At 67.4% G+C, this 55,253-nt stretch carries 28 protein-coding genes; 11 read left to right on the forward strand and 17 right to left on the reverse strand.

Translation table 11 applies throughout. The features are described from left to right. On the reverse strand, positions 1-13,404 hold a 13,404-nt coding region (locus GBZ48_RS26405; RefSeq protein WP_174473749.1), incomplete at its 3' end, for a beta strand repeat-containing protein. Positions 13,405-13,891: 487 nt separating this feature from the next. On the opposite strand from GBZ48_RS26405, the gene GBZ48_RS26410 reads away from it, so the two are divergent. Both GBZ48_RS26410 and GBZ48_RS26415 read left to right on the forward strand, forming a co-directional pair. Beyond that, complete coding sequence (locus tag GBZ48_RS26410) at positions 13,892-17,878, forward strand: peptidase domain-containing ABC transporter (RefSeq protein ID WP_174473750.1); 3,987 nt, start codon at positions 13,892-13,894, stop codon at positions 17,876-17,878. A 50-nt stretch (positions 17,879-17,928) separates the two neighbouring features. Beyond that, the gene (locus GBZ48_RS26415; protein ID WP_174473751.1) at positions 17,929-19,251 is read left to right on the forward strand and encodes an HlyD family type I secretion periplasmic adaptor subunit; all 1,323 of its coding nucleotides are present in this window, start codon (positions 17,929-17,931) and stop codon (positions 19,249-19,251) included. Between the two features lie 236 nt (positions 19,252-19,487). Here GBZ48_RS26415 and GBZ48_RS26420 read toward each other — a convergent pair whose 3' ends face one another. Continuing rightward, a complete protein-coding gene (locus GBZ48_RS26420; RefSeq protein WP_174473752.1) occupies positions 19,488-19,703 on the reverse strand; it encodes a hypothetical protein in 216 nt (71 codons plus the stop codon). A 320-nt stretch (positions 19,704-20,023) separates the two neighbouring features. Here GBZ48_RS26420 and GBZ48_RS26425 point away from each other — a divergent pair, with 320 nt between their 5' ends. Next, positions 20,024-21,571 (forward strand): hypothetical protein, encoded by a 1,548-nt coding sequence (locus GBZ48_RS26425; protein ID WP_174473753.1) that lies wholly within the window; start codon positions 20,024-20,026, stop codon positions 21,569-21,571. A gap of 19 nt (positions 21,572-21,590) precedes the next feature. On the opposite strand, the gene GBZ48_RS26430 is transcribed toward GBZ48_RS26425, so the two are convergent. The 3 genes from GBZ48_RS26430 to GBZ48_RS26440 all read right to left on the reverse strand — a co-directional run bounded on the left by GBZ48_RS26430 (position 21,591) and on the right by GBZ48_RS26440 (position 26,496). Next, positions 21,591-22,271: a LuxR C-terminal-related transcriptional regulator gene (locus GBZ48_RS26430; protein ID WP_246307466.1), complete on the reverse strand. Its 681-nt coding sequence runs from the start codon at positions 22,269-22,271 to the stop codon at positions 21,591-21,593. 228 nt (positions 22,272-22,499) lie between these two features. Beyond that, positions 22,500-23,939, reverse strand: coding sequence for a PAS domain-containing sensor histidine kinase (locus GBZ48_RS26435; protein WP_246307467.1), 1,440 nt, complete (start codon positions 23,937-23,939; stop codon positions 22,500-22,502). 289 nt (positions 23,940-24,228) lie between these two features. Beyond that, complete coding sequence (locus GBZ48_RS26440; protein WP_174473755.1) at positions 24,229-26,496, reverse strand: CheR family methyltransferase; 2,268 nt, start codon at positions 26,494-26,496, stop codon at positions 24,229-24,231. A gap of 158 nt (positions 26,497-26,654) precedes the next feature. Between GBZ48_RS26440 and GBZ48_RS26445 the strand changes: the two genes are divergently transcribed. Then, positions 26,655-27,668, forward strand: a complete 1,014-nt coding sequence (locus tag GBZ48_RS26445; RefSeq protein ID WP_174473756.1) for a chemotaxis protein CheB — start codon at positions 26,655-26,657, stop codon at positions 27,666-27,668. A gap of 115 nt (positions 27,669-27,783) precedes the next feature. Continuing rightward, entirely contained in the window at positions 27,784-30,072 is a 2,289-nt protein-coding gene (locus tag GBZ48_RS26450) for an FdhF/YdeP family oxidoreductase (protein ID WP_174473757.1), read from the forward strand. 177 nt (positions 30,073-30,249) lie between these two features. On the opposite strand, the gene polA is transcribed toward GBZ48_RS26450, so the two are convergent. The 3 genes from polA to GBZ48_RS26465 all read right to left on the reverse strand — a co-directional run bounded on the left by polA (position 30,250) and on the right by GBZ48_RS26465 (position 35,039). Beyond that, positions 30,250-33,174, reverse strand: a complete 2,925-nt coding sequence (polA, locus tag GBZ48_RS26455; protein ID WP_174473758.1) for a DNA polymerase I — start codon at positions 33,172-33,174, stop codon at positions 30,250-30,252. Positions 33,175-33,259: 85 nt separating this feature from the next. After that, entirely contained in the window at positions 33,260-34,045 is a 786-nt protein-coding gene (locus GBZ48_RS26460; protein WP_174473759.1) for a response regulator, read from the reverse strand. A gap of 118 nt (positions 34,046-34,163) precedes the next feature. Next, positions 34,164-35,039 (reverse strand): substrate-binding periplasmic protein, encoded by an 876-nt coding sequence (locus GBZ48_RS26465; RefSeq protein WP_174473760.1) that lies wholly within the window; start codon positions 35,037-35,039, stop codon positions 34,164-34,166. A gap of 461 nt (positions 35,040-35,500) precedes the next feature. Here GBZ48_RS26465 and GBZ48_RS26470 point away from each other — a divergent pair, with 461 nt between their 5' ends. From GBZ48_RS26470 to GBZ48_RS26490, 5 genes are read left to right on the forward strand one after another with little or no spacing between them, the layout of a single operon-like run. Continuing rightward, positions 35,501-37,210, forward strand: coding sequence for a SpoIIE family protein phosphatase (locus GBZ48_RS26470; RefSeq protein WP_246307468.1), 1,710 nt, complete (start codon positions 35,501-35,503; stop codon positions 37,208-37,210). Positions 37,211-37,229: 19 nt separating this feature from the next. Beyond that, positions 37,230-37,775, forward strand: coding sequence for a SiaB family protein kinase (locus tag GBZ48_RS26475; protein ID WP_109047716.1), 546 nt, complete (start codon positions 37,230-37,232; stop codon positions 37,773-37,775). A 20-nt stretch (positions 37,776-37,795) separates the two neighbouring features. Then, positions 37,796-38,170 (forward strand): biofilm regulation phosphoprotein SiaC, encoded by a 375-nt coding sequence (gene siaC, locus GBZ48_RS26480; RefSeq protein WP_174473761.1) that lies wholly within the window; start codon positions 37,796-37,798, stop codon positions 38,168-38,170. Positions 38,171-38,190: 20 nt separating this feature from the next. Beyond that, on the forward strand, positions 38,191-39,144 hold the full coding sequence (locus GBZ48_RS26485) for a sensor histidine kinase (protein ID WP_174473762.1): 954 nt from the start codon (positions 38,191-38,193) through the stop codon (positions 39,142-39,144). Further along, positions 39,141-39,929 carry a GGDEF domain-containing protein gene (locus tag GBZ48_RS26490; RefSeq protein ID WP_174473763.1) on the forward strand — a complete coding sequence of 263 codons (789 nt, stop codon included), beginning with the start codon at positions 39,141-39,143 and terminating at the stop codon, positions 39,927-39,929. Before GBZ48_RS26485 ends, GBZ48_RS26490 begins: the two co-directional genes overlap by 4 nt. Here the strand turns inward: GBZ48_RS26490 and GBZ48_RS26495 are convergent. The 9 genes from GBZ48_RS26495 to GBZ48_RS26535 all read right to left on the reverse strand — a co-directional run bounded on the left by GBZ48_RS26495 (position 39,926) and on the right by GBZ48_RS26535 (position 53,644). Then, a complete protein-coding gene (locus GBZ48_RS26495; RefSeq protein WP_174473764.1) occupies positions 39,926-41,812 on the reverse strand; it encodes an AI-2E family transporter in 1,887 nt (628 codons plus the stop codon). The two genes, GBZ48_RS26490 and GBZ48_RS26495, sit on opposite strands and share 4 nt — an antisense overlap. A gap of 114 nt (positions 41,813-41,926) precedes the next feature. Further along, a complete protein-coding gene (locus tag GBZ48_RS26500) occupies positions 41,927-42,970 on the reverse strand; it encodes an agmatine deiminase family protein (RefSeq protein WP_174473765.1) in 1,044 nt (347 codons plus the stop codon). A gap of 537 nt (positions 42,971-43,507) precedes the next feature. Next, a complete protein-coding gene (locus tag GBZ48_RS26505) occupies positions 43,508-44,341 on the reverse strand; it encodes an ABC transporter permease subunit (protein WP_098738030.1) in 834 nt (277 codons plus the stop codon). Then, entirely contained in the window at positions 44,338-45,282 is a 945-nt protein-coding gene (locus GBZ48_RS26510) for an ABC transporter permease subunit (RefSeq protein WP_174473766.1), read from the reverse strand. The genes GBZ48_RS26505 and GBZ48_RS26510 overlap by 4 nt, the downstream gene beginning before the upstream one ends. Next, positions 45,279-46,430, reverse strand: a complete 1,152-nt coding sequence (locus GBZ48_RS26515) for an ABC transporter ATP-binding protein (RefSeq protein ID WP_174473767.1) — start codon at positions 46,428-46,430, stop codon at positions 45,279-45,281. Before GBZ48_RS26515 ends, GBZ48_RS26510 begins: the two co-directional genes overlap by 4 nt. Positions 46,431-46,530: 100 nt before the next feature. Next, a complete protein-coding gene (locus GBZ48_RS26520; RefSeq protein ID WP_174473768.1) occupies positions 46,531-47,628 on the reverse strand; it encodes an extracellular solute-binding protein in 1,098 nt (365 codons plus the stop codon). 679 nt (positions 47,629-48,307) lie between these two features. Then, entirely contained in the window at positions 48,308-48,682 is a 375-nt protein-coding gene (locus tag GBZ48_RS26525) for an EamA family transporter (protein ID WP_109450976.1), read from the reverse strand. A gap of 82 nt (positions 48,683-48,764) precedes the next feature. Then, the gene (locus GBZ48_RS26530) at positions 48,765-51,653 is read right to left on the reverse strand and encodes a UbiA family prenyltransferase (RefSeq protein WP_174473769.1); all 2,889 of its coding nucleotides are present in this window, start codon (positions 51,651-51,653) and stop codon (positions 48,765-48,767) included. A gap of 647 nt (positions 51,654-52,300) precedes the next feature. Continuing rightward, positions 52,301-53,644: a glutamine synthetase family protein gene (locus GBZ48_RS26535; RefSeq protein ID WP_174473770.1), complete on the reverse strand. Its 1,344-nt coding sequence runs from the start codon at positions 53,642-53,644 to the stop codon at positions 52,301-52,303. Between the two features lie 168 nt (positions 53,645-53,812). Here GBZ48_RS26535 and GBZ48_RS26540 point away from each other — a divergent pair, with 168 nt between their 5' ends. Next, entirely contained in the window at positions 53,813-55,093 is a 1,281-nt protein-coding gene (locus GBZ48_RS26540; RefSeq protein WP_174473771.1) for an NAD(P)/FAD-dependent oxidoreductase, read from the forward strand. Positions 55,094-55,253: the final 160 nt, after the last annotated feature.

Genomic DNA, 55,253 nt, shown 5'->3' on the forward strand with positions numbered 1-55,253 from the left:
AGGCGGGCTGGTGCCGCCGCCGGTGTTGCCGCCATTGCCCGGGTCGGTCGAGCCACCGCCGGAGGAGGCCGTGGTGGTCCAGCTCAGCACGAAGCTGTCGGACACGCTGGTGTTGCGGTCGCCCTCGCTCTCGATGCTGTAGGGGTTGACCGTCAGCGTGACGCTGGCGGTGTCGACGCTGCCGGCCACCGTGTGGGTGATGCCGGTGGCGTTCGCGTCCTTGACGGTCAGCTTCAAGCCGCCCTCGGCCAGCGCCGCGGCATAGTCCTCCGCGGTCAGCGTCCAGGTGCCGTTGCCGTTGTCGATGCCGCGCGACAGCACCGTCCCCTTCGGCACGCCGCCGATGGTGACCGCCAGCTTTTCCGACCCGTCGGTGTCGGCCAGGAAGGCGTTCAGGTTCAGCACCAAGCCGTCCGGCACGCCGGTCGTCGACTGGTCGTCGACATGGTAGGGCACCGCCGAGCCGTCGGCGGCATGCGACACCGGGGCGTCGGCCACCGCGGTGATGGTGACGGTCGGGGTGTAGGTCCTGGTCAGGGTGTCGGTGCCGTCCATCGCCGTCACCTTGACGGTGATGGTGAAGTCGTCGGCGTTGTTGGCCGGCACGATCAGGCGCAGGTTGCCGAGCTTCGCCGGATCGACCGTCCAGCTGCCGTCCGCATTCGCGGTCAGCGCGCCGGCATCGCTGCTGGTCAGCGTCACCCCGGCCGGCAGGCCGGAGATGACGATGGAGGAGATGTGCTCCGACCCGTCGCTGTCGCCGGTCAGGGCGGAAATGGTCAGCGGAATGCCGCCGACGGCATCCTCCAGCCCGCTGGCGCCGATCGAGACGACCGGCTCGTCCGCCTTGGGATCGACGGTGACCGTCAGGTCGCGGGTGTCCTTCAGCATCCCTCCGGAGGTCACGCCGTTCACGGTGACGATCGGGGCGCCGTTGCTGTCGGTGGTGATGACGTCCACCTTCAGCGTGATGGTGCCGGAGAAGTCCTTCTTCGTCGTCAGGGTCAGTTCGTTGCGGTACTCCGCATCGACCGACCAGCGGCCGTTGCCGAGATAGACCAGACCGCTCTCGTGCCCGGCCGCCAGCGACAGCCAGGAGCCCGACGGCAGGTTGCTGACGACCAGCGACAGGCGTTCCGACCCGTCATTGTCGGTCATCACCAGATCGCCGAGCTTCAGGTTGATCGCCGTGTCCTCGTCGCCGCGGGCGGTCAGCGTGCCGTTCGGCGTCACCACGTCGGCCACGCCCTGCACCTCGACATGGACGGACACCGCCGCCGCGTCGGCGAAGGCGCCGTTGGAGCCTTCCGTCGCCCGCGCGGTGAAGGTCAGGTTGAAGCCGGTGTTGGAGTTGGCCGGCGGGGTGATGGTCAGGCCGGACAGGTCGGCCTGGGTCAGCACCCATTTGCCCAGGGTGGCGTCGTAATGACCGTGGTTCAGCGTGGCGCCCGCCGGCACGCCGCCGACGAGGATGCTGAGGCTTTCCGACCCGTCGCGGTCGGTCAATGCTGCGACCACCGACAGCGGGATGGCGGTGTCCTCGCGCCCGACCGCGTCGGAGGCCGACAGCACCGGCGTGTCGGCGACCGCGGTGACGGTCACCGTCAGCGGCTGCTGCGCCGAGGTGGCGGTGGTCGCCCCTTCGACCGAGGTGGCGGTGATCTTCAGCGTCAGCGTGCCGGAATAGTTCGGCGGCGGCGTGAAGGTCAGGCCGGTCAGTTGCGCCGGGGTCAGCGTCCAGCTGCCGTCGGCGTTGTGGATGCCGGCGGACAGTTTCGCCCCTTCCGGCAGGTCGGTGATGGTGATGTGGTCCAGCGTCTCGCCCGTCACGTCGGACAGGTGGGCGTCGATGGACAGCGGGATGGCGGTGTCCTCGTTGCCCGTCGCCGCCGCGGGAATGACGATGGGGGCGTCGGCCACGCCGGTGACGGTCACCGTCAGGGTCGCCGGCGCGGAATCGGCGGTCGAACCGTTCTCGCGCTCCACCGAGGTCGCGACGACGCGGAGGGTGATGGTGCCGGAGAAGTCGTGCGGCGGGGTCAGGCGCAGGCTCGCCAGATCGGCCGCGTTGACCTTCCAGCTGGTGCTGCCGTCGCCCTGGGTGCTCAGAACCGTGCCGAGATTGAGGCTCGCCCCCGCCGGCACGCCGGAGATGGTGACGTAGCCGATGCTCTCCGACCCGTCGGTGTCGGTCAATGCCGGGGTGATCCTCAGCGCGACCGAGGTGTCCTCGTCCGTCGCCGCGGCGGCGGCGGTCACGGTCGGCGCGTCGGCCACCGCATCGACGGTGATGGTGCCGGTCGCCGACTTGCTGCCGCGCACCGTGCCGGCGCTGGTGCTGTCGATGGTCCCGACCGTCAGGGTGTAGGTGAGATCGGCATCGGAGTTGCGGGTGGTGACGATCTTCAGGCCCGACACCGTCCAGGTTCCGGCCGATCCGCCGGCCACCAGGGCACTGGTCGGGATCGTCCAGCTGTAGGTGGTGGTCCCGCTGCGCGTCAGCTCCGTGCCGTTGAGGTACAGCTTGGCGCCGGCCACATCCAGCTGCGAAGCCGACATGGTCAGCGTGACCGTCTCCACCGCCTCGGGGCTGGCGGCATCGACGTCGCTCAGCGTGATGGTGGGGGCGATGGCGATGCCGCCGGCCGCGTCCTCGTTGCCGCGCGCGTTCAGCGTGGTCAAGGTGATGGAGTCGGCGACCGGCGTCACCTGGATGGTCTGCGTGGCGGTGGAGGTCCCGCCATAGCCGTCGGTGACGGTGAAGGAGAAGCTTTCCGTGCCGCTGAAATCGGCGTCCGGCGTGTAGGTGAAGGTGCCGTCGGCGTTCACCACCAGCGTGCCGTGCGCCAGGCGCACCGGCTGGCCGTCGGCGCCGGGACCCTTGAAGGTCATCGTCTCGTCGGTGCGGTGGTTGACGGTGTCCTGATCGGTCGCCGCCAGCCGGCCGGAGATGGAATTGTCTTCCGACGTGGTGGTGGTCGCCGCGGTCGCCGTCGGGGCATAGTTCAGCGCGGTGCGGACATCGACCGGCCGGCCGTCGACATACAGCTCCAGCTTCTCGAAATCGGCCAGCTTGATGCCCAGCGCCGTTAGGGTGGCGGCGCTGGCGACATCGGTATCCTTGGTCGCGGCGCTGGGGTCGGCCGCCGCCGTCTCGATCCGGTCGCGCAGGGTGCGCAGGTCGGCCAGGATCGAGGCGTTCGACAGTTGGCCGGTGGTCAGCATCACCCGGAAGGTGTCGATGCCGGCGTCGCCGTCCTGAAGTTCGGGAGCGGACGCGGTGCCGCCGTCGGTACCGACGGTGAAGATCGACAGGTCGTCGCCCGCCCCGCCATGGATGGTATCGGTCCCGGCCCCGCCGGTGATGGTGTCGTTGCCGCCGCCGCCGAGCAGGATGTTGGCGCCGCCGTCGCCGGTGATGACGTCGTCGAAGGCCGAGCCGGTGACGTTCTCAAGGTTGCGGAGCACGTCGGTGCCCTCGCCGGTGCCGACACCGGTCGCGAGGTTGGCGTTCACCGCGGTCGCCGAGTTGGCATAGGTGACGGTGTCGTTGCCGGCGCCGCCGTCGATGGTGTCGTTGCCGGGGCCGCCGGCCAGCAGGTCGTTGTCGTCCCCGCCGTCCAGGCTGTCGTCGCCCAGCCCGCCGATCAGGGTGTCGTTGCCGGCCCCGCCCAGGATGGTGTCGTTGCCGTCGCCGCCATCCAGGCTGTCGTTGCCCTTTGGCGTGTTGGCGAAGCTGACGGTCAGCGTCTGCGGATCGCTGTCGGCGGTGCTGCCGTTCTCCAGCTCCCTGGAGGTCGAGACGACGGTGAGGGTGATCGGATGGGTGGTGTCGCCTTCCTTCGCCGTCAGCTTCAACCCCGACAGCTGGGCTTCGGTCAGGGTCCAGGTGCCGTCGGCATTGAGGGTGCCGGCGCTGAGCGTCGCCCCGGCCGGGACACCGGAGATCGTCAGCTTGGAGATGTATTCCGACCCGTCACGGTCTGTCACGGCCGGCGTGATCGACAGGGCGACGGTGAAGGTGCCGGTGCCATCGCCATAAATCACGTCGTCGCCGGCGCCGCCCAGGATGGTGTCGTTGCCCGCACCGCCCGACAGCGTGTCGTTGCCGGCAGTGCCGGTCAGCGTGTCGTTCTGCCCGACCGCCAGATCGTAGGAGACCGGCGTGACCGAAACCGTCGGCTTGTCGGCTACGGCGATGACGGTGACGGCCAGGGTCGTCTGCACCGAGACCGGGGACAGGCCGCGGTCCGTCGCGGTGGCGGTGACGGTCAGGGTGAAATCGACGTCGCTGTCGGCCTTGGGCGTGATCTTCAGGTTGGCCAGCTGGGCCTGGGTCAGGGTCCAGCTGCCGTCGGCATTGAGGGTGCCGGCGCTGAGCGTCGCCCCGGCCGGAACGCCGGTGATCTTGATGCTCAGGCTCTCCGACCCGTCCAGATCGGTCAGAGCCGACCTGATGTCCAGCGCGATGGCGGTATCCTCGTTGCCACTCGCCGCGGTGACGCTCAGCGTCGGCGTGTCGGTCACCGGGTTGACGGTGACCACCAGCGGCAGGGTCGTGGTCGCCTCCGCCGCACCGCGGTCCTTGGAGACGGCGGTCACCGACAGGGTGAAGTCATCGTCGCTGTTCAGCGGCGGCGTGATCTTCAGCCCGGCAAGCTGGTCGGGATTGAGCGTGATCGAGCCGTTGGTGACCGTCAGCGTGCCGTTCAGCGTGTTGACCAGCGTCGCACCGGCCGGAATGCCGGTGATGCGGATCGTCAGCACCTCCGACCCGTCGGTATCGGTCAGTGCCGGATTGATCGTCAGCGGAATGGCGGTGTCTTCGTTGCCGGTGACGGCGGTGACGCTCAGCGTCGGCGCATCGGACACCGGGTTGACGGTGACCGGCAGGGTCTGGGTCACGCTGACCGCGTCGGCGACACCGTCCTTGGCCGTCGCGGTGACGGTGAGGGTGAAGTCGTCGTCGCTGTTCAGCGGCGGGGTGATCTTCAGGCCGGCCAGCTGATTGGGGTTCAGCGTGATCGAACCGTTGCTGACCGTCAGCGTGCCGTTCAGCGTATTGGCGAGGATCGCACCGGCCGGAATGCCGCTGATGGTGATCGTCAGGGATTCCGACCCGTCGGTGTCGGTCAGCGCCGGAGTGATCGTCAGCGGGATCGCCGTGTCCTCATTGCCCGTCGCCGCAGTGACCGACAGAGTCGGGGTGTCGGTCACCGGGTCGACCGTGACATGCAGGGTCTGGCTCGTCGTTGCCACCGGCGCGCTGCCGTCCTTGGCGATTGCGGTGACGGTCAGGTCGAAATCCACGTCGCTGTTGTGAGGCGGCGTGATCTTCAGACCGGCAAGCTGGTCCTTCGTCAGGGTCCAGGTGGTGGTGCCGTTGCTTTCCGTCACAGAAGTGCCGGCGCTCAGCGTCGCTCCGGCGGGCACGCCGGAAATCCGGATGCTCAGCGTCTCCGAGCCGTCGGTGTCGGTCAGGGCCGGGCTGATCGTCAGCGAAATCGCGGTGTCTTCATCGCCACGGGCGGCGGACACGGACAGGGTCGGGGTATCCGACACCGGATTGACGGTGACCACCAGCGGCGCGCTGACGCTGACCGGAGCGGCGATGCCATCCTTGGCGGTCGCGGTGACGGTCAGGGTGAAGTCGTCGTCGCTGTTCAGCGGCGGCGTGATCTTCAGACCGGCGAGCTGATCGGGGTTCAGCGTGATCGAACCGTTAATAACGGTCAGCGTGCCGTTCAGCGTGTTGACGAGCGTCGCACCGGCCGGGATGCCGCTGATGGTGATCGTCAGCGTTTCCGACCCGTCCAGATCGGTCAGCGCCGGGGTGATCGTCAGCGGGATCGCCGTGTCTTCGTTGCCGCTCGCCGCGGTGACCGACAGAGTCGGGGTATCGGTGATCGGATCGACAGTGACGTGCAGGGTCTGGCTCGTCGTCGCGACCGGCGCGCTGCCGTCCTTGGCAATCGCCGTGACCGTCAGGTCGAAATCGACGTCACTGTTGGCAGGCGGCGTGATCTTCAACCCGGCCAACTGCTGAGGCGTCAGCGTCCAAGTGGTGGTGCCGTTCTGCTCGGTGACCGAGGTGCCGGCGCTCAGCGTGGCTCCGGCCGGAACGCCGGCGATGGTGATCGTCAGCGTCTCCGACCCGTCGGTGTCGGTCAGCGCCGGGCTGATCGTCAGCGGGATGGCAGTGTCTTCATCGCCACGGGCGGCGGACACGGACAGAGTCGGGGTGTCGGTGACCGCAGTGACGGTCACCGGCAGCGACTGGGTCACCGAAACCGGGTCGGCAACGCCGTCCTTGGCCGTCGCCGTGACGGACAGGGTGAAGGTGCCGTCGCTGTTGAGCGGCGGCGTGATCTTCAGCCCGGCCAGCTGGTCGGGGTTCAGCGTGATCGAGCCGTTGCTGACCGTCAGCGTGCCGTTCAGCGTGTTGACCAGCGTCGCGCCCGCCGGAATGCCGCTGATGGTGATCGTCAGCACCTCCGACCCGTCGGTGTCGGTCAACGCCGGGCTGATGGTCAGCGGGATCGCCGTGTCTTCGTTGCCGCTCGCGGCGGTGACGCTCAGCGTCGGCGTGTCGGTCACCGGGTTGACGGTGACCACCAGCGGTGCGCTGACGCTGACCGGAGTGGCAACGCCATCCTTGGCGGTCGCGGTGACGGTCAGGGTGAAGTCATCGTCGCTGTTGTGCGGCGGCGTGATCTTCAGCCCGGCCAGCTGGTCAGGGTTCAGCGTGATCGAGCCGTTGCTGACCGTCAGCGTGCCGTTCAGCGTGTTGGCGAGCGTCGCGCCAGCCGGAATTCCGCTGATGGTGATCGTCAGCACCTCCGACCCGTCGGTGTCGGTCAACGCCGGAGTGATTGCCAGCGCAATCGCGCTGTCTTCGTTGCCGCTAGCCGCGGTGACGCTCAGCGTCGGAGTGTCGGTCACTGGGTTGACAGTGACCACCAGCGGCGCGCTGACGCTGACCGGAGCGGCAACACCATCCTTGGCGGTCGCGGTGACGGTCAGGGTGAAGTCGTCGTCGCTGTTCAGCGGCGGCGTGATCTTCAGACCGGCAAGCTGGTCGGGGTTCAGCGTGATCGAACCGTTGGTGACCGTCAGCGAGCCATTCAGCGTGTTGGCGAGCGTTGCACCGGCCGGGATGCCGCTGATGGTGATCGTCAGCACCTCCGACCCGTCCAAGTCGGTCAGCGCCGGGGTGATCGCCAGCGCAATCGCCGTGTCTTCGTTGCCGCTCGCGGCGGAGACGCTGAGCGTCGGCGTATCGGTGACCGGATCGACGGTGACGTGCAGGGTCTGGCTCGTCGTCGCCACCGGCGCGCTGCCATCCTTGGCAATCGCGGTGACCGTCAGGTCGAAATCCACGTCGCTGTTGGCCGGCGGCGTGATCTTCAGACCGGCAAGCTGCTGAGGCGTCAGCGTCCAGGTCGTCGTACCATTGCTTTCCGTAACCGAGGTCCCGGCGCTCAGCGTCGCCCCGGCAGGAACGCCGGCGATGGTGACCGTCAGCGTCTCGGACCCGTCAGTGTCGGTCAGGGCCGGGTTGATCGTCAGCGGGATGGCGGTGTCCTCATCGCCGCGGGCGGCGGACACGGACAAGGTCGGGGTGTCCGACACCGGATTGACGGTCACCGCCAGGGCCTGCGTCACCGAAACCGGGTCGGCGACGCCGTCCTTGGCCGTCGCCGTGACGGTGAGCGTGAAATCGGCGTCGCTGTTCACCGGCGGGGTGATCGCCAGGCCCGCCAGCTGGCCCGGCGTCAGGGTGATCGAGCCGCCGGAAATGGTCAGCACGTCGCCAGCCGTGTTGGTCAGGACCGCGCCGGTCGGAATGCGGGCGATGGTGATCGTCAGCGTTTCCGACCCGTCCAGATCGGTCAGCGCCGGGGTGATCGCCAGCGCAATCGCCGTGTCTTCGCTGCCGCTCGCCGCGGTGACGCTCAGCGTCGGCGTGTCGGTGACCGGGTCGACCGTGACATGCAGGGTCTGGCTCGTCGTCGCAACCGGTGCGCTGCCGTCCTTGGCAATCGCGGTGACCGTCAGGTCGAAGTCCACGTCGCTGTTGGCCGGCGGCGTGATCTTCAACCCGGCAAGCTGCTGAGGCGTCAGCGTCCAGGTCGTCGTGCCATTGCTTTCCGTGACCGAGGTGCCGGCGCTCAGCGTCGCACCGGCCGGAACGCCGGCGATGGTGACCGTCAGCGTCTCGGACCCGTCAGTGTCGGTCAGGGCCGGGCTGATCGTCAGCGGGATCGCGGTGTCTTCGTCGCCGCGGGCGGCGGACACGGACAAGGTCGGGGTGTCCGACACCGGGTTGACGGTCACCAGCAGCGGCGCACTTGTGCTGGCCGGCGCGGCACTCCCGTCCTTCGAGGTCGCGGTAACGGTCAGGGTGAAGTCGTCGTCGCTGTTCACCGGCGGCGTGATCTTCAGTCCGGCGAGTTGGTCGGGGTTCAGCGTGATCGAGCCGTTGGTAACGGTCAGCGTGCCGTTCAGCGTGTTGGTGAGCGTCGCACCGGCCGGAATACCGGCGATGGTGACGGTCAGCACCTCCGACCCGTCGGTGTCGGTCAAAGCCGGCGTGATCGACAGCGCAATCGCGGTGTCCTCGTTGCCCGTCGCCGCCGTGACGCTCAGCGTCGGCGCGTCGGACACCGGGCTGACGGTCACCGGCAGGGTCTGGCTGACCGAAACCGGGTTGGCGACGCCATCCTTGGCGGTCGCGGTGACGGTGAGCGTGAAGTCCGCATCGCTGTTCAGCGGCGGCGTGATCTTCAGGCCGCCGAGTTGATCCGGCGTCAGCGTGATCGAGCCGTTGCTGATGGTCAGCGTGCTGCCGGCCGTATTGCTGAGGCTGGCGCCCGCCGGGATGCCGCTGATGGTGATCGCCAGCGTCTCCGACCCGTCCAGATCGGTCAGCGCCGGGGTGATCGTCAGCGGGATCGCGGTGTCTTCGTTGCCGCTCGCCGCGGAGACCGACAGAGTTGGGGTATCGGTGACCGGATCGACCGTGACGTGCAGGGTCTGGCTCGTCGTCGCAACCGGTGCGGCGCCGTCCTTGGCAATCGCGGTAACCGTCAGGTCAAAATCCACGTCGCTGTTGGCCGGCGGCGTGATCTTCAACCCGGCCAACTGCTGAGGCGTCAGCGTCCAGGTCGTCGTGCCATCCGGCTGGGTAACAGCAATGCCGGCGCTCAGCGTCGCTCCCGCCGGAACTCCGGCGACGGTGATCGTCAGTGTCTCCGATCCGTCAGTGTCGGTCAGCGCCGGGTTGATCGTAAGGGGGATGGCGGTGTCTTCATCGCCGCGGGCGGCGGTTACGGACAGAGTCGGGGTGTCCGACACCGGATTGACGGTCACGAACAGCGGTGCGCTGACACTGACCGGAGCGGCGACACCGTCCTTCGCGGTGGTCGTGATGGTGAGGGTGAAGTCATCGTCGCTGTTGTGCGGCGGCGTGATCTTTAGCCCGGCGAGCTGATCGGGCGTCAGCGTGATCGAGCCGTTGCTGATGGTCAGCGTGTTGCCGGCCGTGTTGCTGAGGCTGGCGCCCGCCGGGATGCCGCTGATGGTCACCGTCAGCGTTTCCGACCCGTCGGTGTCTGTCAGTGCCGGGCTGATCGACAGCGCAATCGCGCTGTCTTCGTTGCCGCTCGCCGCGGAGACGCTCAGCGTCGGCGTGTCGGTCACCGGGTTGACGGTAACCACCAGCGGTGCGCTGACACTGACCGGAGCGGCAACGCCATCCTTGGCAGTCGTGGTGACGGTCAGGGTGAAGTCATCGTCGCTGTTGTGCGGCGGCGTGATCTTCAGACCGGCAAGCTGGTCGGGGTTCAGCGTGATCGAGCCGTTGGTGACCGTCAGCGTGCCGTTCAGCGTGTTGACCAGCGTTGCGCCCGCCGGAATGCCGCTGATGGTGATCGTCAGCACCTCCGACCCGTCCAGATCGGTCAGCGCCGGGGTGATCGTCAGCGCAATCGCCGTGTCTTCGTTGCCGCTCGCCGCGGTGACGCTCAACGTCGGGGTATCGGTCACCGGATCGACGGTGACATGCAGGGTCTGGCTCGTCGTCGCCACCGGCGCGCTGCCGTCCTTGGCGATTGCGGTGACCGTCAGGTCGAAATCCACGTCGCTGTTGGCCGGCGGCGTGATCTTCAGACCGGCAAGCTGCTGAGGCGTCAGAGTCCAAGTGGTGGTGCCGTTGCTTTCCGTGACCGAGGTCCCGGCGCTCAGCGTCGCCCCGGCCGGAACGCCGGCGATGGTGACCGTCAGCGTCTCCGATCCGTCGGTATCGGTCAGCGCCGGGCTGATCGTCAGCGGAATCGCGGTGTCTTCATCGCCACGGGCGGCGGACACGGACAGTGTCGGGGTGTCCGACACCGGATTGACGGTCACCGCCAGGGCCTGCGTCACCGAAACCGGGTTGGCAACGCCATCCTTGGCCGTCGCCGTGACGGTGAGGGAGAAGTCGTCGTCGCTGTTGTGCGGGGGCGTGATCTTCAGACCGGCAAGCTGATCCGGTGTCAGCGTGATCGAGCCATTGCTGATGGTCAGCGTATTTCCGGCCGTGTTGCTGAGGCTGGCGCCGGCCGGGATGCCGCTGATGGTGATCGTCAGCGCTTCCGACCCGTCCAGATCGGTCAGCGCCGGGCTGATCGTCAGCGCAATCGCGCTGTCTTCGTTGCCGCTCGCAGCACTGACGCTCAGCGTCGGGGTATCGGTCACCGGATCGACGGTGACACGCAGGGTCTGGCTCGTCGTCGCCACTGGCGCGCTGCCATCCTTGGCGATGGCCGTGACCGTCAGGTCGAAATCCACGTCGCTGTTGGCAGGCGGTGTGATCTTCAGACCGCTCAGTTGGTCCTTAGTCAGCGTCCAGGTGGTGGTGCCGTTCTGCTCGGTGACCGAGGTGCCGGCGCTCAGCGTCGCTCCGGCTGGAACGCCGGCAACGGTGATCGTCAGCGTCTCCGATCCATCGGTGTCGGTCAGGGCCGGGCTGATCGTCAGCGGAATCGCGGTGTCTTCATCGCCACGGGCGGCAGACACGGACAGGGTCGGGGTGTCCGACACCGGATTGACGGTCACCGCCAGGGCCTGCGTCACCGAAACCGGGTCGGCGACGCCGTCCTTGGCCGTCGCCGTGACGGTGAGCGTGAAATCGGCGTCGCTGTTCACCGGCGGGGTGATCGCCAGGCCCGCCAGCTGGCCCGGCGTCAGGGTGATCGAGCCGCCGGAAATGGTCAGCACCTCGCCAGCCGTGTTGGTCAGCGCCGCACCGGTCGGAATACCGCTGATGGTGATCGTCAGCGTCTCCGACCCGTCCAGATCGGTCAGGGCCGGGGTGATCGCCAGCGGGATCGCCGTGTCTTCGCTGCCGGTGGCCGCCGTGACGCTCAAGGTCGGGGTGTCGGTGACAGGGGTCACCGTGACCGCCAGGGGAGCGCTGACGCTGACCGCATCGGCGCCGCCGTCCCGGGCGGTGGCGGTGACCGTCAGGGTGAAATCCACGTCGCTGTTGGCCGGCGGCGTGATCGTCAGGCCGGCCAGCTGGTTCGGCGACAGCGTGATCGAACCGTTGCCGATCGTCAGCGTGTCGCCCGCACTGTTCTTCAGGCTCGCGCCGACGGGAATTCCGCTGATCGTGATGCTCAGCGATTCCGAGCCGTCGGTGTCCGTCAGGGCGGGCGAGATGACCAGCGGGATGGCCATATCTTCGTTGCCGCTCGCCGCGGTGACCGACAGGGTCGGCGTGTCGGTCACCGGATTGACGGTAACCACCAGCGGAGCGCTGACGCTCACCGGCGCGGCGGTGCCATCCTGCGCGGTCGTGGTGACGGTCAGGGTGAAGTCAGCGTCGCTGTTGGCCGGCGGCGTGATCCGGAGGCCAGCCAGTTGGCCGGGCGTCAGCGTGACTGCACCGTTGCTGATCGACAGCGTGTCGCCCGCCGCGTTGGCGAGGCTGGCACCGGCGGGGATGCCGCTGATCGTGACGGTCAGCGTCTCCGACCCGTCGGTATCGGTCAGCGCCGGAGTGATCGTCAGCGGGATCGCGGAGTCTTCGTTGCCGGTCGCAGCACTGACGCTCAACGTCGGGGTATCGGTCACCGGGTTCACCGTGACCACCAGCGGCAGGCTGGTGCTGGCCGGCGCGGCGCTGCCGTCGCGGCTGGTCGCCGTGACGGTGAGCGTGAAATCGGCGTCGCTGTTCAGCGGCGGGGTGATCGCCAAGCCTGCCAGCTGGCCCGGCGTCAGGGTGATCGAGCCGCCGGAAATGGTCAGCACCTCGCCGGCCGCATTGGTCAGGACCGCACCGGTCGGAATGCCGGCGATGGTGACGGTCAGCGTCTCCGAGCCGTCGGTGTCGGTCAGCGCCGGGCTGATCGACAGCGGAATCGCCGTATCCTCGGCACCGGTAACGGCCGAGACGCCGAGCGTCGGCGTGTCGGACACCGGGTTGACCGTGACCGGCAGCGTGGCGGTGACGCTGTTGGGCGTGGCGGTGCCGTCGGTGCTGGTGGCCGTCACGGTCAGGCTGAAGCTGTCGCCGCTGTTGGCCGGCGGGGTCAGCGTCAGGCCGGGGATCTGCGACGCGGTCAGCACGATGCTGCCGTTGACCACTGTCAGCACCGCACCGGAGGCGTCGCGCAGAACCGCGCCGTCCGGGATGCCGGCCAGGGTGACGGTCAGCACCTCCGTCCCGCCGGTATCGGTCAGGGCGGCGGCGATGTTCAGGGCAATGGCGGTGTCCTCGTCACCGGACACCCCGTTCACCGTCAGGCTGGGCGTGTCGGACACCGGCGCCGGGGCCGGAGTCGAGGGTGCGGCGACGGTGGGGGCGACCACCGCGGCGGCCTGCAGGAAGGTCACGCCCTCGGCGGCGGGAACCACCCCGTTGTCGATCACCTGGTCGGGCGTCTCGGGCATCGGGATGTCCGACGCCGCAACGTCGAGCGGGTCGTAGGCCGAGGTCGTGCGCGCGGTCGACAGAAGCTCCGCCCGCTCCGCCGTCTTGCCGGCGGTCCCGCGGCCGTCCCCGTCCGCCGGGCCGGAACCCTCGGGACCGGTCGGGCCGGACCCGCGGGTGCCTTCGGTGCGCAGCACGTCGCCGTTCAGCAGCAGCGCGTTCACCGCCTGGTCGGCAGCGACAGCCACCGATTCGCCGACGACGGCACCGGTCTGCACCGCACCGCCCACCATCAGATCCTCGGCGCCGCGATAGTCGGTCTGGACATAGCCCAGCGTATCGTCGGGCCGTTGAAGCTGTACCGAGCTCGCCTCGTGGATGACGCCGCCCAGACGGGTGCCGTCGACCTGCTGGAGAAGGGTCAGATCGTCCAGGATCTGACGATCGTCGACCGTCGGGACCTTACCCTGAACCGCTTCATCAGCCATCGGACCGCTCCATAAGTCGGGTGCAAAATCGCACCACACCACTTGTCACGACCCTAGGTTCTAGCGCTCTCACTTGCTTGTGATAAGAAACATCCTGTGATGAGTTTCAACATGTTGGATGCTGAAGCACCGGCCACCTCTACCCTAGGGGGACCGCCTGGACGCAACGAAATCCCTTGGAGCGGTTGGGTTTTTACCGCTTTCGCGCAAGCTCCGAAGGGCAGGGCGCAATGCGCTTTGTCACTCGGTTGCCTTTTGTTGCTATTCGCGGATTTACCTATCACTAGCAAATATGGTGTTGATTAGCGCTCGGTTAACTCCGTGAAACAGGTTGGTCGTTTTGCAGCCCGGAAACCCGTCCGCTCCTCCCAGCGCACCGCCCGCCGCCTCCCCCGAGCGCAATCGGGCCGGGCGCGATGGCGCCAAACGCGATCAGGCAAACCGTGATCGGGCGGCCGAGAAGGCTGCGCGACGCCTGCTGTCCGGCATGCTGGGTCCGCGCCGGGACCGGGCGATGCTGATCCTGGCGTCCTTCGCCCTGAACATCTTCGGGCTGGCCCTGCCGGTCACGCTGCTGCATGTCTACGACCGCATCCTGCCGAACGAATCCTACGGCACCATGCTTCTGCTCGGCATCGGCTGTGGGGCGGCGGCGGTGATGGAGGCGATCCTGCGGGTCGCGCGCTCGGCGCTGACCACCTGGATGGGGGCGAGGATCGAGCACCAGTCGAGCGCGTCGCTGATCGACCGGCTGATGCACATGCCGCTGAACGCCTTTTCCCAGCAGGGCATCGGCACCCATTTCGAGGTTTACCGCGCCATCAAGCTGGTGCGGGAATTCTATTCGGGCCAGGCGCTGCAATCAGCCATCGACATCCCCTTCGCCGTTCTCTATCTGGGCCTGATCGCCCTGCTGGCAGGCTGGCTGGCGGCGATCCCGGTGGCGGTGCTGGGCCTGTTCCTGATCGTCGGCGCCGTGCTGGGCCGGCGGATGCGCCGGGCGCTGGAAAGCCGCCACACGCTGGAGGAGCGGCGCCTGAACTTCATCAGCGAGGTTCTGGGCGGCGTCCACACCGTGAAGGGCCTGGGGGCCGAGGCCGGCCTGCTGCGCCGCCACGAGCGCCTGCAACAGGGTTGCAGCGAGGAGGACTTCACCGTCGCCCGCCTCAGCGGCACCGCCTCCGTCGTCGCCGCCACGCTGGCCCAGACGACGATGATGCTGGTGGTTCTGCTGGGCAGCGTGTCGGTGATCGACGGCGCGATGACCACCGGCGTTTTGACCGCCTGCTCGATGCTGGCCGGGCGCTGCGTGCAGCCGGTGCAGGCGCTGTTCGACCGCTGGGTGCGCTACCAGTCGGTGTCGCTGGCCCTGCGCCGCATCGGCCATGTCCTGCTGGAGGTCGGACCCGACGGCGCCGCGGCGCCGGTCGCCAGGGACGGAATCGCCGAGTCGGACGGTGCGGTCGCCACGCCGCTGGCCCCCGGCTCCATCGAGATGGACAAGGTCACCTTCGCCTACGACCGCGGGCCGGAGATCCTGAGCGGCCTGTCGCTGAGCGTCGGGCCGGGCGAGTTCCTGGGCGTGGTGGCGACCAACAGTTCGGGCAAGACGACGCTTCTGCGCCTGATCCTGGGCGTGCTGCGGCCACGGTCCGGCGAGGTCCGGGTCGGCGTGCGCACCCTGACCGGGGCCGATGCCATGATCGGCATCGGCGGCGTCGTCTATGTCGGCGAGCATCCGGAGCTGTTCAAAGGCACGATCCTGCAGAACCTGACGCTGTTCGACCCCAGCCGGGCCGATCTGGCGATGGAGGTCTGCCGGCGCCTTGGCCTCGACCGCCGCATCGCCAGCCTGCCGCAGGGCTACGAGACCATCGTCGGCGACGCCTCGCAGGAGGCGCTGCCCCGCGGCGCCCGCCAGATGATCTGCCTTGCCCGGGCCCTGGTCCGCGAGCCGGCCGTCCTGCTGCTGGACGAGCCGAACTCCTCGCTCGACGTCGAGTCCGACAAGGCGTTCCGCCGCGCGCTCGACGAGCTGCGCGGCAGCGTCACCATCCTGCTGGTCAGCAGTCGCCCGTCGCTGCTGTCGCTGGCCGACCGGGTGGTGCAGATCGTCGACGGCCATGCGGTGGCCCGCAACCCGGCCGCCGAAGCCATCGGCGGACAGCCGGCCCTGGTGGCTGCCGTCTCCAGCGCCCCGGCACCGGATGCCGAGGCCGGCACCGATGCGGAGCCGATCCGAGCCGCCCACGACGACGGCGACATCCTGCGCCGCCGGCTGGCCGAGGCATCGGCCGTCGGCGCCTGCATGGTGCCGCTGCTCGACGCGCTCGGCTGGCGCGGCGCGCCGCAGACGCTGGCGGAAGCCCTGCCCCACTTCTCCGAGGTGCAGACGGTGGAGGAGCTGTGCGACGTGTTCCAGCGCCTGCATTTCGAGGGGCGCAGCCTGCGCTTCGACCTCGGCCGGCCGGAACCGTCGCTGATGCCCTGCCTGTTCCGCGCCCGCGACGGCGGCATCTACACGCTGCTGTCCGCCGATGCCGACGGCGTCACCGCCTTCAGCGGGCAGTCGCGCGAAACGGTGACGCTGAACTACGGCAAGGGCACGGCCTACGTCTTCACGCCGCTGGAGACCGCCTCCGGCGCCGGGAATCAGAACTGGGTCGGCTCGGTCATCCACGCCTATTTCCCGCTGCTGTGGGCGGTGCTGGGGCTGAGTGCCGTCATCAACCTGCTGTCGGTCGCCGCCCCGCTCTTCACCATGGCGATCTATGACAAGGTGATCGGCACCGGGTCGTTCGACACGCTGGCGACCATCGCCGTCGGCGCCTTCCTGGTCATCGCCGGCGACTTCGCTCTGCGCCAGATCCGCGGCCGGGCACTGGCCCATGCCGGGTCGCGCATCGCCCGCACCGTCAGCAACGCCACCATCGACCGCATCCTGATGCTGCCGGTGGGGATGAGCGAACGGGCGGCCATCGGCACGCAGATCGCGCGGGTGAAGGATCTGGAGTCGATCCGCGATTTCATCAGCCAGGGGCAGGTGGCGGCGCTGTTCGACGTGCCCTTCGCCCTGTTCTATCTGGTGGTGATGGCGGTGCTGGGCGGACCGCTGGCTCTGGTCCCGCTGGCCGCCGTGCTGGTCACCGCCGCCATCGGCGCCGCCGTCCACCCGATGGTGCGCGCCCGCACCGGCACCACCGCGCGCGCCGACACCGAGCGGCAGGAATTCTTCGTCGAGATGGTCGCCAAGATGCCGGCCCTGCGCGCCATCGGCGGGCTGGCCCACTGGCGCGACCGCTATGACCGGCTGTCGGCCCGCACCGCCCGGTCGGGCCACACCGCCGCCAACCTGTCGGCGACCCATGCGGCGCTGGCCGGGCTGGTGGTGCCGGTGGCAGGATTGGCCACCGTCGGCGTCGGCGCCCTCCAGGTCTTCGCCGGCACGATGACGCCGGGCGCGCTGATGGCGTCGATGATGCTGCTGTGGCGGGTGATGGTGCCGTTGCAGACCGCCGTCTCCATGCTGCCGCGCATTGAGCAGCTGCGCGCCAACGCCCGCCAGATCAACGGCCTGATGAGCATCCGGCCGGAGCGCGAGCCGCGCTGCGCCACCTTGCAGCCGCGCCGGCTGAAGGGCGAGGTGTCCTTCTCGCGCGTGTCGCTGCGCTACCGCAACGATGCCGATCCGGCGCTGGTCGGCGTGACGTTCAATGTCAAGCCGGGGCAGATCGTCGCCATCGTCGGGCCGGACGGCGCCGGCAAGTCGTCGCTGCTGAAGGTGATGCTGGGGCTCTACGCGCCGCAGGCCGGCAATGTGCGGGTCGACGGCGTCGACATCCGCCAGATGGACCCGGTCGATCTGCGCAAGTCCATCGGCTATGTGCCGCAGGCCAGCTCGCTGTTCTACGGCACCATCGCGCAGAACCTGCGCTTCGCCGACCAGACCGCCGACGAGGCCGAACTGCGCTGGGCGCTGTCGCTGGCCGGCGCGCTGGACGAGGTGGAGGCTCTGCCGCGCGGGCTGGACACCCGCATCGGCGACAACCAGTCGCTGCGCCTGTCGCCCAGCCTGACCCAGAAGATCTGCCTGGCCCGCGCCTACATCCGCCGTCCGCGCATCCTGCTGCTGGACGAGCCGGCGAGCCGGCTGGACTTCGAGGGCGACAAGGCGCTGCACGCGGCGCTGGCCGCCCTGCGCGGCCACAGCACCATCTTCCTGGTCACCCACCGGCCGAGCCACCTGACGCTGGCCGACACGGTGCTGACCATGGATGCCGGCATGATCGGCCCAGCCGCCCCGGCCGGCGGCCTGCCCGGCCCCCGTCCGGTCGGTCCCGGCACCGGCCCCAATGGTGGCCCCAATGGCGGCCCGGGTGGCGGCAACAGCGTCGCCAACGGCATCGCCGGGGCGCTGCTGGGCGGGATCGGGCTGCAACGCCCGCCCGGCGTCGCCGCCACGCCACAACGTTGATCGGGCGCTGACGCCTTCCGCTCTTTCCTCCAGTCCATGTGAACCGCAAGATGGCCGCTTCAGACCTCGCCCGCCCCACCGGCAAATCGCTCAGCGCCGACGATGCGACGCTGTCGCTGGTCCGCGCCACCATCGTCGTGCTGGTCCTGCTGATGGCGGCCCTGCTGACCTGGGCCACGCTGATGCCGGTCAAGGAGGCCGTCGTCACCGCCGGGCAGGTGGTGCCGTCCGGCAACGCCCAGGTGGTCCAGCATCTGGAGGGCGGCATCGTGTCGTCCATCCTGGTCAAGGAAGGCGATCTGGTGGAGGCCGGACAGCCGCTGCTCGTCTTCGATCCCAAGCAGGTCCAGGCGGAGCGGGAGCAGATGAACGCCCGCCTGCTGACGCTGGACCTGCGGGCGGAGCGGCTGCGCGCCTTCGCCGCCGGGCGAACCGCCGATTTCGCCCGCGTCGCCGGCCCCGACACACCGCAGACGGAGTCGCAGGTCGCCGATCAGAAGCTGATCTACGACACCCAGCGCCAGGCCCGCGACACCGCCATCGCCGTCCTGCGCGCCCAGGTGTCGCAGCGCGAGGCGGAACTGGCTCTGTATGAGGGGCAGCTGGCCAATATCAAGGACCAGATCACCTTCATCACGGGATCGGTCGACATCCGCAACAAGCTGGAATCGATGGGCCTGTCGTCGAAGCTGCAATCGCTGGAAACCCAGCGCGAGCAGTCGCGCCTGATGGGCGAGCAGCGTCGGATCGAGGGGCAGATCATCGCCACCCAGCAGGCGATCACCGAGGCCGGCAACCGCATCCTCGACCAGTCGGCCAAGCTGTCGCAGGATGCCGTGACCGAGATGGGCACCGTCACCGCCGAGATCGCCCAGCTGCGCGAGGCCCGCGCCAAGCTCGACGACCGGGCCCAGCGCCTGACGGTGCTGTCGCCGGTGCGCGGACTGGTGCAGGATCTGCGGGTCAACACCATCGGCGCGGTGGTGCCGGAAGGCGGCGTGCTGATGCAGGTCGTCCCGGTCGACCATGAAATGACGGTGGAGGCTCACGTCACCCCGCGCGACGTCGGCCATCTCCAGGTCGGGCAGGAGGCGACGGTCAAGGTTCTGACCTACGACTTCGCCCGCTATGGCGCCATCACCGGCAAGCTGCTGCGCATCTCGGCCTCCACCTTCCTGGACGAGCAGCACCGCCCCTACTACAAGGCGGTCGTGGCGCTCAGCCGCAACCATGTCGGCCGCGACGACGTCCAGCACCCGGTTCTTCCCGGCATGACCACCCAGGTGGAACTGCCCACCGGCGAGCGGTCGCTGCTGGAATATCTGCTGAAGCCGATCTACTTTGCCCTGTCCGACAGCTTCAACGAGCGGTGAGTGTTGTAATACCCTCTCCCGCCCCGGGAGAGGGAGGGACCCGCCGAAGGCGGGAGGGTGAGGGGCGATCCGGATATGGATTTCGATCCTCGGATCACCCCTCACCCTTCCCATGCTGCGCATGGGCCCCCCCCTCTCCCGGGGCGGGAGAGGGAGGTTCAGAGTTTCCTCCAGAAACGCAAAAAGGCCGCCGGTCCTGATTGGACGGGCGGCCGACATGGCAACGGTGCAAAGGGTCAGTAGGCGCCGAGCGACCGGGCGACGGCGGTGAATTCCTCGGCGAGCCAGCCTTCCTGCCGGATCAGGTGGCCCATCAGCTGCTTCAACGCCGCCTCGTAGGCCTCGGCCCGCTCATCGGCCGACAGGCCGGCCGCGGCGAGACGGGCGACGAAATCGTCTGCCGCCTGCTCGGGTCCGATCTTCTCAGCCTTGCGGGAGTCGGCCTGGGTCATGACTTTGAACAACCTGGGAGCGGTGTCGGCGATCTGCTGCGGAACCATTGAAGCGCCTTGATGCTGGAGGCGATGCCTGACCCCATAATGAGTGTGCGGAACACGTGTGTGAAGGCACCATTTAGCGCTTAAATGAAATAAATTTTGGATGCATTTGATGCATCTCGTTTCAATTGTGTCGGCCCGTCGGCCAAAAGTTGCGGAGGCGCTGCAAGAAACGGCTCCGACACAGCTCGACAGAATATGTCACGACATACCAGTAGCAATCATTCGTGCCAGTACCTAAAATTGCCGCGATTCAGCAGCGCCCGTGAACGCCAATGGCCGGCCGCCCCAACCGCAGCGCCTCCCTTCAGACCGCTCCGCTCCGCGCGGTCGAACCCGATCCGGCTGCCGTCAGCCTGGACAAGGTGAAGGCGATTCTGGCTCCGCTGGACCGGGCGCAGAAATCCAAGCTGTTCGAACTGGTGCAGGCCGGCCATCTGGAAGACGACCAGATGACGGTGGAGGTCGGCCGGCTGATCGTCGCCATGCTGAACGGGCCGCGCACCGAGCATGCGCGCCGCATCTGGACCGGCTGGTTCGATCCGGTGATGCTGCGCACCGACCAGCTGATGCTGGCGGAAAGCCGGCCGCCCGGCTGCATGCATGTGGTCGACGCCAGCGCCTGGTGGTTCGCGCTGCTGCCGCATCTGCGCGAACTGGCCGGACGGGTGCAGTCCGACATCGCCGCCCTTGCCAGCGAACATCCGCTGGACAGGGTCCTCGCCTCCCCCGCCGCGGCGGACTGGGCGGAAGAGCTTCGCGTCCGCTCGCTGGAGGTCCTGCGCCAGCGCGGCGTGGCCGGGCCGCTGCTGGCCACCGCCAACTCCGAACGGCTGACGCTGCTGCGCAAGCGCGGGCTTGCGGGCGTGGCGCCGCTGTCGATGGGCGATCTGGCGATGCTGGACACCATGCTGGACCATGCGCCGCTGTGGAAAGGTGCTGTCCGCCCGCGCGAAACCATCGGCATCCTGCACGCCGTGTCCGAGATGGCGGAGCACGGCTCGGCCGACGGCGCGATGCACTATGCGCTGGCCCTGATCAACGGGTCGCGCGATCCCGATCAGGCGCTGGCGCTCCATGGCATGTCGCCCGGCCCGGCATTGGTGGAGGCGGCGGTCGGGCATGTGCAGTTCGCCTGGCAATGCCTGCGCCAGAAGCTGGAGGATCTGCATCTCGGCCGCCCTGCCCCGCCGCAGCTGACGGCGGGCGAGACGGTGGACCGCCTGCAGGAGCGCGCCTTCCGCTGGTACGACACGTTGCAGGGCTTCGGCGTCGAGCGCGGCGGCCGCAACTGGGCGGCGGTCTCGGCCGCCGTCGGCCGGGTGACCGGGCTGGTCGAGGGCGAGGTCGTGCCGGTGCTGAGCCACCGGCTGCTGACGCTGAACGCCAGCACCTCGGCCCGGCCGCTGATCGACCCGGTGCGCTTCATCAACGGCTTCAACCACCGGCTGCGCCGCCGCGGCATCGCCGCCTCGACCAACCCCTGGCTGACGGCAATCGGGGAGCATCTGGCCGCCCTGTTCCGCCAGATCGGCGCCTATGGCCGGGAAGACGCGCTGTCCGCAATGGCGGACCTGTGCGAACTGGCGGAGGAGGCCGGCTACCCCATCGAGGTGACGGCCATCGACAAGACGCTTCTGGGCATCGCCGAGCGGGCCCTGCGCGACGGCCGTGAACTGAACGCCGGGGAAAGCAGGCTGATCGAGCGCGTCGTGACCGTCGCGACCGAGGAGCGCCGCCGCTGCCGCTGGTGGGTGTCGGGCGAACTCGTCAGCCTGCTGGACGCCGCCCAGCAGCGCGGCATCGGCCCGACGCCGCAATAGACCGCCACCCTTTGCCGGATCAGGACGACAGCTTGATCCCCGACTTCATGGTGGCGAGCGCCAGCTGGGTGCGGTTGCGCACGCCCAGCCGCTGCATCACCGTGCGCAGATGGACCTTGATGGTGCCCTCCAGCACGCCCAGCGCACGGGCGATCTCCTTGTTCGACTGGCCTTCCAGCAGCAGGCGAAGCACCTCGCGCTGACGCTCGGTCAGGCCGTTGACGGCGTCGCTTTCGGTGCGGACCAGCGTTGCGGAGGCCGGCAGCGGAATGCGGATCGGCGTGCCGCCGCGCACGGCCGGGGGGGCCGGGGCGAAGATGCCGCCTTCCAGCACGATCGGCAGAGCCTGGTCGAGCACCGTGCCCTCGCATCCCTTGTGGACGAAGCCGCGGGCGCCGGCGCGGATGCAGGAGGCGATGACGTTGCCGTCGGTCACCCCCGAAACCACGATCACCGGCACGTCGCCGGCCGCCTCCAGCATCTCGGCCAAACCGCTGTGCTCGTCGCTGTCACCCATCTGCAGATCGTAGAGAATGGCGGCAAGACCCGGCTCGGACCGCGCCTTGCGCATGGCGTCGGCCAGCGATCCCGCCTCGATGATCTCGACATCCTCATAGCGCTGCCGCAGGGCAAGCGACAGGCCGTAGCGGACCAGGGCATGATCGTCGACAATCAGGAACCTGAGGGGAGTGTCGGGCAAGCCCCGGCGATCCGACGCCTGGGTCAACTCTGCGGAGTTGTGAGCGTGCTGCACGTGATGGTCCACGTTTGTTCCCCTTTACTCGTCTAAAGTGCCATTTGCCCGTAGAGACGCAGGGCCACGATGCGACTTTGGACCAATCCGGCATCAGGAAGAACCGTTCCATCGGCACGTATGACGGGGCATGGGGATAACGGTTCTCCAAACCGAAGGTGGCAAGCTGCACCGTCAACGGTGGCGTTTGCGCCTTTTACGTTCGGCCAGCGGAACCGTCACCGAAAAGACCGATCCACGTTCCGGCCAGGAGCGCAAGGTGACTGCGTGACCGAGCCGGCCGGCGAGCCGCGAGACGATCGCCAGCCCCAGACCGACACCGCGCTTCTGGTCCTGGCTTGGGTTGTCGAGCTGCCGGAACTCCTCGAAGATGGCCTGCTGGCTGTGCTCGGGGATGCCGGGCCCGGTGTCCCACACCTCGATGCGCAGACAATCGCCGCAGCGCCGGCAACCCATCAGGATTTTGCCGGACATAGTGTATTTCAGCGCGTTGGCGATGAGGTTCCTCAGGATGCGCTCCAGCAACTGAGGGTCGCTGACCACCATCGCGGTGCTGGGCACGGCCCGGAAGCGCAGGCCGCGCATTTCCGCCTGCGGCAGAAACTCGCTATGGATGATTTCCAGCATCAGAGAGATCGGCAGCGGCTCAATCGATGGCTCTATCGCGCCGGCGTCGAGCCTTGCGGTGTCCAGCATGCCCTCCAGCAGGGTGCGGATCGACAGGTGTGCCGCCAACAGCCCGCCCATGATCGGCCGCTCCGCCTCGCCCAGGCGATTGCGCAGGACATCCAGGAACAGTCCCATCGACATCACCGGCTGGCGCAGGTCATGGCTGGCCGACGCCAGAAGCTGCAGCTTGTCGGCATCGGCCGCCTGAAGGCGGCGGAGTTCCTCGTTGGTGCGGGCCAGCTGGATGTTGGCCTCCTCCATCTGATCCAGCGTGGCGCGCAGTTCCTCGTCCATCGCCCGCAACTCTTCCAGCGAGGCGTGCAATTCGTAATCCGAGCGTTCGAAATCCCTGCCGCGGCGCTCCAGCGCGGTCTCGCGGATGGCCAACCTCTCCTGAATCGCATCCAGCTGCGCCAGGGAGTGGTGGTAGCGCTCCGTCACAATCGCCAGTTCACGGGTCTGGCGGTCGATCAGTTCATCGGCATCGCTTTGGCGCCGTTCCAGATCCTCGATCAGCGTCTGCGCCTGCTCCAGCTCGGCCGACAGGCGCGCCAGCGCGTCGGGCGTCCGGTCTTCCTTCAGGGCCTCCGCCACGCAGATGAAATGTTCGGTTTCGCCCCGCACCCCAACCAGCGGCGTGATGACGAGGCTGCACAGATAGTCGCTGCCGTCCTTGCGCCGGTTGACCAGGGAAATTCGGGCCGCACCGCCTTGCTGCAAATCATGCCGGATGGTCGCAACCACGGCGGGATCGGTGCGGCGGCATTGCAGGAAGCGTGGGGAGCGGCCGATGGCCTCGTCCGCCCGGTAGCCGGTCAGGGTGGTAAAGGCCCGGTTGACATAGAGGATGGTCGGCCCCGGAGCATCGAGCCGGCTGTCGGTAACGATGACGGCGTGGTCCATATGGTCCCACAGGGGCTGCACGACCAGCGGCTTGGCCTTCATGCCGGCACCCGCGGTCCCACCCACAACTTTGAATTCATGGTCATCGGACATTCCATCCAACCCCTGCCAGCGCCACCAACGCGCCACGTTGTATCAAGTCGCCAGGGCAGAACAGCCGTAACTTCACTATCTAAACTGTCACGGTCAACCGCCGTTCCGGACAGCTTCTTTAGAGCGATCACCATGACGGAAATTGAGTAACGGGTCACCACCAGCCCTGATACCGTCGTTTGCAAACAAACCCGTTGGGCTTCTCTTTTCGTCCCCATCACGCAAACCGGCCCGACGATCAGCTGCCGGCAACCTCCGCACGGCGGTCGTCGAGACCGATCCGCTGCCGTTCCGTCACGTCATGAGCCATGGCGACGAGGATCGGCGGCTGTTCCTCCGCGAAATACTGCATGCAGATTTCCATCGGACGCAGCGTCTGGTCGGGGCCCTCGATGGTCGTTTCGAACACAATTTCGGCCTTTTCACCGGACAGCAGCGGCTCCACCAGCCGGGTGAAGGCAAGGGCGTCGATGTCCGGCATCAGGTCGTGCAGGGCGATCTGGCGAAGCGACTCCAGGGAATAGCCCAGCTTCAGCTCCGCCCCCTTGTTGACCAGCTGGAAGCTGAAGGTGGCGGGATCGATGAAATAGACCTCGTTCAGCGACTCCCCGATGATGCGCCCGAGATATTCGGCGAACGCGTCGGACCGTGCCCGTTCCGTCACATCCTCGATGATCAGCACCACGCCGCGCGCCAACCGGATGTCGTAGAGCAGCGGTGAGAGGCGGATGCGGCAGGTGATACGCCGGCCGCGGCGGTCCATCACCGTTATCTCTACCGGCTCAACCGGCGTCTGAGTCGTCAGGATGTCGTGCAGCGGGCGGCGCAGACGCTGAACCGGCAGGCCGATGTCAAGGTCCAGGAACACCTCGCCTATCACTTCCTCGTTGCGTAGGCCCCAGACATTCTCGCTCCAGCGGTTCCAGTACTGGACGGCGAGGTTGTCGTCCAGAACGATGATGCCGACGTCGATGCTGCGCAGGATTGACTCGGAATAAAGGCGATACTCGCCCGCCTCCTCGCCCTGCCGGCGCATCTCCTCATTGGCGACCTCCAGCTCTTCGTTGGTCGAGCGCAGCTCTTCGTTCATGGTCTCCAGCTCCTCGTTGGTGGACTGGAGTTCCTCGTTGGTCGTTTCCATCTCTTCGTTGGTGGACTGGAGTTCTTCGTTGGTCGTCTCCAGCTCCTCGTTGGAGGACTGGAGTTCCTCGATGGTGGTTTCCAGGCTTTCCTGCGCCGCCTCGATCTCCTGTTGCAGCAGATAGATGCGGCTGGTGTCGAAGAAGCTGAGCAGCGTGGCGAAGGCCTTGCCGTCGCGGCTGTAGAGCGGCGCCACCTCGATGGTCAGGCGGACCGGCTCGGCCCCCGGTCGGGTGAAGGGCTGGTGTTCGATGCGAACCATGCGGCCGGAATTGCGCACCTCCTCGATCCGGCTGCGCAGCTCGGTCGGGCGGTAGGAGATGGTCAGGTCGTGGAACGGGCGGCCGATGTCGCTTTCCTCGACGTCGAACAGGCGGCGGGCATGGGTGTTGGCGAACACCAGCACCCCCTCGGCATTCACCGCCAGATAGCCGATGGAGCTGCCGTCGACGATGCTCTCCAGCAACCGCACCTGCTGGTTGACGCGGGGACTGCCGGCGTCGTTGGCCAGCGACAGGCTTCCGCCGGCGCTCCGCCGCCATTCCTGCGGCACTTTGGCGAATATGCGGCTTTTCAGATCGACCGGTTCGAACATGCGCGACCGGGCCAGCTGGGTTTCCGCCTTGCCCAGGAACAGGAAGCCGTCATTGACCAGGGCGTAATGCAGCCGCGGCAGGACGATGCCCTGGGTGTCTGCCTCCAGATAGATCAGCAGGTTGCGGCAGATCAGCAGGTCGATGCGGGAGATCGGCGCGTCGCTGACCACATTGTGGCGGCCGAAGATCACGCATTTGCGCAGTTCGCGCTGGAAGACATAATGGTTGTTGGTGCGCTCGAAATAACGTTCCAGCAGCGGTTCGGGCACCGATTCCACGTCGCGCGGCGCATAGGTGGCGTGGCGCGCCGTGTTCAGCGCCGCATCGTCCAGGTCGGTGGCGTAGATCTTGACGCGGCGGCAGAAGTCCGCCGTCCCCAGCGCCTCGGCGAACATCATCGCCAGCGAATAGGGCTCCTCGCCCGATGCGCAGCCGACGCTCCAGATCCGGATCTGGCCCTTCTCACCCTTGCGCTCCAGGATGCGCGGAACGACCTCCCGCCGCATCACCTCCCACGCCTCGCTGTCGCGGAAGAAGGAGGTAACGTTGATGAGGACGGTGTTCAGAAGATCGACGAATTCCTGCGGGTGGGCTTCCAGAAAGGCGTGGTAGGCGGCGAAGCCATCGCAGCCGACCTCCTCCATCCGCCGGCGGATGCGCCGCTCCAGGCTTGTGCGTTTGTAGCCGCGGAAATCGATGCCGCGGCTTTCCTGGATGTGGCGGATCAGATTGGTGAAATCGCTGTCTGGATCGTCGGTCTTCTTCGTCATTTTCTTGCGTCGTAACCGTGTCGGACAGAGCATAATCGCCTGTGCGCATCCCACTCAAGCGGCGTGGAGACCTACGCCCCTTCGGGAATCGTTGGAAGGACGAGTGGAATTATTCAGGCGGTCGTGAAACGCGGCGGCGGCGGAACTGTTCTGGTTCCATGGAGACACGCGACATCCTCGCCATCGGTGCGTCGGCCGGCGGGCTGACCGCCCTCACCCGCCTGTTCGGCGCGATGCCGAAGGGGTGCGCGCCGACGGTGTTCGTCGTTCTCCACATCACCCCGAATGCCCACAGCGTCCTGCCGCAACTGCTGGAGCGGATCGGCTGGCTGCCGGCCTTCCATCCGGTGGATGGGGAGCCGATCCGTCCCGGTCACATCCATGTGGCGCCGCCCGATCACCATCTGCTGCTCCGCCGCGACCGGGTGCTGATCCGCCGCGGCCCGCGGGAAAACCGCACCCGGCCGGCGGTGGACCCGCTGTTCCGTTCGGCCGGCGTCGCCTTCGGCAGCCGTGTCGTCGGCGTCGTGCTGTCGGGCACGCTGGACGACGGCACGTCCGGCCTGCGGGCGATCCGCCGCTGCGGCGGACTCGGCATCGTACAGGACCCGGACGATGCCGAATGGCCGGGGATGCCGCAGAGCGCCATCGACGACGGCGAGGCCGATCACGTCCTGCCTCTGGACCGGATGCCGGCTCTGCTGTCCCGTCTGGCCGACGAACCGGCGCCACCAAGCCCGCCCGTACCGCTCGATGTCGCCACGGAGGCGCGGATCGCCGAGCAGGAGTTCACAGCCGTGTCCGAAGACGCCCAAGCGGTCGGCTTGCCGACCACCCTGTCCTGCCCGGAATGCGGCGGCGGCCTGAGCGAGATCCATGACGGACCGGTGCTGCGCTTCCGCTGCCATGTCGGCCATGCCTACAGCCCCGACAGCATGGAGGCGGCGCAGGCCGAAGCGATGGAAACGGCCCTGTGGGTCGCCCTGCGCACCCACGAGGAGCGGGTGGAGCTGTTCCAGCGCCTGGGCAACTATGCCCGCGAACGCGGCCAGGACCTGATCGCCGCCAATTGGGACAGCCAGAAGCAGGAGGCCCGCAGGAACGCCGAACTGTTGCGCGCCGTGCTGTCCAAGCCAGAGGTCCGGAACACCAGTTCTCAGAAGAAGCGGTGACCGGTTCGGGGGAACCGGATGGCGTCCGGCGGGTTGGATCCATTCGGAACCTAAGTTCCGGTCCCAGGAGCCTGCCCCCGAAATGTCGCAAGACCATTCCCCAGAGTATCGTCCCATGAACATCGACGGCCTGTCGGACGACGAGGACACCCCGCATTACGACGGTCCGGCCGGCGGCTGGGGGTCGGTCGGCTCGATGGCCCGCATCATGGGGGAGGAGCGGCCGACCCCCGCCGTGCTCGACACGCTGCGCCGGCAGAACAAGCCCGGCGGCTTCATGTGCGTGTCCTGCGCCTGGGCCAAGCCGGCCAAGCCGCACACCTTCGAATTCTGCGAGAACGGCGCCAAGGCGACGATCTGGGAGCTGACCAGCCGGCGCTGCACCCCCGATTTCTTCGCCCAGCACACGGTCACGGAACTGAAGGGTTGGAAGGATTACGATCTGGAGCAGCAGGGGCGGCTGACCCACCCCATGCGCTATGATCGGGCGAGCGACCGCTATGTGCCCTGCGGCTGGGACGAGGCCTTCGCCGCCATCGGGGCGGAGTTGCGTGCCATCGAACCGGACCGGGCGGTGTTCTATTCATCGGGCCGCGCCAGCCTGGAGACGTCATATCTCTACGCGCTGTTCGCGCGGCTCTACGGGCACAACAATTTGCCCGACAGCTCCAACATGTGCCACGAGACGACCTCGGTCGGGTTGAAGAAGGTGATCGGCTCGCCCGTCGGCACCTGCGTGCTCGACGATTTCGAGAGCTGCAACGCCATCTTCTTCTTCGGCCAGAACACCGGATCGAACAGCCCCCGCCTGCTCCACCCGTTGCAGGATGCGGTGAAGCGCGGGGCGAAGATCGTCACCTTCAACCCCGTGCGGGAAAAGGGTCTGGAGAGCTTCCGCAACCCGCAGAACCCGCTGGAGATGCTGACCGGCAAGGAAACCCGGATCTCCACCCTCTATTTCCAGCTGAAGGCCGGCGGCGACATCGCCGCGCTCACCGGCCTGATCAAGCATGTGCTGGCAGCCGAGGAGGAGCGGAAGGCGGATGGCAAGCACGTCCTCGATCACGACTTCATCGCCCAGCACACTGCGGGCTTCGAGGAGATGAAGGCGCGGGTCGACGCCATCGGCTGGGAGGAGATCGAGGAGGAATCCGGCCTGACCCGCGCGGACCTCAAGCAGGCCGCCGACATCTACATCGAGGCGGAACGCTCCATCGCCATGTACGGCATGGGCCTGACCCAGCAGGTGCGCGGGTCGGAGACGCTGGGGGCTCTGGTCAATCTTTGGCTGCTGAAGGGCAACATCGGCCGCGACGGCGCCGGCATCTCGCCGGTGCGCGGCCACTCCAACGTCCAGGGCCAGCGCACCGTCGGCATCTCCGAAAAGCCGGAGCTGGTGCCGCTTGACCGGCTGGCCGAACAGTACGGCTTCGAGCCGCCGCGCAAGGAGGGGCTGAACACCGTCAAGGCCTGCGAGAAGATCCTGTCGGGCGAGGTGAAAGCCTTCATCGGGCTCGGCGGCAACTTCGTCCGTGCCATCCCGGAGCGCGAGCGGATGGAGGCGGCCTGGACGCGGATGCGCCTGACGGTGCAGGTGGCGACCAAGCTGAACCGCAGCCACCTGATCAACGGCGAAATCGCCTATCTGCTGCCCTGCCTGGGCCGGTCGGAGGAGGATGTGCAGGAGAGCGGCGCCCAGGCGGTGACGATGGAGGACAGCCTCAGCTGCATCCACGGCTCGCTCGGCAACAACACGCCGGCCAGCCCGCATCTGAAATCGGAGGTCGCCATCGTCGCCGGCATGGCGAAGGCGACCCTGCCGCCGAATCCGAAGGTGACCTGGGACGCGTGGGTGGCCGATTACCGCCGCATCCGCGCCCTGATCGAGGCGACCTATCCCGACCAGTTCCACCATTTCAACGAGCGGGTCTTCACCCCCGGCGGCTTCTACCGCGGCAACCCGGCGCGCGAGCGGATCTGGAAGACGGAGTCCGGCAAGGCCCACTTCACCCCGCCGGGCCGTCTGCGCGCCATCGGCTTCGAGGATGCGCCGGGCCGCTGGCGGCTGATGACCATGCGGTCGAACGACCAGTTCAACACGACGATCTACGGCTACTCCGACCGCCTGCGCGGCATCGAGGGCACCCGCGACGTTCTGCTGATGAACCCGCTGGACATCGCCGCCGCCGGTTTGCAGGAGGGTCAGGTGGTCGGGCTGGCGAGCGATGCCGGCGACGACATCGACCGCAGGGTGGGCGGGCTGACGGTGACGCCCTTCCACCTGCCACGCGGCTGCGTCGGGGCGTACTACCCGGAGATGAACCCGCTGATTCCGCTGTGGTATCACGACGAGGCGTCGAAGACGCCCGCCGCAAAGGGCGTGCCGGTGCGGATCGTGGCGTAGGGCTGTGAACACGCCCTCTCCCGCCCCGGGAGAGGGAGGGGACCCGCGCCAACGGCGCGGGGAGGGTGAGGGGTGATCCGGATATGGATCTCCTATCCTTGCCGCACCCTCACCCTTCCCATGCTCCGCATGGGCCCCTTCCCTCTCCCGGGACGGGAGAGGGAACCGAACGCCCCCTCAGTGCGCCTCTTCCCAATTGTCCCCGATCCCGGCTTCGGCCACCAGCGGAACGCCGAGATGCGCCGCACCCTCCATCACCTCGCGCACGATCCGCGCGGCGTCCTCGGCCTCCGCTTCCGGAACCTCGAACAGCAGTTCGTCATGCACCTGCAGCAGCATCCGCGCGTTGCTGCCCGCGGCGGCCAGCGCGCCCGGCATGCGGTTCATCGCCCGCTTCATGATGTCGGCGGCGGTGCCCTGGATCGGGGCGTTGATCGCCTGACGCTCGGCGAAGGCGCGGCGGGCGGCGTTCTTCTCCTGGATGCCGGGCATGTAGCAGCGGCGGCCGAACAGGGTCGCCACATAGCCGTGCTGGCGGGCGAAGGCCTTGGTCGCCTCCATCCACACCTTCAGCTCGTGGAAGCGCTCCAGATAGGTCTTGATGAAGGCGTTGGCCTCCCCCGGCGCGATGCCGAGCTGGCGGCCCAGCCCGAAGCCGGAGATGCCGTAGATGATGCCGAAGTTGATCGCCTTGGCCTTGCGGCGGATGTCCGGCGTCATCTGCTCCAGCGGGATGCCGAAGACCTGGGCGGCGGTGGCGGCGTGAATGTCCAGACCGTCGCGGAAGGCGTCCTTCAGCGCCTGGATGTTCGCCATCTCCGCCACCAGACGCAGCTCGATCTGCGAATAATCGACGCTCAGCAGCTTGTGGCCGGGCGAGGCGACGAAGGCGCGGCGGATCTTCTTGCCCTCCTCCGTCCGCACCGGGATGTTCTGCAGGTTGGGGTCGGTCGAGGACAGGCGGCCGGTGTTGGTCGCCGCCAGCGCGAAGGCGGTGTGGACGCGGCCGGTGACCGGCGAGATTTTCTCCTGCAACGCGTCGGTGTAGGTGCTCTTCAGCTTGGCGAGCTGGCGCCAGTCGAGCACGCGCTGGGCGATGGTGTGGCCCTGCTCCGCCAGTTCCTCCAGCACGCTGCTGTCGGTGGAATAGGCGCCGGTCTTGCCCTTCTTGCCGGTGCCGAGCTTGAGAGTGTCGAACAGGATCTCGCCCAGCTGCTTGGGCGAGCCGATGTTGAAGCTCTGGCCGGCCAGCGCATGGACGTCCTTCTCGATCTCGGCGAGACGGAGGGACAGGCTCTGCGACAGGTCGGACAGCGCCTTCTTGTCGATGTGGACGCCGGCCCGCTCCATGTCGGCCACCACCGGCACCAGCGGGCGGTCGAGCGTCTCATAGACGGTGACCATGCGGTCGTCGACCAGCCGCGGCTTCAGCAGCGTCCACAGCCGCAGCGTGATGTCGGCGTCCTCGGCGGCATAGGCCAGCGCCTTGTCCAGCGGCACGCGGTCGAAGGTGATCTGGTTCTTGCCGGTGCCGCAGACCTCCTTGAAGGGGATCGGCGTGTAGGCGAGGTGCAGTTCCGCCAACTCGTCCATGCCGTGGCCGTGCGACCCGCCCTCCAGCACATAGGAGATCAGCATGCTGTCATCGACCGGCGACACTTTAACGCCGTTGCGGGCGAACAGCTGGTGGTCGAACTTGAAGTTGTGGCCGATCTTCAGGACAGACCGGTCCTCCAGCACATCCTTCAGGATCGCCATCGCCTCGTCGGTCGGGATCTGCACCGGCGGCTTCGGGGCTTCGAAGTCGAGCTGGCCGGCGGCCGCCGCTCCCTCCGCCTTGTGGGCGAGCGGGATGTAGCAGGCGATGCCCGGCTCGGTCGACAGCGAGATGCCGACCAGCGTGGCGGTGGCCGGGGTCAGGCTGTCGGTCTCGGTATCGACCGCCAGCACACCGGTCTCGCGCGCCCGCTCGACCCAGCGGCGCAGCGCGTCGGCATCCTGCACCAGCTCGTAGCGCACCTCCGGGACGTTCAACACCGTCTTGCGGGCCGGACGGTCCTCCGCGGCCGGGCTTTCGGCCATCGCCGGCGACTTCGCCGCGGGGGCGGGCATGGAGCCGGGGGCCGGGAGCGAACCGCTGGCGCCGTCGGCGATGCGGCCGTCCTTCTGCATCTCCATCTCGACGCGGGAGACGATGCTGCGGAAGCCCTGGGCGCGCAGGAAGTCGATCAGCCGCTGGTGGTCGGGCTCGCGCACCCGCAGCTCGTCCAGCGGCTTGGGCGGCGGCACCTGATCGTCGAGCAGGACCAGGCGGCGGGAGATGCGGGCCAGATCGGCGAACTCGATCAGCTTCTGGCGGCGGGCCGGCTGCTTGATCTTCTCGGCATTGGCCAGCAGGCCCTCCAGGTCGCCATATTCGGTGATCAACTGGGCGGCGGTCTTCACGCCGATGCCGGGCACGCCGGGGACGTTGTCGACGCTGTCGCCGGCCAGCGCCTGTACGTCCACCACCTTCTCCGGCGGGACGCCGAACTTCTCGAACACCTCGTCGGGACCGATGGCCTTGTTCTTCATCGGGTCGAACATGCCGACGCCGGGACGGACCAGCTGCATCAGGTCCTTGTCCGACGACACGATGGTGACCGGCCGCCCTGCCTCCTGCGCCAGACGGGCGTAGGTGGCGATCAGATCGTCGGCCTCGAAGCCCTCCAGTTCCAGGCAGGGCAGGCAAAAGGCCTCCGTCGCCTCGCGGATCAGCGCGAACTGCGGCTTCAGCTCCTCCGGCGGTTCCGGGCGGTGGGCCTTGTAGTCGGGGTAGAATTCGTTGCGGAAATTCAGGCGCTTGCTGTCGAAGACCACCGCAACGGCTTCCGCCTTGGCATCGGCCAGCAGCTTCAGCAGCATGTTGGAGAAGCCCAGCACCGCGTTGACCGGCGTGCCGTCCGGCCGCGTCAACATCGGCAGCGCGTGGAAGGCGCGGAAGATGAAGCCGGAACCGTCGACCAGATACAGGCCGCTGCCATCACCGCCCAAATTGGTGCCGCCGGGGGTGGCGCTGCCGGTTGCGGTGGTGTTCTCGGAGGCGGCGGTGGCATCTGTCATGGTGGTCTCTCGTCCCTTCCTTGCGGGCGCTACCATCGCCGAAGGAGGGCCGGGAGTCGAGTGCCGAGACCGGGGTGGAGCGCCCTCAGTCGGCGCTGTCCTCCACCGCGCTGGTCACCACCGGACCGACGAAGGCATAGCCGACGCCGTGCACCGCCTGGACGGGCAAGGCGCAGCCGCTGCGCTCCTCCACCTTGATGCGCAGGCGGCGGACCAGGGAATCGATGGAGCGGCTGTAGGGGTCCCAGTCGCGGCCGGTCAGGGTGATGGAAATGTCCTGGCGGCTGACCGCTTCGCCGGGGGCGGCGACCAGCAGCGAGAGAAACTTGTACTCCGTCGCGGTCAGCGGCACGGCGGAGCCGGTCGGCGGCTGGATGCGCCATTCGATGTCGTCGAACACCCAGACCTTGCGCGAGTCTGCAGGGGCGTGAGCGGGGGCAGGAGTCGGGCCGGGCACCGGCACCCCCATCCCCGCCGATGGCTCCGCAGCCGATTGCGGCGCGGCGCCCTTCTGCATCCGGCGCATCAGCGCCTTGATCTGCGCCTCCACCTCGCGGAAATCGACCGGCTTGACCAGATACACATCGGCGCCCAGCTCCAGCCCGATGACACGGTCGATCAGTCCGGATCGCGCCGTCAGCATGATGATGGCGGCCGAAGAGTTGGCGCGGATGCGGCGGGCGACCGAGAATCCATCCTCGTCCGGCAGATTGATGTCGAGCACGATCACATCCGCCGGGCCTGCCTCCAGCAGACGGTCCAGCTCCGCGCCGCGCGACGCACCCCCCACCTCGAACCCGCAGCGGTCGAGATATTCGACAAGATCGTCACGAAGGTCGGCTTCGTCCTCGACCACAATGATCCGGGCCACGACGCCTCACGCCCCCATTCACATTCGTATGAAGTTATATTAAACGCCCGAAGCGGTTACGCAAACCATATCGGACGAATGGGATAAACCCCGGCCCCGCAAATCCGGTTCCGACCCGCTACCTTTGGGACAGGTAGCGGTCGCCGACCGTCGCGGAATAGCGGCCCACCCACTCGCGGTCGATGGCGTCGAGGCGGCCCTCCGCCTTCATCTCCGCAAGGCAGCGGTCGAAGTCGGCGCGCAGCTGGTCGTCGCGGAACACCATGCTGTAGGCGGTGGGCGGGAAGATGGCGGTGAACTGCACCGGCTGGGCCGGGTCGAAAGGCAGGGCGCCCGCCGCTTTCGCCTTTTCCTGAAGCTGGCGGTTGTATTCGGCGAAGATCAGGCCGTCGGCCAGAACCGCGTCGACCCGCCCGGCGAACAGCAGGTTGGAATGCACCATCTGGTCGGCGCGTTCGCGGAAATCGCCGAAGCTGGGGATGGCGGCACGCAGCCCCGGCAGCACGTCCGGCGCGCCGGAAAAGGTGATGACGCGCTTGCCCGCCAGATCGGCCAGCGACTGCACGGTCAGGCCGCTGCTTTTCAGCACGGAGGCGCCGTTCTGGTAGAGGATGTAGGGGGCGGAGCGGGCCCCCGGCATCTCCATGCCCGCCGGGACGGTGGAGACGGCGTCGATCTGCCCTCCCGTTTGCCCGCCAGCCTGGGCACTTCCCTGGACGCTGTCGCGATAGTCGTTCCAGTGGCGGCCGAAGGGAACAACCTTGAAATGCGCCTCATGCCCGCAGGCGGCCAGCGTCTCCGTGATGATGACGGCCTCGCGCCCGGTGCCGTCGGCGCTCATCATCGGCGGCAGTTCCGGCGCCAGCACGGTCACCGGACGCGCGGCGGCGGGCAGCGCCGTCGCGGCCAATGCGGCAAGAACGGCCCCGCCGGCGGCGGCAAGTCCGGTTGGAACGATCCGCGGGACAACGAACGCACGAACACCAAACGCCATCCTTCGCTCTCCCCCAGAAGACAGCTCCAGCCGCCGGCTCTTGCCACAAGCAACTGTATCCGAAGGTAGCACGGCAGACGACGCGGGCGTCCACGGGAAAAACCACTGTCCCCCAAAGGCCTCAGCCGGTTGGCCGCGCCGTTGTTACACTTCGTCGCAATTGGACGGGAATGGTCTCCGCCGGTTTCTGATTGTTCCCATTTTCCCGGATGTTCCGACAGTGTATGAAGCCGGTGCCGAATGTTATTTCAGGACTGATTAATCCCGTTGTGCTAAGGGTAAGCTCATCCGCCACATGCATCATGCCCACCGGCCGGTTCGATGACTGTCGGCATGCTGCACGCGAGGGTGGATTTACTGATGCGCCTGGGACTATCGCGGACTTGGAAACCAGGACCGCGGCTGAATTGAAACCCGCCATGAACACGGAAAGCCCGATCGGCCGGGTCAGGAGGATGTGGATGAGCGTCACGGGATGGGACGACACCGAATCCTATACGCTGCGCGGCGCCGGCCCCCAGGGGTCGGGCGACGAGGTGGTCCGTGCCGGCGGGTCGTCGCTGCTGACGCGCGTCATCCTGATGATCGTTGGCTGCACCCTGCTGGTCGGGCTGATCGCCATGGGCGTCTCCTCCGTCCTGGTCGGCCGCCAGCAGAGGGAGGCGCTGACCCATCGCGCGACCCTGGTCGGCACGCTCCAGGCGTCGGCCATGGGGCAGGCGGTGTGGGAATTCGACACCCGCGCGGTGGAGGCGATGATCCGCGGCCTGTTGGCCGAGGACCCGGCGGTGCGCAGCGTGAAGGTGTGGGCGGCGTCCGGCGGCCGCGGCGGCCATGGCGAGCCGCTGGTGGCGCTGGAGCGTCCGGCCGGCCGGGCCGAACTGACGACCGTCGAAAAGCAGATCGTCATGTCCGGCGGCAACGGCGAGCGCACGATGGTCGGCCTGCTGCGCATGACCTATTCGCTGGAAGAGGCGGAGAGCGCCACCATGACCGCGCTGGCGCCGATGGCCGGCCTGGTCTTCTTCTCGCTGCTCGCCGTCATCGGCATGATCAGCATCCTGCTGAACCGGCTGGTGCTGGCGCCGCTCGCCCGGCTGACGCGCTCCGCCGGCGCCATCGCCGCCGGCGACTACCGCGTGCGGCTGCGCAACACCCGCGCCGACGAGATCGGGCAGCTGACCGTCGCCTTCAACCATATGGCGGAAACCGTCCACGACTACACCGAGCGGCTGGAACAGCGCGTCGCCGAACGGACGGAGGAGCTGCGCCAGTCCAACGAGCAGCTGGCGGTGGTCAACCGGCAGGTGATGGACAGCATCCAGTACGCCAGCCTCCTGCAATCGGCCATCCTGCCCGACGAGCGGGAGATGGCGCGGCACCTCGACGGCGTCTGCGTGCTGTGGCGTCCGCGTGACGTGGTCGGCGGCGATTTCCACATCTTCCGCGAGTTGGAGGACGGCCGCTTCCTGATCGGCGTCGCCGACTGTTCCGGCCATGGCGTGCCCGGCGCCTTCATGACGATGACGGTGTCGGCCATTCTGGACCATGTGCTGTCGGAAACGCCGGACGGCGATCCGGCGACGATCCTGGGCGGGCTGAACCGCATGGTGCGCGCCGCCTTGGCCCGCGGGCGCGACAACCCGCGTTTCGACAACGGGCTGGACATCGGGCTGTGCCTGGTGCGGCCGGACAAGGGCGACCTGCTGTTCGCCGGCGGCCGGATCGGCCTGCACATCGTCGACAGCGCTGCCGACAACAGTCCCAATGCCGGCACAGCCGGCGGCACCGTCGGCGAAGTGAAGGGCGATGCGCAGAGCCTGGGCTATCGCCGGTCCGACAGCGGCCACCGCTTCACCACCCACCGGGTGGAGCTGACGCCGGGCCGCAGCTTCTACCTGACCACCGACGGCTTCCTCGATCAGGCCGGCGGCACCCGCGGCTTCGGCTTCGGCAATCGCCGCTTCACCGCGATGCTGCTGGAGCATGACGCCATCCCGATGACGGAGCGCCGGGCCGCCTTCGCGCAGGCCTTGGCCGAGCATCAGGGCGAGCGGGCGCAGCGCGACGACATCACCCTGGTCGGCTTCACCGTTTCGCCGGCCGCAACACCGGTGCTTGCGGCGGCATCCGCGCCCGACGCATCCTCATCCCACCCCGTTCACCCGTAAGGCAGGTCGTCAAGGTACGATGAAAGGCAACGAACTCTTCAACCTCCAGGAGCTGCTGTCGCGGCAGAAGCTGCTGATCTGCTTCAGCGGCCCCTTCAGCCACAGCGTCATCGAAGAGCTGGGCAAGGCGGTCCGCAACCATCTGGAAAATGAGCGGATCGAAAAGTCGGCGATCATGGATGTCTTCTCCGTCTATGTGGAGCAGGCGCAGAATGTCCGCAACTACACGGCATCGCGGGAAGCGCTGGGCCGACCGATCCCGGCCAACAGCGGCATCGTGGTGATCGGCAAGGAGGACGACCATTACGTCGTCAGCTCCGGCAATCTGGTGGAGGCGGACGACGTCCCCGGCCTGTCGGCGATGCTGGAGAAGCTGCGGGGTCTGGACAAGGCCGGCCTGAAGGCGGTCTACAAGGAACAGTCGCGCAAGCCGCGCGAAGCGGGCGCCAGCGGCGCCGGGCTGGGCCTGATCGACATGGCGCGCAAGGCCACCCGGCCGCTGGAATATTCGTTGCGCGCGGTGGATGACACCTATTTCTTCTTCAGCCTTGAAGTGCAGCTATAAGAAATCACGGAATACACATAATGGACAGTTTGCGGATCGAGGCAACCTCCTGCTCTCCCCTGATCGATTTCGATCCGGCGGCCGGGCTGCTGCGCATCGAAGGCGAATCCTATCCGGAGAACTCCTTCGATTTCTACGCGCCGGTGTTCAACTGGCTGGAGGATTATCTGAAGGCCCCCGCTCCGGCGGTGGTGCTGGACATCGGGTTGAGCTACCTCAACACCAGCAGCATCAAATGCATGATCGACGTGCTGGAGATGCTGGACGGCGCCCACCAGAAGGGTCAGACGGTGTCGGTGCGCTGGCATTACGACAGCGACAACGACCGCGCGCTCGACATGGCGGAGGAGTTCGCCGAAGACGTGTCGCTGCCGTTCGAAATTCTGGCCCATTGACGGCACACTGAACATCCGGGATGACGATGCGGTCGCAGGAACAGGAACTGCGTCAGTGGGTTCAGCGGCTGGTCGAGGATCCGGCCAATGCCGGCAACCCGCTGCTGGCGGAATTCCAGACGCTGGCGGAGCGGCACGGCAAGCTTTTGCGCCAGTTCCGCAAGATCGCCAAGATCAGTGACCGTCTCCAGACCGAGACCAAGGAGATGGCGCGCCAGCAGCGGCAGTTCGTGCTGATGGTCAGCCACGAATTCCGCACGCCGCTGGCGATCATCGACAGCGCCTCGCAGATGCTGGAGCTCGAGCCGAAGCTGCCGGTTTCGGCGATGCCGCGGGTCGGCAAGATCCGCAACGCGGTCCAGCGGATGCTGCACCTGATCGAACGCTGCCTGACCAACGACCGGCTGGGCACCGCGGCGGCGCGGCCGGTGGCCTTCGACCTTGCGGCAATGCTGACCGCGCTGGCGGGCGAGCTGGCAGGGACCGCCACCGGCCACCGGTTCGAACTGCATGGCCTGAATCGTCCGGTGCCGATTCCCGGCGACCGCGACCTTTTGGCCGTTGTGTTTTCCAACCTGATGGAAAACGCTGTCAAATACTCGCCGAACGGGGGCACGATCCGCCTCGACCTCTCGGTCGGCGACGGCGCCGCCGGCAGCCCCTGCGGAGGCCCTGGCGGCCAGGTTACGGTGCGGATCACGGACCAGGGGATCGGCGTCAACGCAGCCGACGCGGCGCGGCTGTTCGACAAGTATTTCCGGGCGTCCAACGCGGCGGGGACGACCGGTGCCGGGCTCGGCCTCCACCTTGCCCGCTGCATCGTGGATACCCACGGCGGCGGCATCTCGGTGGCGAGCGAGCCGGGCCAGGGGTCGGCCTTCACCGTCCGGCTGCCGGTGGCGCGGGCAACGACGCCCACGGCGGCTCCGGCAGCAGTTTCGGGGGCGGTTCCGGTACCGGAGACGTCGCCATGACAGGGGATGCCGGCTCCAAGGTCGGCAATGCCGGCGGCACGACGGTAACGGGTTTGCCCAGGCGCTGGGCCTTGCGGCGGGGAACGATGGGCATGATGCTGCAGGAACAGAAGCTTCAGGATTGGGTCGCCCGTCTCGCGGCGAACGAGGATTATGCCAGCCATCCGCTGATGCAGGAGTTCCGCGCGCTCGCCAACGACCACATGAAGCTGATGCGGCAGCTGACCAAGATCGCCAAGATCAGCGACCGCATGCAGACCGACACCCGCCAGATGGCGCGGACGCTGCATGCCGCATCGCAGACCGATCCGTTGACCGATTTGCCGAACCGCCGCCAGATGATCGAGCGGCTGGAGGCGGAGTTGTGCCGCGTCGGCCGCAACGGCGGCGGCTTCGCGCTGCTCATGATGGACATCGACCATTTCAAGGACGTGAACGACGACTTCGGCCATGCCGCCGGCGACCATGTTCTGGTGGAGACCGCCGGCCTGCTGCGCCGGAACCTGCGCATGCACGACCTGTGCGCCCGTTGGGGCGGCGAGGAATTCCTGATCCTCTTGCCCGGCAGCGATCAGGTCCAGGCCGAAACGGTCGCGGAAAAGCTGCGGCAGCTCATCGCCCACCATCCCTTCGTCCATCAGGACAGCAGCATCTTGGTGACGCTGAGCCTTGGCGTCGCGTCCTATCGTGAGGGGCAGACCGCCGACGCCTGTATCCAGGCGGCCGACGACGCGCTCTACATCGCCAAGCGCGCCGGACGCAACCGCTGGGCGGCGGCGGCCTAAGTCGAGGATGGGGCCGCTTCGGCAACCGCCGCCGGCGTGGCACCGATGTTCAGTTCCTCCAGTTGCGCCAGCGCCCCGGCCATGCCGGTGGCGACCAGATTGGCGTCGGTCTCGGCGCTGGCCCGCTCCGGCACCTCGGATTCCGGGTGGGCGCTCCACAGGCAGAGCAGGATCGGCACGCGCGGGCCGAAATGCATCCGCAGGCGGCGCATCATCCGCCGGCAATGACCAAGCGCCGTCGGGTTGAGCGAGGACAGCACCACCGCATCCACGCCCGTGGTGCCGAGGCTGGCGATGGCGCGGGTCGAGGCCTTCTCGCAAGGTATGACATCGGCATGGATGCCGCGTCCGGCCAGCAGATAGGCCAGCAGCCCGGCCGCCGCCTCGTCCAGATTGTTGCGGGCCCCGACGCAGAGCACGCGCGGTGCGGTGTCGGCAGGCGCGGTTGCGTCCGACAACTCGTCCAGCAGCCCCGCCATGCCCTCGGCCACCGCCTGCCGCCCGTCCGGGTTGAGGGAGCCGCGCTGCCGCTCCTGTTCGGCCAGCGAGAGGGCCGGCAGCAGCAGCCCGTCGGCCAGTTCGACCGGTGTGGATTTGCCGAGCCGCTCCTCGGCAAGCTCCGTCGCCTCGGCGGGATCGCGGGCCAGCAGGCGCTGGTAGATCTTCGCCTCGTCGGGCAGGACCGGACGGTCGCCGAGCATCACCTCCAGGAAATGCAGCTGTGGCACATGCCGGCCCAGCACCACGAGGCAGACGGTCAGCGGCGTCGCCAACAAGAGGCCGATCGGCCCCCACAGCGTCGTCCACACCACCGCAGCGACGATGATGGCAAGCGAGGACAGGCCGGTCGCCGTTCCGTAGAGCCAGGGCTCCACCACATTGTTGGAGAACAGCTCCACCGCCACGAACAGGGCGATGCACAGCAGCGGCAGGGTCCAGCCGGTATCGACCGCGAAGGAGAGCAGGATGGGAAAGGCCGAGGCGATCACCGGCCCGAGGAAGGGGATGAAGCGCAGCACCGTCGCCAGCAGCCCCCACAGCAGCGGGTTCGGCACGCCGAGCAGCCAGAGCCCGACGCCGATGGGCAGGCCATAGGTCACGTTCACCACCACCTGCATCAGCAGATAGCGGCTGACCCGCTCGCCGGCGTCGTTCATCGCCTCCGTCGTGCGGCTGAGATCGCCGGAGCCGACCAGCCGGATCATGCGGTCGCGCAGATCCTCCCGCTGCAACAGCATGAAGATGGTGAAGACCAGCACCATGCCGGCGGTGGCGATCGGCGTCATCGCCGGGCCGAGCACCCGGCTGACGAGGTCGAACACCCCGGTGTCGGACTGGTCGATGCGCACCGGGACCGGTTCGCGGTGTGTCGGCGCGCCGGCCTGCGGTGCCGGACCGGCACCGGGAAGCTGGTTGGCCGCAGCGCCGGCGGTGGCGCGCTCGATCTCCTGCTGCAGGTCGCGGAAGGCGTCGGTCGCCTGCTTCAGCGCGCCGCGGTCGCCGGCCGATGCGGTGGCGCTGCGCAGCGACTCGATCTTGGTGTGGATGTTGCGCTGGTAGGTCGGCAGATTGTCGGCCAGATCGCCCAGCTGGCTGCCCACCACGGCACCGAAGCCGGTGATGCCGAGGAACAGCAGCGCCACCACCGCCAGCACCGACGGCACGCGGCCGAGACGCCAGCGCTCCAGCCGGGTGACGATGGGCGTCAGCACGAAGGCGAGCAGCACCGCCAGCGCGATGGGCATCAGGATGTCCGCCGCCACATAGAGCGTCACCACGATCAGCGTGATGATCAGCAGGATCGTCTGGGTGGAGACGGGTGGAGCGGCCTTCGTCACCGCGATGGGGCGTGCCTGTAGTCGGCGAGCGGTGTCCTCGGCCATGGTCGTCGGGCTTTCCGGAAGGGAGAATGCCCGACATGAACACCGGCCGCGCCGGCACGTTCCCTCGCCCACCCCGTCACGGCGGCGAGGGTCGCCAAACTATGATTGGTCCCGTCAGGGAAGCGGCTGCTGCTGGGTGATGCAGTGGATGCCGCCGCCGCCGCGGACGATGTCGAGTGCTGCGATCTGCACCACCTCGCGGTCGGGGAAGGCCTTGCGGACGACGCGGAACGCCTCGTCGTCGGCCGGATCCTCGAAGGCCGGCATGACGATGCCGCCGTTGGCGATGTAGAGGTTGGTGTAGGACAGGGTCAGGCGCACGCCGTTCAGGTCGCGGCGGGCGGGCTGCTGGATGGTGATGACCTCCAGTTCGCGGCCCTTCGCGTCGCGGGCTCGCTTCAGCCGGTCGAGATTGTCCTGGAAGATCTTGAAATTGGGGTCGCCGGGATCGTCGGTGGTGATTGCCATCACCACGCCGGGACGCACGAACAGCGCGATCTCGTCGATGTGGCCGTCGGTCTCGTCGTCCTGATAGCCCTGCCCCAGCCAGATCACCGTCTCGACGCCGAGATGGCTCTTCAACTGCCGCTCGATCTCCTCCCGCGACAGGCCCGGATTGCGGTTGGGATTCAGCAGGCACTGTTCGGTGGTGATCAGCGTCCCCTCCCCGTCGACATGGAAGGAGCCGCCCTCCATCACCAGCGGGGCGGAAATGCAGGGGAGCTTCAGATGGTCGAGGATCAGGCGGCCGACCTGCTGGTCCTTGTCGCTGCCCTGGTAATTGCCGCCCCAGGCGTTGAAACCCCAATGGACGCCGGCCAGCCCGCCCTTGCCGTCGACGACGAAGCTGGGGCCGGTGTCGCGAATCCAGGAATCGCTGATCGGCAGCGGGAGAATCTGGATGCCGGGGCCGCAGGCGAGCGAGGCTTCCGCCACGTCCGCCGGGTCGCACACCATCGTCACCGGCTCGAAGCGGGAGATGGCCTGCGCGACCTCGGCATAGGCGTCGCACGCGGCGTCGAAGGCGCCCTCCGGCCAGGTTTCCGGCCGGCACGGCCACGCCATCCAGCATCCGCTGTGGCTGGCCCATTCGCCGGGCATGCGGAAGCCTTGACCCGTCGCTTCACCCGTCGGCATCGGGGCGTTCGGTGTCGTCATGCGTCGATCCCTCTACCCTTTTTCAAAGTCCTCTGCCCTTCGCAGCCGCAACACCGAAACAACGGTCGGCGGGCCGCAAAGGACCGGGACATTTTTCGTCCCCATCCACCCTAACCACGGGAGCGCGCCTTTGGCAATCGCGTCCGCCGCAGCGGGTGCTTGGCCTGATGGCAGAGGAGCCTTGCGGCAAGGGGATTTTTAAAAAGACGCGGAAGGACGTCGCGTCGGCATGCCGGGAGAGGAATCCGGCATGAGGTCCGGCTAGAGGCCGGACGGCGGGCGCAGGGTGCGGCGGGCGGTGACCGAACGGGTGGTCGCATAGGCAGTGGAAACGGGACTGAAAAATCCAAGTCTCAACAAGGGGAACCACAGGAGCGCGCGCATGGCACAGCCTCTTTCGCTGTTGACGATGACATCAACATAGCAAAAGAAGCGGGCAATTGCCATCCGCGGCGGCAGAGGTCTGCTGCGCGCGGATGGGTAGGTCTGCGGACCGGCCCGAAAGCGGCCGGATTGCCGCCGGTCAGCCGGTCTGAATCAACCGTTCTGGATCGCCATTTGCTCGTCGCGTTTGCGCTGCCGTTCCTGGCGGGCCATGACGATGCTGGCGACGAAGATGCCGGTCGCCACCACCAGAACCATCAGCGTCGCCAGCGCGTTGATCTGCGGGCTGATGCCGAACTTCACGCTGGAGAAGATCACCATCGGCAGCGTCGTCGAACCGGGGCCGGAGACGAAACTCGCCACCACCACGTCGTCCAGCGACAGGGTGAAGGCCAAGAGCCAGCCGGCGACCAGCGCCGGGGCGATCAGCGGCAGGGTGATGACGAAGAACACCTTGGCCGGGCGGGCGCCCAGATCCATCGCCGCCTCTTCCAGGCTGCCGTCCATGCCGGCCAGCCGCGACTGGATGACCACCGCGACATAGGACATGGTGAAGGTGGTGTGGGCGATGGTGATGGTGGTGACGCCGCGCCCGTCGGGCCAGCCCAGCCATTGCTCCATCGCCACGAACAGCAGCAGAAGCGACAGGCCGGTGATGACCTCCGGCATGACCAGCGGCGCGGTGATCATGCCGCCGAACAGGGTGCGGCCACGGAACCGCCCGAAGCGGGTCAGCGCCAGCCCGGCGCAGGTGCCCAGCAGCACCGACAGCGTCGCCGACACCGCCGCCACCTGGAAGGACAGGAAGGCCGCATCCAGCAGGGCGTCGTTGTGGAGCAGTTCGGCATACCATTTGGTCGAAAAGCCGCTCCACACCGTCACCAGCCGCGACTCGTTGAAGCTGAAGACGACCAGCAGCGCGATGGGGACATAGAGGAAGGCATAGCCGAACAGCAGCGCCCAGGACAGGAACCCGAACCGTTTCATCGCCCGGCCTCCGCCTGTTTGCCCTGCACATGCTGGAAGATCATGATCGGCACCACCAGAACCAGAAGCAGCGCGATGGCCACCGCCGACGCGACCGGCCAGTCGCGGTTGGCGAAGAACTCGTTCCACAGCACGCGGCCGATCATCAGCGTGTCCGGGCCGCCCAGTAGTTCCGGCGTCACGAACTCGCCCACCGCCGGAATGAAGACCAGCAGCGAGCCGGCGATGATGCCGGGCAGCGACAGTGGCAGCGTGATCGACAGGAAGGACTTGAACGGACGGGAGCCGAGGTCGGCCGCCGCCTCCAGCAGGCTGGGGTCCATCTTCTCCAGGGTCGAATAGAGCGGCAGGACCATGAAGGGCAGATAGCAGTAGGTCATGCCGATATAGACGGCCCAGTCGGAATAGAGGATCTCCACCGGTCCGCTGGTGATGCCCACCCATTCCAGCAGGTTGCTGATGACGCCGTTGCCCTTGAGGATGCCGATCCAGGCATAGATGCGGATCAGGAAGCTGGTCCAGAAGGGCAGGATCACCAGCATCATCAGCGGCCCGCGCCGGGCCGGATCGGCCTTGGCGATGGCATAGGCCATGGGATAGCCGATGGCGAGGCACATCAGCGTGGTCACCGCTGCGATGCGCAGCGAATTCAGATAGGCGAGGATGTAGAGGTCGTCCCCGCCCAGCCGGAAATAGTTGCTGATGTTCAGCAGGATCTGCAGCTTGGAGGTGCCGGCATCCTCGTCGGTCAGCCATTCCACCAGCGACGAATAGGGCGGCTGGGCGATGATCGATTCGGAGAAGCTGATGCCGAAGACGATCAGGAAGGGCACCATGAAGAACAGCAGCAGCCACAGATAGGGGATGGCGACGACCACGCCGCGGCCCCACAGCCCGATCCGGCTGAGCCCGGAAACGAGGACGGAGACGACCGTCCTCATTGGGTCAGCACCACGCCGGCGAAGGGACGCCAGGTCAGGGTTACCTCGTCCTCCCAGGTGATCGGCATTTCGGTGCGGCGGGTGATGTTGGGGGCGGTGACGCGCACCGTCTTGCCGGTCGGCAGTTGCACCAGATAGATCGACACGTCGCCGAGATAGGCGATCTCGCGCACGATGCCGGTCGTTTGGTTGCGGCCGTCCCCACCCGCCAGCGGCTCCTTCGACAGGGCGATCTTCTCCGGCCGGATGGCGACGGAGACGGGCGAGCCGGCCGGCGCCGGGGTGGCGTGGGCGATCAGCAGCTCGCAGCCGGCCTCTTCCGACGCGACCAGGACCTGATCGCCTTCGGTCGAGACGACGCGGCCGTCGAACATGTTGATCGAGCCGATGAACTCCGCCACGAACCGGTTGTGCGGGTATTCGTAAATCTCGGTCGGCGTGCCGACCTGCGCGATCACGCCGTGGTTCATCACGGCGATGCGCGAGGACATGGTCATCGCCTCTTCCTGGTCGTGGGTCACGACGATGAAGGTGACGCCCAGCTTTTCCTGGATGTTGACCAGCTCGAACTGCGTGCGCTCGCGCAGCTTCTTGTCGAGCGCGCCCAGCGGCTCGTCCAGCAGCAGAAGCTTCGGCCGCTTGACCAGCGAGCGGGCGAGCGCCACGCGCTGGCGCTGGCCGCCGGACAGCTGGTGCGGGCGGCGCTTGCCGAAGGCCGAGAGCTGGACCATCCCCAGCATCTCCGTCACGCGGTCGCGGATCTCCGCCTTCGCCACCCCGTCCTGTTTCAGGCCGAAGGCGACGTTCTGCTCCACCGTCATGTGCGGGAACAGGGCGTAGGACTGGAACATCATGTTGACCGGCCGCTCATAGGGCGGGATGCCGGCCATATCGACGCCGTCGATGTAGATCTTGCCTTCGGTCGGCTGTTCGAACCCCGCCAGCATGCGCAGCAGCGTCGTCTTGCCGGAACCGGAGCCGCCGAGCAGGGCGAAGAACTCGTTGCGGTAGATCGACAGGCTGACCTCGTCCACGGCGACGAAATCGCCGAAGGTCTTGGTCACCTTCTCGATGCGGACATAGGGAGTCTGGCCCGCGTCCTGCCACGGTTCCAGGCGGGTGGGCTTGCGAATCGGCTGACCGGCCATCCGGTTTCCTCTTTCATGACAACGCCCCGGCCGCTCCCCATCGCTGGGGATCGGCCGGGGCGGGTCAGCGCCATGGCGGCGCTTCTTAAGGGGGCCCGGCTTACTTGCCGGTCTTGACCTTGGTCCACACGCGGGTGCGGGCGCGGTCGGTGGCCTGCTTGATCTGCTTCAGCGAGAACAGCTTCAGCTTGCTGTCGGCCGGCAGGAAGATGCCGGGGTTCGACTTGATGTCGTCGGAGACCGTCGCCAGCGAGGCCGGCACCGCGTTGGCGTAGCTGACCTTGTTGGAGATGTTGGCCATGTTGACCGGGTCGAGCACGAAGTTGATGTACTCGTAGGCGCCGTCCTTGTTCGGCGCGTCGGCCGGAACCGCCAGCGTGTCCCACCAGACCTGCACGCCTTCCTTCGGCGTGATGTATTCGACCTTGGCGCTCTTGGCCTCGGCGGCGCGGGCGGCACCCTGGATGGCGTCGCCGTTGTAGGCCATCACGACGCAGGCGTCGCCGCCGGCGAGGATGTTGATGTTCTCGCCGGTGACGAAGCGCTTGATGTAGGGACGGACCGCCATCAGCGTCTTCTCGACCTTGTCCAGATCCTCCTTCTTCTCGGAGTTCGGATCGAGGCCGAGATAGTTCAGCACCGACGGGATGACGTCGATGGCCGAATCCATCACGGTAATGCCGCAGGCCGCGACCTTCTTCGCCACTTCCGGCTTGAAGATCAGGTCCCAGCTGTCCAGCGCCACGTCGGGGGCGACGGCCTTGATCTTTTCCGGGATGATCGCGATGCCGACGGTGCCGCCGAGATAGGGCACGGCGTACTTGTTGCCGGGATCGGAATTCTCCAGCAGCTTCAGGACCTTCGGGTCGAGGTTCTTGTAGTTGGGGATCTTCGACTTGTCGAGCGGGCCCACGACCTTGGCCTGGATCAGGCGGGACAGGGTCGGCTCCGCGGTGGGCACGATTACGTCATAGCCAGACTTGCCGACGAGCACCTTCTGCTCCAGCAGCTCCAGGCTGTCGTACAGGTCGACCTTCGTCTCAGCGCCCGTGGCCTTGGTGAAGTCGGCGAGGGTCGTTTCACCCAGATAGTCGTTCCAGATGTAGATGTTGACCGGCTTCTTGGCCTGGGCCATCGCCGGGCCGGCGATGGCGATCGCCGCGACCGCGCCGATGAGGCTGAGAGCGATTTTTTTCATGATTTGCCCCGACCTGTTCGTGTGTGTTGCGGGCACCGCCACATCCCAACGGCTGGCCCGGCTCGCGGGCGCTATTGCACCCACGCCCGGGCATGTTGTCAACGGTTTGGGTCATGGTCGGAGGCTGGTTTCCAGGCGGCGGCCATCTCCGCGAAGCCATGCGCAATCAATCGTCTACACACCGAATGTCGCAGCGGGCCGGTCGGGGCGAAGACCCGGCTCCAACGCTGCGAATCGCCGCCGGGGAATTGGCCGTCGGGGGGCGCGGCCGCCCATCCGGGCCCTGAGGCTGACGAATGGCGACCGGCCGCGACCCCAGAGGTTCCGGGGAACCTGCAAGGGAGTGTCGCGGCCGGCAAAGGAAACCCTTTCTCCAAGCAACGGCCTGCCGGCCGGCACCCGGATCGCCCGTCCTTAAAATTGCGTGCTCTGGTATTTGTGCTCGCGAATATGCCGTCAGCTATACCCACCATTCTTTTCTGGTCAATACCCGAATCGTGTCATTCCATTTTCAAATTGAAAGATGCTGTGACGAAACCTGTCGTCATATCATGGTACTCATTAGCATGCAGACAGTCGTGCGCCGATGATATTGGTGCAACGCAAAATAAGGCGCCGCGACTATTGTCGTGACGCCTTCCTGTTTTGCTGCCGGGACTCTGGTTTGGTTTACGATACCTTAACTCTGTGCCGTCAGCACCACGCCCAGCACCACCAACAGCGTGCCGATCAGGCGGGTCAGGCTAACCGTTTCCCCCAGCAGCAGCATGCCGAGCGCCAGCGTGACCAGGAAGCCCAGCCCGACGAAGGGATAGGCCATGGAAACGTCGACCTTCGCCAGAACCGCCAGCCACACCACCATGCCCAGCCCGTAGCAGGCCAGACCGGTCAGGATGTGCGGCGTGGCGACCACCGACAGGGCGATCTGCCCGGCCTCCCCCCGCGCCAGCGCGGTCGACACCGCGGGGCTCGACATGCCGATCTTCAGGGAAATCTGCGCGATGGCCGACAGGGTGACGCTCAGCAGGATCAGTCCGACGACGGCGATGGGCATAACGACTCCGGAAGGATGATAAAAGGATAGGGAGCGGCGGCTCAGGCCCCGGCCAGGGGGCTTCACGCCCGGCCAAGCGGCTTCATGCCCGGCCGAGGATCAGCGCGACACCGCAGACCAGCCCGATGGCGATGCTCCACTTGTCGCGGGCGGCGAACACCACCGGGTCGTCATGCATCAGCCCGCGGTGGGTTTGCAGCCACACCCGCCCGATCCAGAAGAGCAGCAGCGGGCAGATGATCCACAGCGCCTGCGGCTGGTCATAGACACGCCCGACCTCCGGGCTGTTGATGTAGAGCGCCATCACCAGAACCGAGAGGAAGCCGGCCGATACGCCGATGGATTGCAGGACCGGCATGTCGGCGGTCACATAGCCCCTGCCCTCCGCCTGCCCCAACCCGAGCTTCAGCATGCTGTCCATTTCCGAATAGCGCTTCACCATGGCGAGGCTGAGGAACAGGAACATCGAGAAGGCGAGCAGCCAGAAGGACGGGACGATGGCCGTCGCCGTGGCACCGCCCAGCACCCGCAGCGAATAGAGCCCGGCCAGCAGCATCACGTCCCAGATCACCCGGTTCTTGGCGAACAGGTTGTAGAACAGCGACGAGGCGGCATAGGTCGCCAGCGCCGCCAGGAACAGCGGTGGCAACGCCACCAGCGACAGGACGAGGCTGGCCAGCAGCAGGCCGGGGATCAGCGACAGGCCGAGGTCGAGCGGCAGGTCGCCGGCTGCGAAGGGACGGCGGCGCTTGCGCGGGTGGCGGCGGTCGGCCGGCAGGTCCAGCAGGTCGTTCAGCACATAGATGCTCGACGCGCACAGCCCGAAGGCGAAGAAGGCGGCGATGGCCTGGAGGGTCGGCCCGACCTCCCCCAGCTTCTGGCCGGCCACCAGCGGCACGAAGACCAGCAGGTTCTTCAGCCATTGGTGCAGGCGCAGCGCCTTCAGGATCAGCAGCAGGCGCGGCCGGCGCGGGGTGGCGATGGTCTCCAGCGGGCACAGCGTGGCTGCATGGCGCACCACCGCGGGCGCCGCGTCCACTGCGATGCCGCGGCGGGCGGCGCGCCAGACGGCATAATCGGCCTCGTCGTTGCCCATGTAATCGAAGATGCCGGACGGCACCTGCGCCCTGATCGCCTCCAGCTTGCGCTCGCTCTTCAGGTTCAGCCCGTCGCTGCTGGACAGCACCTGATCGAACAGGCCGAGATGACGGGCGATGGCGTCGGCATAGCGGTGGTGGGCTGCGGTCGCCAGCACCAGCCGCCGGCCGCGCTTGCGCTCGGCCTCCAGCCGTTGCAGGACGGCGGGGTTGTAGATCAGGCCGGCCGGGTCGATCTCCACCCGGCGGGCCAGTTCCGCCTTCAGCCGCGCCTTGCCGCCGGCCAGCCAGACCGGCACCAGCAGCGCCGCCCAGGGCTGCGCCTTGATCAGGCCGAACAGCGATTCATAGAGGAGGTCGGTCCTCAGCAGCGTGCCGTCGAGATCGACGAACAACGGCGGCTCCTCGGCGACCGGGGGCGGGACCGGCGTCCCGGCCGCGGCACGCGGGAGGGCGACGACGGACGGCGCAGCCTCCTCCACCGGCGGAGCATGGTCGCGCCCGGCCGTTCCCAGGTCGCCCCAGAGGGCCGCGGCGGCACGGTCGTGCCGGCCGGCCAGCACCGGAATCAGGCCCAGCAGCATCAGGGTGGCGAAGAACAGGTAGGATTGCAGGATGTTCAGCGGGGTGTCGGCCAGCGCGTTGACCGGCCAGAACAGGACGTTGCCGGCCAGGAAATAGGCCACCGCCAGCAGCGTGACCGCCCCGGCCGGACGCCGCAGCCCGGGCTCCAGCAGGATCAGGAAGGCGAGCGCGAAGGCCGGCAGCAGGATGCCGTAATGGTGCACCCAGGCGACCGGCGAACCGACGGTGAAGCAGATGCCGGCGACGACGAAGGCCAGGATCCGCTCGGCCCCGCGGTCGCGCCGCCGCCACAGCAGGCCGAAGCCGACGAAGGCAAGGCCGGAAACCTGCGTGGCGAGATGGACCACCGGGTGATAGGGGGCGAAAGCCTCCGCCGACCACTCCAGATTGTTGCCGTTGTGCAGCAAACGATTTACCAGCCCGTTGACGGTCTGGTTGACGTGATAGCTCTCGCCGTGGCGGCCGATGAACAGCAGGACATCGAGGTAATCGATCATCGGCGCAAAGCCGTAGAACAGGGTCGCCAGGGCCACGCCCGGCACCACGACGGCCGCCCATCCCGCCGCCATCCGCCAGTCGCCGCGCAGCGCCGCCCAGGCGAGGAACAGCGACATCTGCGGCTTCATCAGGGTCGATGCGCCGAGCAGGGCTCCGCACAGCACCCGCCGGTCACGCAGCAGGGCAATGCAGGCGAAGACGAAGGCGGCGTTGAGCCAGACCTGCACCTGCCCCAGCGAGAAGGCCTTCAGCACCGGATAGAAGCACAAGGTGGCGACGAAGCCGAAGCCGCCCAGCAGCACCTGGGTCAGCCGGTCGTCCCGCGCGCCGGGCAGGCGCAGCCGCGCTGCCATTTCCAGCACCAGGATCGCCATGCCCGCCGCGGTCGCCAGCACGAACAGCAGGTTGACCCGTTCGAACGCCATGAGGTTCAGCACCCCCAGCGCCTTCATCGCCTCCAGCGGCAGCAGCGAGGTCACGGGATACTGGAACTTGATGTGCTGCTTGAAGAACACCCCGTCATAGACATTCTCGCCCGGCCGCTCATGCAGCCAGTCGAGCGCCGCGATCATCGGGTCCCAGCTGTCGACCGGGATCAGGTTGGGGTTCTCCAGCACGAACAGGTTCCGGATGTCGGTCAGGTTGCTGGCATGGCCGCCACGGTGCAGCGCCAGCCCCAGCAGTCCGGTCGTCAACACGATGAACAGCGACGCGAGGATGACGCTGCGCTGAACCCAGCCAACGCTTCGCAGGCCGGTTCGAAGGGACGGGATCGCAGGTTGCATGCTCATGCTTGGCCATCCATCGGTTGCCCATCACTTTTGTCGCAATACTGCCCCGGCTCCGGCTTACCCGCCCGGGCGGGGCAATCGGCCAGGGCAATCGAAGGCGTGCCGCGGCGGCAGAAACGCCATGCCCGCGGAAGCTACGCCTCCGTGCCTTGACTATTTTCAAAGGAGATAACAAAGTGCAGCGGCGCCCGATCGGTGCCAAATCGTCGCGTGACGACCGCATCTTCCCCTGCCTCTCCTCACAGGGTCGAAAATACACTGCGGTTTTGCTTTGAAAGTCTTCGATTACGTGTGCCACCGGCCATAAAGGGATGAACGACGACCTTGCGTTTTTAAGCGCGTCCGCCAAAAGCGGGCTGCACGGTGGTGGCAGAGCACCGCTCCCGGCGACCGGCCGGCGAGGAGGATCGCACCGCTCGGGGTAGGACGGTCGGTGGACGGCGCGGACGGGCCGGGCTTTCGAGCCGAACTTTCGAATTTCCGGGGCGGGACGGTTCACGAATGGCGAGTCAGCCAGCGCGACCCGCTACGGAGCGGACGGACATCGGCGAGCGGGAGCGGCGCAGGAGCAGGGAACCAAAAACGTAAAGGGGCTGCCGGCGGATGTCGCCGCGGGCAGCCCCTTCGTTCGTTACCCTAAAGTGCGATCAGACGTTCAGCAGCAGGTTTTCCCGCTCCCACGAGCTGATGACCCGGTTGTAGGCCTCGTATTCCGTCTGCTTCACGCAGGTGACGGCGTCGATGAAGCGTTCGCCGAGGATTTCCTTCAACGGCTTGCAGGCGTTGAACTTGGTCAGCGCCTCCGACTGGTGGCGCGGCAGCGTGAAGGCGAGGCGGTAGGCGGAGCCCTTGATCGGGTCGTTCGGCTCCAGCCCCTGGGTCATGCCGATATAGCCGCAGGCGAGCGACGCGGCGATGGCGAGATAGGGGTTGGCGTCGGCACCGGCCACCCGGTTCTCGACCCGGCGGGCGTCGGGCTGGGAGACGGGGACGCGCAGGCCGGTGGTGCGGTTGTCGCGGCCCCAGTGCACGTTGATCGGCGCATCGGAATTCGGCACCAGACGGCGGTAGCTGTTGACGTTCGGCGCCAGCAGCGGCATCACATAAGGCAGGTATTTCTGCAACCCTGCGATGTGCGCCATGAACAGGTCGCTGTCGGTGCCGTCGGGATTGCTGAACAGGTTGCGGCCATTGACGGTATCGACCACCGACTGGTGGATGTGCATGGCGCTGCCGGGTTCGCCCTGCATCGGCTTCGCCATGAATGTGGCGTAGATCTGGTGGCGGATCGCCGCCTCGCGCGCCGTGCGCTTGAACAGGAAGGCCTGGTCGGCCAGTTCCAGCGCGTCGCCATGGTTGAAGTTGATCTCGATCTGGGCGGCGCCGGCCTCGTGGGTCAGCGTGTCGATGTCGATGTCCTGCTTTTCGCAGAAATCATAGACCGCCTCGAAGATCGGGTCGAACTCGTTGACCGCGTCGATGCCGAAGGCCTGCCGGCCGCTTTCCATCCGGCCGTTGCGCCCGACCGGCGGCACCAGCGGGTAATCGGGGTCCTTGTTGACCTGGACCAGGAAGAACTCCAGCTCCGGCGCCACCAGCGGCTTCCAGCCGCGCTCCTCGTAAAGCGACAGTACGCGCTTCAGCACATGGCGGGGCGACACGTCGACCGGCCGGCCGTCGGCATAGACGCAGTCGGTGATGACCTGGGCCGTCGGTTCATTGTACCAGGGGACGAAGCGGATCGTCCGTTCGTCCGGGATCATGTAGATGTCGGAATTCTCGTCCGAGGTGATGTCCTCGTCGTCGGGGAATTCACCGGTCACGGTCTGGACGAAGATCGCCTCGGGCAGGCGCAGGCCGCGGTCGCGCAGGATGCGGAGGAACTTTTCAGCGGGAACGATCTTTCCCCGCGCGATGCCCGACATGTCGGGCACAAGACATTCGACTTCGGTAATGCGGTTCTTCTTGATGAAGTCTTCCATAAAACCCATGGGTATGGCGGACCGCTCCGGACTATGGGCAGCCCCCTCCGTGCTGTGGACGACAGCGACACTATGACGCCGTTCCGGCGGAACGCGCCAGAGGGTTCCGCATGACGCTTCAGTGAAATATCCGCCTTTCCGTTGACCTCCCCCATCGGCTCGGACTTAACTGCGGCCATGCCGAAAGCCTCCTACCTGAACAGCTGGTACGCGGCCTCCGCCGCTCCCCGTATCGACCGCCCGTCCCTGGAGGGAGAGGCCGCCTGCGACGTCTGCATCGTCGGCGGCGGCTACACCGGCCTGACCGCGGCGCTGGAACTGGCGGAGCGCGGCTTTGACGTCGTTCTGCTGGAGGCGGAGCAGTGCGGCTGGGGCGCTTCGGGCCGCAACGGCGGGCAGATCATCACCGGCTACAACAAGCCGATGGCGACCATAGAAGGCTGGGTCGGCAAGGAGGACGCCCGCCGCCTGTGGGAATTCGGCGAGGAGGCGAAGGCCCAGCTCGCCGGGCGCGTGGAGCGCCACGCCATCGCCTGCGACCTGACCTGGGGCTTCGCCTATGCCGCGCTCAAGCCGCGCCACATGCAGGATGTGGCGGCGCTGGAGCAGGAGATGCGCGACGGGTACGGCTATGACCGGGTGCAGCGGCTGGACCGCGCCGGCATCCGCGCCCATGTCGGCAGCGACGCCTACATCGGCGGCCTGCTGGACGAGGGCAGCGGCCATCTGCACCCGCTGAACTACGCCCTCGGCCTCGCCCGCGCCGCCGATGCCGCCGGGGTTCGCATCTTCGAGAACAGCCGCGTCCTCGCCATGGACAGCGGGGCGAAGCCATGGGTCCGCACCGAACGCGGACGGGTGACGGCCAGGCACCTGATCCTCGCCGGCAACGCCTATCTCGGCGGGCTGGCCCCGGCGCTCGACCGCACCATCATGCCGGTCGCAACCTACATGATCGCCACCGAACCGCTGGGCGAGGAGCGGGCGCGGACCCTGCTGCCGACGAACATCGCGGTGTCGGACATGAAATTCTCGCTGGATTACTTCCGCCGCTCCGCCGACCACCGGCTGCTGTTCGGCGGCGGCGTCAGCTATTCGGGCGTCGATGGACCGGGGCTGAAGCAGGCGATGCGGATGAAGATGCTGGCGATCTATCCGGAGCTGAAGGACGCACGCGTCGAGTATTTCTGGGGCGGGCGGGTCGCCATCACCATGAACCGCATGCCGCATCTGGGCCGGCTGTCGCCCACCACGCTCTATGCCCACGGTTATTCCGGCCATGGCGTGGCGCTGGCCGGCATGGCCGGACGGCTGATGGCGGAAACGGTGAGCGGCACCGCCGGGCGCTTCGAGGTGTTCGCCCGCGTCCCCCACACCCCCTTCCCCGGTGGGCGGCGCTTCCGCACCCCGGCGCTGGTCCTCGCAATGATGTGGTTCCGTCTGCGCGATCTGCTGTAGGCTGGGGAAGCAATCCACGCCCTCCCCCTATACACATCCTTCCCCCCCCGCGGACCGACGCCCCAAATGACAGGACAAACCAGCACAGACGCGACACCCACCCCCACCGATACCTCACCCGGCCAGGACCCAACCCCAAACACAGTCAGCGCCCGTGAGG

Source organism: Azospirillum melinis (assembly GCF_013340935.1).
Classification (GTDB): Bacteria; Pseudomonadota; Alphaproteobacteria; order Azospirillales; family Azospirillaceae; genus Azospirillum; species Azospirillum melinis.

Excerpts from the sequence above, each read along its gene's own strand:
- GBZ48_RS26475 (WP_109047716.1), top strand. The coding sequence starts at position 37,230 with ATGAAAGGCAACGAACTCTTCAACCTCCAGGAGCTGCTGTCGCGGCAG.
- GBZ48_RS26440 (WP_174473755.1), bottom strand. The coding sequence starts at position 26,496 with ATGACGAAGAAGACCGACGATCCAGACAGCGATTTCACCAATCTGATC.
- GBZ48_RS26530 (WP_174473769.1), bottom strand. The coding sequence starts at position 51,653 with ATGAGCATGCAACCTGCGATCCCGTCCCTTCGAACCGGCCTGCGAAGC.
- GBZ48_RS26485 (WP_174473762.1), top strand. The coding sequence starts at position 38,191 with ATGACGATGCGGTCGCAGGAACAGGAACTGCGTCAGTGGGTTCAGCGG.
- siaC (WP_174473761.1), top strand. The coding sequence starts at position 37,796 with ATGGACAGTTTGCGGATCGAGGCAACCTCCTGCTCTCCCCTGATCGAT.
- GBZ48_RS26425 (WP_174473753.1), top strand. The coding sequence starts at position 20,024 with ATGGCCGGCCGCCCCAACCGCAGCGCCTCCCTTCAGACCGCTCCGCTC.
- GBZ48_RS26435 (WP_246307467.1), bottom strand. The coding sequence starts at position 23,939 with ATGAAGGCCAAGCCGCTGGTCGTGCAGCCCCTGTGGGACCATATGGAC.
- GBZ48_RS26420 (WP_174473752.1), bottom strand. The coding sequence starts at position 19,703 with ATGACCCAGGCCGACTCCCGCAAGGCTGAGAAGATCGGACCCGAGCAG.
- GBZ48_RS26415 (WP_174473751.1), top strand. The coding sequence starts at position 17,929 with ATGGCCGCTTCAGACCTCGCCCGCCCCACCGGCAAATCGCTCAGCGCC.
- GBZ48_RS26540 (WP_174473771.1), top strand. The coding sequence starts at position 53,813 with ATGCCGAAAGCCTCCTACCTGAACAGCTGGTACGCGGCCTCCGCCGCT.
- GBZ48_RS26515 (WP_174473767.1), bottom strand. The coding sequence starts at position 46,430 with ATGGCCGGTCAGCCGATTCGCAAGCCCACCCGCCTGGAACCGTGGCAG.
- GBZ48_RS26470 (WP_246307468.1), top strand. The coding sequence starts at position 35,501 with ATGAGCGTCACGGGATGGGACGACACCGAATCCTATACGCTGCGCGGC.
- polA (WP_174473758.1), bottom strand. The coding sequence starts at position 33,174 with ATGACAGATGCCACCGCCGCCTCCGAGAACACCACCGCAACCGGCAGC.
- GBZ48_RS26495 (WP_174473764.1), bottom strand. The coding sequence starts at position 41,812 with ATGGCCGAGGACACCGCTCGCCGACTACAGGCACGCCCCATCGCGGTG.
- GBZ48_RS26490 (WP_174473763.1), top strand. The coding sequence starts at position 39,141 with ATGACAGGGGATGCCGGCTCCAAGGTCGGCAATGCCGGCGGCACGACG.
- GBZ48_RS26445 (WP_174473756.1), top strand. The coding sequence starts at position 26,655 with ATGGAGACACGCGACATCCTCGCCATCGGTGCGTCGGCCGGCGGGCTG.
- GBZ48_RS26510 (WP_174473766.1), bottom strand. The coding sequence starts at position 45,282 with ATGAGGACGGTCGTCTCCGTCCTCGTTTCCGGGCTCAGCCGGATCGGG.
- GBZ48_RS26505 (WP_098738030.1), bottom strand. The coding sequence starts at position 44,341 with ATGAAACGGTTCGGGTTCCTGTCCTGGGCGCTGCTGTTCGGCTATGCC.
- GBZ48_RS26520 (WP_174473768.1), bottom strand. The coding sequence starts at position 47,628 with ATGAAAAAAATCGCTCTCAGCCTCATCGGCGCGGTCGCGGCGATCGCC.
- GBZ48_RS26410 (WP_174473750.1), top strand. The coding sequence starts at position 13,892 with ATGCTGGGTCCGCGCCGGGACCGGGCGATGCTGATCCTGGCGTCCTTC.
- GBZ48_RS26535 (WP_174473770.1), bottom strand. The coding sequence starts at position 53,644 with ATGGGTTTTATGGAAGACTTCATCAAGAAGAACCGCATTACCGAAGTC.
- GBZ48_RS26465 (WP_174473760.1), bottom strand. The coding sequence starts at position 35,039 with ATGGCGTTTGGTGTTCGTGCGTTCGTTGTCCCGCGGATCGTTCCAACC.
- GBZ48_RS26525 (WP_109450976.1), bottom strand. The coding sequence starts at position 48,682 with ATGCCCATCGCCGTCGTCGGACTGATCCTGCTGAGCGTCACCCTGTCG.
- GBZ48_RS26450 (WP_174473757.1), top strand. The coding sequence starts at position 27,784 with ATGAACATCGACGGCCTGTCGGACGACGAGGACACCCCGCATTACGAC.
- GBZ48_RS26500 (WP_174473765.1), bottom strand. The coding sequence starts at position 42,970 with ATGACGACACCGAACGCCCCGATGCCGACGGGTGAAGCGACGGGTCAA.